Here is a 55,615-nt window from a genome sequence, read left to right on the forward strand (position 1 = left end):
GGCGCAGGGCGGGCACATCCAGCAGGTCGAGTAAATCGCTCACCGACAGGCGCAGCTCTGGAAGCCGTAGCAGCTTTTCCAGCGCAATCATCAGCGGCAGGCGGTGGCGGCTGGCTTGGTCGGAGAGCGTGTAGGGAATGTGCCGCGGGTCGTCGGTGGGCAGCTGACCAAACACCGCTTCAATGTGCGGCGCGTAGCGGTCGATATCCGGCACCATGACGATGATGTCTCGCGGGCGCAGGTGTGGGGCGGCGCTGAAGGCGGCCAGCAGCTGGTCGTGGAGAATCTCCACTTCCCGCTGGGGGCCGTGGGCGATATGGAACACGATGGAGTCATCGGAAGCGGGCAATGCGGGCCAGTGGCCTTGCGTTTCCGCCACGGGGCGCAGCTCGCGGATGTCGTCTTGCAACTGGCTGAGCAGGCAGTGGCGATCCTCGCCGCTGAACGGCTCGAACATATCGATGCGCAGTGCTTGCTGCTCGAATAGAGTTTGGTAGTTGCCTGCGTCGTCGTGCTCATCGAGCAGGCGCAGGTAGTCGCGGCCCTGCTTGCCCCAGGCGGCTAGCAGCGGCTGGGCGTGCAGGTGCAGGGCGTCATCGGCATCGCCAGTGCCCAGTACATCCAGCGCTTCGGGCATGCCGGTTTTGCGCCGCTGGCGGTAGCGCTGGGCGCGCAGCAGGTCTTTGTGCTCGATGATATCCGCCCAGTAGAACTGGCAGGGGTTGTGAACGCACAGCACGATTTGGCAGCAGCGAGAGAGCGCCGCCAGCGCTTCCAGGGTTTGCTGGGGCAGTGATGAAATGCCGAAGATGATCAGCCGCCGAGGCAGCCCCGGCGGGCAGTCTTGGCCTTCCAGGTGCTCGGTGGCCTTCAAGAAACGCTGGTGAACCTGGGCGCGGCTGCTGTTCAATCCGGCCTCGCCTTGGGTGGCGGCCACATCGTCACGAAGGATGCGCCAGAGTGCGGGCTGCCAGCGCTGGTGCTCTTCCAAAGGGCGGTGCTCGCCTCTGGCGGTAATTAGCACATCGTGGCCGTTTGCCCAGGCGTCCAGCCAGTCGGCGCGGTAGACCTGGTACTGGTCAAACAGATCCGCCAGCCGCTCGGCCAGTTGGTAGTGCTTGCGCTGGTCGCGGTCGATTTCTAGAAACTGCGCCAGCGGCTCAAACACCGGCTGCCCGGCCAGGGTAGGCAGCAGGCGCAGCAGCCGCCATACCAAGCGCGATTTATCGAACGGCGAGGTTTCCGGCACGGCATCGGCGTTTTGCGACACGTGAGTGAGCACCGTGCGGTAGGCCTGCCATAGAAACCGCGCGGGCAGCATCACCTCTAGCGCCGCCGCAATGCCCGCGCCGCCATTCTTAGGGTCTTCCGCCAACGCCAGTTTTAGCCACTGCCCAATACCGTTGCTCTGCACCAGAATGGTTTCGTTCTCCAACGGCCCCAACGGCTGGCGGCGCATCCACTCCACCGCTAAACCGCGTAAATCTTCCAAGCGGTTAGCATGTACCACCATAAAACCGGGGGGGAGCGAAGTGGGGGAGAACAAAGCATTGGCAGGCATACGGCGGCGTTCCTTCACGGCAATCAGCGTCACGGGTGGTGGTGACGCTATGGTGCCATAAATTGGGGGTACTCGCGTGTATCTGGAGTAGGAACTTTTATGCACGCTGGGTTATCATAAAAGATAACTTGAGCGGGGTTATGCTATGGAGTGGCAGGTTGAGTTTTATCCAGGTGTCGAGCAAGAAATTTTAAGTATGCCGCCCAAAATACAGGCCAGAATGCTCCGGTTACTGGAGATGGTAGAGACTCATGGCGCTAACCTTGGGCCACCACACACGGAATCTATGGGCGACGGTTTGTTTGAAATTAGGGCAAAGGCAAAAGAGGGAATTGGCCGTTCTCTGTTTTGTTATGTGCATGGGAAACATATTGTTGTTCTCCATGCGTTCGTCAAAAAAAGCCAAAAAACGCCGCGTCAGGCGTTAACGTTAGCGCGGACAAGACAGCGCGAGGTGCAGTCATGATGAACTTAAAGGCACTAAAAGAGCAGGCGCTTCAAAACCCTGAAGTAGAGGCGGAGTATGAGCGTTTGGCACCGGAGTTTGCGTTGGCTTCCACACTGATTTCTATGCGCCAGCGTGCCGGGTTGACCCAAGAAGAGCTTGCCAAACGCTTGGATACACAAAAAAGTAACATTAGCCGCTTGGAGCGGGGAAGCAGTAACCCCGGCTGGAAAACATTACAGCGCTATGCACACGCCTGCGGCTTTGAGCTGACGGTACATGTTGAACAACAAAAACAGCCAGCCCACTAAGCAGTCAGAGCACTGCAATATGGAACTCTTCTTGCGTCATCGGCTTACCGCCGCCAAGCTGTGCCCTTTGCCATGCCATTGAGAGGAGTCCGTGATGACCGAGCCGACCAACAATAATACCCGCCGCCACTCTGCCCAGGTGGTGGATGGCCCCGGTAAAGCGGCTAGCCGCGCCATGCTGCGCGCCGTGGGCTTCAACGATGACGATTTTCAAAAGCCCCAGGTAGGTATTGCGTCTACCTGGAGCATGGTGACGCCGTGTAATAGCCATATTGGTGAGCTGGCGGAGCTTGCCCGGGATGGGGCCGATGCCGCAGGCGGCAAAGGCGTGGTGTTCAATACCATCACCATTTCTGATGGCATTGCCAACGGCACCGAAGGCATGAAGTACTCGCTGGTCTCGCGGGAAGTGATTGCCGACTCCATCGAAACCGTGGCGGGCTGCGAAGGCTTTGATGGCTTGGTGGCGATTGGCGGTTGCGATAAGAACATGCCGGGCTGCGTGATGGGGCTGGCACGGCTCGATCGCCCCAGCGTGTTCGTTTATGGCGGTACCATCATGCCCGGCAAGGGCCACACTGATATTGTCTCGGTGTTCGAGGCGATGGGCGCCCACTCCCGTGGCGACATCGACCTGATCGAGCTGAAAAACATCGAAGAGACCGCCATTCCTGGCCCTGGTTCCTGTGGGGGCATGTACACCGCCAACACCATGGCTTCGGCCATCGAGGCGCTGGGCATGAGCTTGCCGGGAAGCTCGGCGCAGAATGCCATCTCCCAAGAGAAACGCGACGACTGCAAAGCCGCTGGCGAAGCCGTGCTGGCGCTGCTGGCGCAAGACATCAAGCCCTCCGATATCATGACCCGCGAGGCGTTCGAGAACGCCGTGACTGTGGTGATTGCTCTGGGTGGCTCCACCAATGCGGTGCTGCACCTGATTGGCATGGCGCGCACCATCGGTGTCGAGCTGACCCTGGCGGACTTCACCGAGATTGGTAAGCGCGTGCCGGTGCTGGCCGACCTGCGCCCCAGCGGCCACTACATGATGAGCGAGCTGGTGGCGATTGGCGGCATTCAGCCGCTGATGAGAATCCTGCTGGATGCTGGGCTGCTTAACGGCAACTGTTTAACGGTGACCGGTAAAACGCTGGCCGAGAACCTCACTAACGTCGAGCCGTACCCGATGGATCAGCAAATCATCGCGCCGCTGGGTAACCCGATCAAAGCCGAAAGCCACCTGCGTATTCTGTTTGGTAACTTAGCGCCGGAAGGGGCGGTGGCGAAAATTACCGGCAAAGAGGGCACGCGCTTTAGCGGCTCGGCGCGGGTGTTTGGCTCGGAAGAGGAAGCTCAGGCACGCATCAATGACGGCACCGTGGTGGCGGGCGATGTGGTGGTGATTCGCTACGAAGGCCCGAAAGGCGGCCCCGGCATGCGCGAAATGCTCACGCCTACCTCGGCCATCATGGGCCGTGGCTTGGGCAACGACGTGGCGCTGATTACCGATGGCCGATTCTCAGGCGGTAGCCACGGCTTCGTGGTGGGGCATGTGTCTCCGGAAGCTTTCGACGGTGGCCCGCTGGCGCTGGTGGAAGATGGCGACCCGATCACCATTGATGCCGAAGCCGATACCATTGATGTGCATATCAGCGATGAAGAGATGATGCGCCGCCGTGCGGCCTGGCAACAGCCTGAGCCGCGCTATCGTAAAGGCGTGTTGGCGAAGTATGCCAAATTGGTCAGCTCGGCCAGTACCGGTGCGGTGACCGACCAAGAATAATCTGTGAAGAGTCACCGGCACGATTAGGCTGTCACTAAGTCGTCAAGCGCAAGGCGTACCCTGAACGCTTTGCGCTTTTTAATGGGTAAACGGTGGGCACGATGTCAGAAAAGAATCCGGTTCGAGGGCGGGCCAACGAGGTGTTCTGGGCATTTTTGGCGCTGGGGCTGACCTCGTTCGGTGGCCCCGTGGCGCACCTGGGCTACTTTCGCACGGCGTTTGTCGAACGTCGCCAGTGGCTCAGCGAGCAGGCCTACGCGGATTTGGTCGCGCTGTGCCAGTTCTTGCCGGGTCCCGCCAGTAGCCAGGTAGGCTTTGCCTTAGGGTTGATGCGCGCAGGCCCCTGGGGGGCGGCAATGGCGTGGCTGGCGTTTACGCTGCCCTCTGCCATCGTGCTGGTGCTGTTTGCATTGGGTACGGCAGTGCTGGATGGCCCGGTGGCCAGCGGCATCATTCACGGCTTGAAAGTGGTGGCGGTGGCTATTGTGGCCCACGCGGTGTGGGGCATGGCGCGTAACCTCTGCCCGGATAAAACCCGCACGGGCATTGCCCTGGCAGCGGTGTTCGCGGTGGTGCTGGTCAGCGGGCCGTTGGGGCAGGTGGCGGCGATTGTGCTGGGTGGCGTGGCGGGTCTGCTGCTGTGTCGCCAAAGCGCTGCAGCATCGTCTAGCGAATCGCTGCACTTCCCGGTAACGCGTAGAGCGGGCACGCTAGCATTAGGTTTATTCGCCGCTTTGTTGGTGCTCTTACCGCTGTTAGCGGCGAGCACCGGTTGGTTGAACGTCGTCGATGCGTTCTACCGTTCAGGCGCGCTGGTATTTGGCGGTGGCCATGTGGTGCTGCCGCTGCTGGAAGCGGAAGTGGTGCAATCGGGTTGGGTCACGGCAGATGAGTTCTTGGCGGGGTACGGCGCAGCTCAGGCGGTGCCGGGGCCGCTGTTTACGTTTGCTGCTTACTTGGGGGCGCTGCTGCCAGGGATACCCAGCGTGATTGGCGCGTTACTGGCGCTGCTGGCGATTTTTGTGCCGGGATTTTTGCTGCTGGTCGGCGTGCTGCCGTTTTGGAATCAGTTTCGCCAGTGGAGCAGTGCTCAAGCGCTGATGCGTGGTGCCAATGCGGCGGTGGTGGGTATTTTAGGCGCGGCGCTCTATCAGCCGGTGTGGACCAGCGCCATTCTTGGGCCTTACGAGTTCGTGCTGGCGTTGACGGGCTTTTTGCTGCTCACCGTGTGGAAACTGCCGGCTTGGCTGGTGGTCATCGTAGTGGCGTTGGGCGGCGTCATGATTCCGCCCCAGTAACCGGGGCGGGAAGATGCTCAAGCGGTGATAGTTAGCGTGGCGGTGGCGTGGCTGCTATGGCGCCTCCAGCTCTAACGTGCGACGCAGGACATTCAGTTCATCGATGTCCAGATGCTCCAGCCTTCCGGCGAGCAGGTCGCTGATCTTTTGCACTGGTAGGCCAGCCCGGCGGGCGATTTCACGGCTTCCCAGGTCTGATACGGCGATCAGGCGGGTAATGATGCGCATGAGGCGCGTACGTTTTTCAAGTTCCCTGACATCGAGGTCAGGGCTGCTTCGCGGAGGATCCAGCGCTTCTGCGTGAGCAGTTGAGTATGCCGTACTCATGTGACTCCATCAGTCGGAAATGACAAGCACACAATGCCGCCAACTCACGCGGTTTTCAATGCTTAATTTGAGGAAAATTTCACGCCTCTCGTCACCCCCGCAAACGCCCGTAGCTCTGGTAAACTATGCGCCTTCCTATTTCTGAGTGAGCGGCGCGTTGCGCGGCTTATGGACTGCTTTCTAGCTTGAAGAGGCCGTTGGCCGAGGAGTTTTGCATGTCGAACAGCGCACCCAAGGTGGGCGTGATCATGGGGTCGAAATCTGATTGGCCGGTCATGGAGCACGCGGTGGCGATGTTAGAGCGGTTGGGCGTTGCCTATGAAACCCGTGTGGTATCGGCGCATCGCACACCCGACCTGCTGTTCGAATATGCGAAAAGTGCCTCTGAGCGTGGCCTGCAGGTGATTGTGGCAGGCGCCGGCGGTGCCGCTCATTTGCCGGGTATGGTCGCGTCACAAACGGCGCTGCCGGTGCTGGGTGTGCCGGTGGAGTCTAAGGCGTTGAAGGGCTTGGATTCACTGCTTTCCATCGCCCAAATGCCGGGTGGTATTGCGGTAGGCACCCTTGCTATTGGCAAGGCCGGTGCCACCAACGCAGGCCTGCTGGCCGCACAAATTGTGGGCCTTCAGGACAGCGCCGTGCGCGAAGCTGTTGAGGCGTTCCGTACTGAACAGACCCAACTGGTGTTGGATAACCCTGATCCGCGCCCTGATGCACCTGCATCTAACCAGCCAGCACAATAGGTTGCCCAATATGAGCACTCAGATGGCAGAACGTATGATTGCAAAAAATATTGGTGTACTAGGCGCGGGCCAACTAGGCCGCATGCTGGCCCTAGCGGGCTATCCTCTGGGTAACACCTTCACCTTTTTAGATACCACTGGTAACCCCAGCGCGGGTATCGGCGAGGTGATTGTCGACCCGGAGAACCAGCACTTAGCGGCGTTTCTCGATAAGGTCGATGTAGTGACCTACGAATTCGAGCACCTCCCCGTTGAGCTGGTAAAGCAGATTGAGCAGCACAAGCCGGTTTATCCCGGCAGTCGCGCCATTGCGGTGTGTCAAAACCGTGTAGAAGAGAAAACGCTGTTTGATCGCTTGGGTATTCCCACACCGGCCTATCGCGTGGTGGAAAGCGCTGAGCAGCTCGCTGCCGCCGCCGCCGAACTAGGCTGCCCAGTGGTAGCAAAATCGGTTACCGAAGGCTATGACGGCAAGGGCCAAGCGGTACTGAAAGCGCCGGAGCAGGCGCAAGAGGCGTGGGAATCGATTGGCCATACGCAGCTGATCGTCGAGGCGTTCGTTGATTTTGTGCGCGAAGTCTCGATGATTGCCGTGCGCGGCCGCGATGGGGAGGTGGTGTTCTACCCCATGGCCGAAAACCAGCACGTGGGCGGCATTCTGCGCTACTCCGTGGCGCCGCTACCGGATTTGGACGCCAGCGTTCAGCAGACGGCCGACAGCTACATCCGAGCGCTGCTGGATGAGCTTGATTACGTAGGCGTACTGGCGCTGGAGCTGTTCCAAACCCGCGACGGCAGCCTGTTGGCCAATGAGATGGCCCCCCGGGTGCATAACTCCGGCCACTGGACGATGGATGGCGCGGCTACCAGCCAGTTCGAGAACCATTTGCGGGCGGTACAGGGCTTGCCGTTAGGCGCCACGAATGCCATTGCGCCCACCTGCATGGTGAACGTGATTGGCCTAGAAGGCGATAACGCCGCACTGCTAGCCATTGCCGACACTCACTTGCACCGCTACGACAAAGCCGAGCGTCCAGGGCGTAAACTAGCCCACGTTAACGTCGTGGCCGCCACCCACGCCGAGCTGTTGGAGAAAGTCCGCGCTTGCCAAGCGTTGATCCCCGATGCGCCTCCCGTGGAGTGGAGTTTCGAATCGACGCTATAAACGCCTAAGCCGCCTGAAAAGGCGGTTTTTTAATTGCCGACCGCTGCGACTTTTGTGCTTCAAACGTGCTAAAACAAGTGTATTAAAAACAGCCTAACCAATAAGATTGGCGCTAAGCCGACTGAAGAAAAGGGAGTTTGTATGTCGCCCCCCACCCCCCTTACTGCCACGGCCTCCGGGCTACGCAGTGGTTATCAACGTGACCACCACATCACCATGCAGCGTTTGCGCGGTGAAAAAGTGCGCTTGCTCTACGACAACCTATGGCAACCGGTACTGAGCAGCGTGCTGGCGGGTGGATTGCTGGTGGCGGCCATGTGGCCGGTGGTGGAGGCTTGGCTGCTGCTGGGGTGGTTTGCGGCGCTGACCGTGATCTCCGTGCTCAGGCTACTGCTGGCGCAGCGGTTCAAGCGACTGCCCGCGCTCCAGCAGCAGCGTCAACGCTGGTTGCGCTGGTTTGCCATTGGAGCCATTGCGTCAGGCTGCGTCTGGGGGGCATCCGGCGTGCTGCTGTTCAGTCATGATCACCCCGGCCAAATTGCGGCGCTCTCGATCGTGCTGGCTGGCATTGCGGCAGGGGGCGTGACCACGCTTTCCTCGGTGGGCTGGATTGCGGTTGGCTTCGTACTACCTATTTTATTGCCGCTGAAGATACAGTTCTGGCTCCAGGGCTCGCCACTCTCCATTCTGATTGGCCTCATGCTTGTGCTTTTTTTGGGGTTGATCATTGCCACTAGCCGCCGCTTTAGCCGCACCATCCATGACAACATTGCCCTGCGGGTAAGTATGGCGGCGCGGGAAGCGCAGCTTCGCGAAAGCGAAAATCGCTATCGTTCCATTTTTCAGCACTCGCCGCTGGGGGTGCTGCACTTCGATGAGCAAGGGCAGATTACCGACTGCAACGGCAAGCTGCTGGATATTCTGGGCGTGGAGCGCCCAAAGCTGCTCGGCTACCGCATGCTGGACCGCTCTGCTGACCCTGACGTGGCGCAAGCCGTGAGAGACGCGCTGGAAAAAGGCACCGGCTATTACGAAGGCACCTACCGGCTGCCCAACGCCAGTGTGGGGATCCCCTTGCGGGCGTTTTTCAACGGTGTCCATAGCGCCAGCAATCAAAGGGTGGGCGGCGTGGCGATTATCGAGGACTTCACCGAACGAAAGCGCAGCGAGGCGATCATTTACCGCCAAGCCTACTACGATGCGCTGACCGATTTACCCAATCGACGGCTGTTCATCGAGCGTTTAGAAGCGCTGTGCGGCGAGCAGGCCAGCGACCGGCGCGGTGGTTTGGTGATGTTCATGGACATGGACCGCTTCAAGCTAATCAACGATACCTTGGGCCACGCGGCGGGGGATGACCTACTGGTACAGGTGGCACGCCGCTTGGAGTCCTGTTTACAGAACGATGATATGGCCGCCCGTCTGAGTGGCGACGAGTTCGTGCTGCTCGCACTTTTTGAAGTGACGGAGGGGGCGGCGCTCATCGCCGCCGCTGCCCGCTATATGGAGACAGTGCAGCAGGCGCTGGCGGGCAAGTACCGCCTGGAGAGCCGCTGGGTCGAGGTCACCCCCAGCATGGGCTATACCTGCTTCAATGCGGCCGACTGCGACCATGCGGATGTGCTCAAACAAGCCGATACGGCGATGTATCAAGCGAAAACCGAGGGCCGGGCGCGGCTACGCCGCTACCAGCCCTGGATGAGTGACGAAATCAATAAGCGCGTGGCCGAACAGGCTCCTAACCTGCCAGTTGACCGCTAAGCAGCAACCACACGGCAATCAACGCAAAGTGCCCAGGGTACCACGCCAGCCATAAACGGCGGGGCATGGCTAAAGCTACGGGCGGCACTCGCTGAGCCGCGCCTGCGGCAAGCATCAAGACCAGTACGCAGGTGGCGACGGTGAACGATTTGGCCATGTCGGAGGCGTTCATCTGCCCGGCAATCCATAGTACGGGAAACGCCGCTAGCCCCGCCCAGAGGCGAGATTTCAGCACGTTACGAGTTTCGCTGAGCGTCTGCATGGCAAACATAAACAGCGGAATCAGCAGTAGGCCGTTGTGACCATACTCCACCCAGAACCCGAGCAGGTACCACGCGGTCACGCCGACGGCGGCTCCCAGCATCAGCCAGCCCAAACCTAAGGTTTGTTGCTGGTAGTGCTGCCACCCCTGGCGCACCAAAGCACCCAGTGCCAAGCCGCTGGCCAGGGTAAAGCAGACGTTCAAGATGAACGCATCGGAGGCGCGGGGCATCAGCATATAGGGGAGCTGCGCGGCGATCCCGATAATCAATATTCGCCGTGAATAGCGCAGCGGGTTGCGGGTGTTGAACAAGCCGTGCCACGCCACCATGGCGGCAAACAGCGGAAACGCTATGCGCCCAATCGAAGAGCCCGCCCAGCTTAAATCCCAATCCCCCGGCAGTACGTAGCGGGTGAGGTGATCCACGGTCATGGTGAAGAGCGCCAACCACTGCCCCCAGGCCGTCCAGTGGGATGAGGGCCGTAGCGCGGCCGCCGCATCTGTGGCTGGGGCCGAGTGAGCCGCCGTTGTTTCAGCCATGCTACCTCCTTGTATGTGGTTCAGTGATAGTAAAGACCCGGTTTGGCTGAGCAAGTTCGCTGAGGGGATGGGGGATTAGCTGGCGCTGAAAATCGGTTTACCCAGCGCCCAAACATGATCAATGGCCCAGCCTTGTTCGCTTAGCACGATGAAATCCGCATCTGCGCCGGGCTGAAGGCGGCCTTTTTGGTGTAGCTTCAGGGCATCGGCCGCAGTGGTGGACGCACAGCGCAGCGCGTGCTCCATGCTGATCTGGTGGTTGTTGACGCACTCGCCCAGCACCTCGAATAGGCTGCTGAGTTTACCGGGTTTCAAGCCAATAAACCGGTGTTGATCATCAAATTCCGGCAGCGAGGCGTTGGCATCGGAGGAGAGGCTGAGTTGGCTCGGTTCGATCCGTGCTTTTAGCGCCCGCGCCACGGCTTCAGAAGCGGGTACTTCGCCACCGGCCAGCAGCTCCGGCGTGGTGCTGGTGGTGAAGTCGATGCGCCCGCCTTCACGGGCAAAGCGCAGGCCATCTTCGAACAGCGCGGCAGTGCGGTTGATGTGAGTGGGGTAGAACTGCGCCAGCGGAATGGCGCTGTTTTTGGCGACCTGGCGCAGCGGCTCCAAGTGGGAATCGGCGTCGCCAGTGTGAATGAATACGATGCCCGATTTGCCCGCGAGCAGCCCGGCGGTGCGTGCGTCGGAGGCCAGCCGAGTGAGCTCTTGGGTGGTGGGCTGGGAGCCGCGATGGTCGCTGATTGCCACTTCGCCCACGCCGATGAATTCAGGAATATACAGAATGTCGCTGGCCACCGAGCCGGTCAGCGTGACGGGCGGCAGCTGATAAGAGCCGGTGTAGGCGTAAGTGCTCAGACCGCCTGCCGCCAGCTCCCGCGCTTTGCCAATCAGGTTGGCGGGGGTGCGGGTGAGGGCATCGGTGCCCAGCGCGCCAATCAGCGTGGTAACGCCCGAGGCGCAGGCGTCTTCCAGGCTGAGTTCGGCGGTGCGGTTGCCAAAGCCGCCTTCACCGCCGCCACCGATGTAGTGCACCAGTGGGTCGACCAGGCCGGGAATCACGCGTCGGCCCTCCAGGTCGATGGTCTGAATGAGCGTACCAAGCTGGTACGCCTCGCTGGCATCCAGTACCGCCGCAATGCGCTGGTCGGCGATCAGCAGGTGGCACAACCCGCGAGGTTCAGGGGCAAAGAGCTGGGCGTTTTTTACAAGTGTCAGCATGGGTTTCCCAGGAGAGTAATGGGCAAACGATAAGCGCCGACCTGGGGGCGGCGCTGGTGTTAGCGTCGTGACGCTGAGGCGACGGACGAGCGATCGCCGTTCTTACAAGCGTACATCGTAGTTGAAGTAACGGTTCATGATCTCATCATAAGTGCCGTTCTCTTTGAGCGCACGCAGAGCCTCGTTAAAGCGTTCAGCGAGCGCTTCATCGCGGGGACGAAATGCCATGCCCACGCCTTGACCAAGGATATCTTCGGGCTGTTTGATGAAGTCGCTGATGCGCTGGAAATCGCTTTCCGGGGTGTCGATGTCGATGGTGGCTTCGGCGATGGGGTAGTCCATGAAGGTGAGGTCCAGGCGGCCCCCCATCAGGTCAGTGACCACATCGTCCGCGCCGGTATAGCGACGGATCTCCAAGACATCGCCATAAAGCTGAGTGACGTAGTTGTCCTGCAACGTCGCCCGCTGCACGCCAACGGTCAAGCCTTCCAGGCTGGCACGGTCTTCGATATTGATCTCTTTATCGCGGGTGGTGATCCAGGCGCTGGGCGTGGTGTAGTACGCCTCGGAGAACAGCACCCGCTGGGCGCGCTCGTCGGTGATTGCCATGGAGGACATGATGGCGTCGTAGTTGCGTGCCAGCAGGCCGGGAATGATGCCGTCCCAGTCCTGCTCTACCCAGGTGCAGCTGACCTCCAGGTAGGCGCAGGCGGCGTTGCCTAGCTCGATTTCAAAACCGGTGAGCGTGCCGTCAGCCTGGCGGTACATAAACGGCTCGTAGGGAACATCGACCCCCAGACGGATCTCGTCGTAGTCCCGCGCCAGTGCGGCAGTGGATACCAATGAAAGTGAAACACCTGCCGCAAGAATAGCGGCCACGGACAGCGTTGCATAACGCATAGTCAGTCTCCTGAAGCGATTGTTAGTAGCGATGATGGTGTTACTGAATGCCAAGTGCCGCGTACGTAAGGCAGCTATGGCAAGGGGTGCGCTAAGCGCGGGAGTGCCGTGCGTCGTTTACGCATGGCAACGTACACGCAGGGCGCGCGTTGGCACGGGCGTGCCAAAGGGGAAGGCTATTCGTCGAACCACTCGCTCAGGTAGAAACGGGCAATAGTGCCCTGGGTACCAGGGCGAAGCGCATGCAGCGCGGTGGATATGAGGCGGCGTGAGGGCATGATGGCGTCTCGCTTGCATGCCTCCCCTGGCGGGGAGGCACACCTAAGCAGCTAGCGCTTACTCTTCGCCGAAATAACGGGCGTAGATTTCATCGTAAGTGCCGTCTTCCTGAAGCTCAGCCAGGGCGTCATTGAACTGTTCGGCCAGCGCTTCATCACGCTGACGGAAGGCGATACCGAAACCGTCGCCGAAGTACTCTTTCGGTTCGCTGATGCGCTCACCTACAACCACGTACTCAGCTTCTTCGCTCTCTAGCAGCGTGGACTGGCCGATCGGGAAGTCGAGAAAGACGATATCCAGACGCTGTGCTTCCATGTCCAGCACCATGTCGTCGGCGGTGGAGTAGCGGCTGATGTCAGCGACGCTGCTGAAGTTATCGGTGACGTAGTTATCCTGCAGGGTGCCACGCTGAACGCCGATGGTTTTGCCCGCCAGGGTCTCTTCGTTGGCTTCGCTGATGTCGAGGCTGCTGGGTGCAAACCAGGCAGACGGCATAGTGATGTAGGGGTCGGAGAACAGCACCTGCTGGCGGCGTTCGTCGTTGATGGTCATGGAGGACATGATGGCATCGTAGTTACGCGACATCAGGCCCGGAATGATGCCGTCCCACTCTTGCTCGACCCACTCGCAGGTAATGCCGATGCGCTCGCAAAGAGCGTTGCCCAGGTCGATATCGAAACCGGTCAGCTCGCCTTCAGCGGTGCGGTACTCCATGGGCTCGTAGGGAACGTCAACGCCAATACGCACGTTGTCGTAATCACGTGCTTGCGCAGAAGATGCCGCCGCAACGGCCAAGCCCAGCAGAGAAACAGTCAGTAGTTTTTTCATTTTTAAACTCCAAAAGAAGCAGGTTCACCTAAGGTGATCCCCTTTAACGTACCCCAGGTTGAGGTTGGCGAAAAGGGGGAGCCTGCATATAAACCAACGTTTGTTTTACGCTGGCGCGTGTTGGATTTGTTAGGGCTAGCCATTTAGCGGCCGCAGGTGGGCCAGCAGTCTTTTCTCCAAGAACCGGAAGAAGTACAAAATTGCGAAGGTCAAGCAGAGGTAGATCGCCGCGACGAACAGGAAGGCATCGAAGGGCGCATAAAAACGGGCGTACACAAAGCGTGCCGCGCCGGTTAGGTCCATCAGCGTCACCACGCTGGCAATGGCGCTGGCGTGTAGCATGAAGATCACTTCGTTGCCGTATGCGGGTAGTGCACGGCGGAACGCGCTGGGCAGAATGATCCGCCGCATCATTAGGCGTTGCGACATGCCGTAGGCGCGTGCAGCCTCGATTTCACCTTGCGAGGTGGCTTTGATTGCCCCGCGGAAGATCTCGGTGGTGTAGGCCGCCGTATTCAGCGTAAAGGCGATCAGGGCGGGGTAGAACGCCTCTTTCAACACGGGCCACAGGAAAGTTTCCTGAATGCCGTCGATGAACACCACGCCGTAGTAGATGATATAGAGCTGGATCAGCAGCGGCGTGCCGCGGAACACGTAGGTATAGAGATAGACCGGCAGGCTGATCCACTTGCGCTTGGAGCTGCGCATGATGGCCAGGGGCACCGCCAGAATCAAACCTGCCACCAGCGAGAGAAACACTAGCTGCGTGGTGGTCACCAAACCTTCCCAATAGTAGCCCAGGGTGGTGGGCGTAAAAATCAGGTTGTCTGCCAGCAGGTCATTGAACCATGCAGAGATATCTAGCATGTCACTGCCCCCCAAAGCCGATGTCGTAACGTTTTTGTAGCCGTGCAAAGATCCACTCGGACACGCTGGCGATCAGGAGATAAGCCAGCGCGACGGGAATCAGGAACACGAAAGGCTCGTGGGTCGCGCGGGAGGCTTCGGCGGCGACGCGGACCATATCGGTCAGGCCGATCACCGAGACCAGCGCGGTGGTTTTGAGCAGCACCATCCAGTTGTTGGAGAGGCCGGGTAGGGCGTGGCGCATCATTTGTGGAAAGCGAATGCGCCGAAAGACCAAGCCACTGCTCATGCCGTAGGCTTTACCGGCTTCGATTTGGCCGTTGTCCACCGCCATGAACGCTCCCCGAAAGGTTTCGCCCATGTAGGCACCGAAAATGAAGCCAATGGTGAGCACGCCAGCGGCAAAGGCGTTGAAATTGATATAAATATCGATCTCATAGTTATAGTACAGCAGGTCGCTGATGGCGTTGACACCGATCTGGCCGCCGAAGAACAGCAGCATCATCAGGACCAAATCCGGTACGCCACGGATGACCGTGGTGTAGACGGTCGCCGTGCGGCGTAATAGCCAGTTACGCGACATCTTGGCGCTAGCGGTGAGAAGGCCCAGGACGATCGCCAGGATCAGCGATAGAACGGCCAATTGAACAGTGACGCCCGCCCCTTCGATCAGGCGGGGGCCGTAACCTTGCAAATCGAGCATGGTGTGCGTGCCTCGCGGATCAGTATTTGGGAGCCAGGAACTGCTTCAGGCGCGGTGACTGCGGGTTACCGAGCACATCGTCGGGTGCCCCTTGCTCTTCTACCAAGCCTTGGTGCAAGTAAATCACTTTACTGGAAACGTCACGGGCAAAGCTCATCTCGTGAGTGACCACGACCATGGTGCGTCCCTCATCGGCTAGGTCACGCATGACCTTGAGGACATCGCCCACCAGTTCGGGGTCCAGCGCCGAGGTCGGCTCGTCGAACAGCATCACCTCTGGGTCCATGGCGAGCGCTCGAGCAATGGCACCGCGCTGCTGCTGGCCACCGGACATTTGTGCCGGGTAGGCGTTGGCGCGAGCGCTCAGTCCTACGCGGTCTAGCAGCGCATGGGCGTGCTCGATGGCCTCTTTTTTCGGCTTGCCGAGCACGTGAATCGGCGCTTCGATGATGTTCTCCAGCAGCGTCATGTGCGCCCATAGATTGAAACTCTGGAACACCATCGAGAGCTTGGCGCGCATCTGTACCACCTGTTTCCAGTCGGCGGGTTCGCGGCCATGCTTGGTGGTCTTGAAGCGGATTTGCTCGCCGTGAACGTACAGCTCGCCATCGTCGGGCTGTTCCAGCAGGTTCATGCAGCGCAAGAAGGTGCTTTTGCCTGACCCTGAGGCACCAATGAGGGTGATGACGTCACCTTTTTGGGCTTCCAGAGAGAGGCCTTTGAGGACTTCTGTATCGCCAAAGCGCTTTTTGATATTGCGCACTTCAAGGGGAGTAGGCGTAGCGGCCATAACTTAGGCTCCAGTACAGGGTTGCCGCAGCAGCAACGGATGAATCAATGTGCTTTCGGTGCGGCTGGCGCGAAAAAAGGGGCGATTCTATCAGGACTGTGCCAAATGCGCGTACTTTATCAGGGCGACATTGGTCTTGGTACGTTGCCGTGCGTCCTGACGGCCCCTTTACGTTGTTGTTATGAAAGCGACTTTGTGACGCTAATCGGTTGTACGGGTGGTATGACGGTCACGTGATGGCATGACTTGGCACCACCAGCAGGGCAGCGCGTGCGCCGATGTCGACCTGGGCATTGGGAAACACGACGTGCAGCGGCGTCTCTTCTACCACGAAGTCGCCTGCCGTCGCATCTTTGGCTAAGCAGGTACCGGGTTCGAAGCGGCTGAAATTGGGCACGTCGTCGTCGAAGCAGAAGGTAAAGTCCTCCGCTTGGCGCATCAGCTCGTGCTGCACTTTGAAGAAGGCCATGCTGTCGGCGGGCTGTTTCGGCGGTTCGTAACCCGCGCTGAGCGCGCTCAGCAGACGCAACATCGGCGCCAGCGCCGCCATGTCGTTGGCACCGAACGGGGCGACGCGGCCAAGCTCGAAGGTAAACGCTTGAGCGTGGTGGTAATGCTTGCTGTAGTGGGAAAAGGTCCAACTGTGCTGATGCTGGTGAAGCACCGCCTGCATGTCAGCAGCGGCCAGCCACTGCCACTGCTCTGCATCGGTGGTCGAGAGCGCATAAGGCTCTACCACGAAACGGGTGTACAAGCTGCCACGAATGGCCGTGTGCAGGTCGTAGTGCAGCTTCGGCAGCGCATGATGGCGGGCAAAGAACGCATCCACGGCTTCCATCAACGCCCGCGCTCGATCGGGTTCGCTGCCCTTGTCGTCGAGGTCGCGTTTGAACAGCCGGTTGAGATTGGTGGTGATGAAGCGTTTTTGTGCTTTTAGCGCCGGAATATTGCCCAAGATCACCAGCACCGGCGCGCCTAGCTGCAGCGTGCTGGCTTCCAAGGCACTCAGCCAGTCGCCGATCAGTTCTACCGGGGCGGTTTCATTGCCATGAATGGCTGCAGAGAAAACGCAGGCACGGGCGCCGGGGCGAAGAATGTTAGGGGTGAGCTCCAGAATCCCTGGCCCGTGAAGATGATACGTGCCGCTTGGGAAGCGGCCGATGCGCGGGGTGGGGCGTTCCTCGTCGAGGGTCCAGTCGAGCCATTGGCCTAGCATGAAAGTGTCCTTGAGCATGGGCATTCGCTTTTTTATTGCTCCTACCTTTAACCACGCTCGCGGCTGTTCACAAGGGGAGGCGTCGTTCGCGTGAAAATGGCCGGTGGGATGATGAAAGTGGCCGGTACAAAAAAGCGCTCATGGCCCATGGCCACAAGCGCTTTGTTCACCGGTGCGTATGAGTGTGTCACGCACGAGAGACGTTTAGCCTGCTCGCTGTCGCTGCATTTCCTCTTGGTACTCTTTGGCCAGCGAGGACTTTTGGTTCTCTTGCAGGCCACGACCTGCCAACTGAAAGACTTCTTGCTCCTCTTCATCGAGATGGTGCGTGACCAGATGCTGAAGCTGTTTGGCATGGGTGAGCCAGTGGCTAGCGCTGTAGTCGGTGTCGTCCAACAGTTCGATCAGTTCGTCGATCTCGTGGTGCTCGGCCACGCTGTGGCGCGCTTTCTCTTGGGTGAGGTCGATGTCCATCATAGGGATGTACAGCGCGCGCTCTTCGGCGTTAGCGTGATATTTCAGCTCGGCACGCACCTGTTGGTAGAGCGTGTCGCGCTCTTCGCTATCGCCATGGGTCTCTACCAGGCGGGCCAGCAGGTCTCGCTGAATGTCGTGGTCTTTGCGCAGGGCTTCGAAAATCGTCATGCCGGACTCCTTGGCGTTATACGTGAATGAAACATACCGTAAAAACGATACAAGAAAAATTAGTGCCGAAGTGGCAAAAGCGCAAGGTCGGCGCATCGATGAAATCGAAGCGGGGCATCGAAAACATTCGCTTTTCTCTACGCTTGATTAGGCTATGTTTGAATGAGTTTTCGCCGCCCGCTACGGGCAACCTGTCTGATGCTTGAATGCAGATGCAAAGGAGTGAGTAATGACGAAGGTACTGGTGCTGTACTATTCCATGTATGGTCACATCGACACGCTGGCCGCCGCTGTCGCTGAAGGCGCGAAAGGGGTTGAAGGTGTCGACGTCACGGTTAAACGCGTGCCTGAGACCATGCCGGAAGACGCGTTCAAAAACGCGGGCGGCAAGCAGGATTTCACGACGCCGGAAGCCACGCCCCAAGAGCTGGCGGACTACGATGCCATCATCTTCGGCACGCCGACTCGCTTTGGCAACATGGCCGGTCAGATGCGTACCTTCCTCGACCAAACCGGCGGCCTGTGGGCCAACGGCGCGCTGCGTGGCAAGGTGGCGAGCGTGTTCACCTCGACCGGTACCGGCGGTGGCGATGAGATGACCATTACGTCCACCTGGACCACGCTGGCCCACCACGGCATGGTTATCGTGCCGATTGGCTACGGCATCGAAGAGCAGTTCGATATTTCGAAAGTCAGCGGCGGTACGCCCTACGGTGCCGCGACGCTGGCCGGTGGCGATGGCTCCCGCCAGCCGGATGATCGCGAGCTGAAAATCGCCCGCTTCCAGGGTAAACACGTGGCTGAGATTGCCGCTAAGCTGGCGAGTTAATCGTTAGCTAAAAATGCTAACCGAAAACGAGCAACGCCTCGCTGTTAATGCAGCGAGGCGTTGCTCGTTGTGAGGCGTTGTTTTTGTAGGGGAGATTAGCCACCAATCCGCTCGGCAATGGCTTTGCCCAAGCTTTCCGTGGTGCCCTTGCCGCCTACATCGCGGGTGAGCACTTGGCTATCGCCTTCGCTCAGCACCGCTTCAATGGCATCGACCATGGCATCGCCCGCTTCTTTATAGCCCAGGTGTTCCAGCATCATCGCCCCAGACCAGATTTGGCCGATGGGGTTGGCGATGCCTTTCCCGGCGATATCCGGCGCGCTGCCGTGTACCGGCTCGAACAGGCTGGGGAACTTGCCTTCCGGGTTGATGTTGGCGGAGGGTGCAATACCGATGGTACCAGTGCAGGCCGGGCCTAAGTCGGAAAGAATATCGCCAAACAGGTTGCTGCCCACCACCACGTCGAACCAGTCCGGGTGCAGCACAAAGTTGGCGGTCAAAATATCAATGTGGAACTTATCCACGGCGATCTCTGGGTACTGCTTGGCCATCTCGGCCACGCGTTCATCCCAGTAGGGCATGGTGATGGAGATACCGTTGGACTTCGTGGCCGAGGTAAGCTTTTTACGCGGGCGGGTTTGTGCTAAATCGAAGGCGTATTTCAGCACGCGGTCTACGCCGGTACGGCTCATCACCGTTTCCTGAATGACGATTTCACGCTCGGTGCCTTCATACATCTTGCCGCCGATACTGGAGTACTCACCCTCGGTGTTTTCGCGCACTACGTAAAAGTCGATGTCGCCGGGCTTGCGGCCCGCCAGCGGACTTTTAATACCGGGCATCAATCGGCAGGGGCGCAGATTGATGTACTGGTCGAATTGACGACGGAACTGCAGCAGCGAACCCCACAGTGAAATATGGTCCGGCACTTTTTCTGGCCAGCCCACGGCTCCGTAAAACAGTGCATCAAAGTCTTTGAGCTGCTCGAACCAGTCGTCGGGCAACATTTGGCCGTGTTCCAGGTAGTAGTCGCAGCTACCGAACTCGAACGTGGTGAATGCCAGGTCAATGTCGAAGCGTTTGGCGGCGGCTTCCAGCGCGCGGATGCCTTCGGGCATCACTTCGGTACCGATACCGTCGCCAGCGATGACTGCAATACGATGGGCCATGGGGAGCTCCTTGTGTTGTTAGATGTCGCGAAAAAGGCAGGGTGTATTTGCTTGGTAGAAGTGTAGCGCCTGTTGGCGACGAGATAATCAGGCTACTATGCAAGCTATTGTTGCCTTAAAGTGAAGAATCCCATGATGCTGGATGACCTCGCCTTTTTTCAGCAGCTTGCTCGGGCAGGGAGCCTGACCGCCACGGCCCGTGAGTTGGGGCTGTCACTCTCGGCCGTCAGCAAGCGTTTGAAGCAGCTAGAAGCCCGGCTGGGCGTGACACTGGCGGCGCGCACTACCCGTCGTTTGACGCTGACTGCGGAAGGGGAGCGCTACCTTTCCCAAGGCGGTCTCATTTTGGAAGAGCTGCAGGCGTTGGAGAGTGCGCTGGGTGAGACGGCCAACCAAGCGCTGGCCGGTCGACTGCGGATCAACGCGACCTTTGGCTTTGGCAGGCGGCATATCGCGCCGCTGCTGTCGCGGTTTTGCATCGAGCACCCCGCCGTGGAGAGCTGGCTGGAGCTGACCAACTTTCCGCTCAACTTGAGCGATCACGGTTTTGACGTGGGCATTCGCATTGGTGAACCGCCGGATTCGCGTCTGGTCGCCAAGCGCATTCTGCCCAACCGACGCGTGCTGTGCGCCTCGCCGGAATACATGGCCAGGATGCCGCCTTTGAACGCGCCGAGCGATCTTGCTCAGCACAGTTGTTTGGTGGTGCGCGAGAACGATAGCGACTTTCCGCTGTGGCGCTTCGAGCACCGGAATTCGTCGCAGCGTCAGGCGGTAAAGGTCAGCGGGCCGTTGGCCAGTAACGACGGCGAAGTCATGACCCGCCTAGCGCTGGATGGCCACGGAGTGATGCTGCGCTCCTGGTGGGATGTGAACGAGCATCTCGCCAGCGGCGCGCTGCACACGCTGCTGCCCGAATGGCAGGGCGTGCGCGCTGACTTTTACGCCGTCTTCGAGCACCGCCGTCACGTACCGGCGCGCATCAGCGCGTTCATCGACTTCTTACAGCGTGAAATGGCGGGCCGGGTGCCCGCCTTGCCGAAGGGCTAACCGATCAGCGGCCAGGGCAGGTTTGATCCTGCACCACGTCGATCAGCTCGTCGGTGGGAAAGTCCAACTCGGCGGCGCGCTGGCGTAGTCGCTGCGCCACGTCGGGCTCTAAGGTTGGCGTACGGGCCAGAATCCATAGGTAGTCGCGGTTAGGGCCTGCCACCAGCGCCCACTGGTAGTCGTCATCCAGTTCGAGGACGTTGTAGCCACCGTAAAACGGGCCAAAGAAGCTGACCTTCAGCCGCCCCACGCTCTCGTCATCGATGAAGTAGGCGCGCCCCTCGGCTTCGTCCCAGGCTTGCTCCTCCAAGTTGTAGCCCCGGTTGATCACCTTCACTCCGCCATCGTCGCGCAGGCTGTAGGTGGCGGTGACGCAGTCCAGCCCCTCTTCAAAGGAGTGGTCCAGGCGGGCGATTTCATACCACTCGCCCAGATAGCGCTCTAGCTCGAATCCGGTCACCGGTTCGGTGCCCTCGGGAATGCCAGTGCAGCCCATCAAGAGAGTGCCGGTAGCGGCGATGGCTGCCAGCGTGGCCAGGTTCCTTGGCCGCGATGCGGGTGTCATCATCTTGCTCCTTACGGTGAACAATAAACGTTAAACCTATCAGGGTGGGCCACTGGACGCTATTTCTCTCACGGTGGCCCGATGCGGCAGGTAAATGAAATAGGCTATGGTATGTCTGTTACCGTATCCTCTGACAATGCATATAACAAAGGAGTGATTATGTGGCATCAACAGGAGATCCACTTACCGGAAATGCCCCGCGGCTTTCATCTGATAACCGACGAGATCGCCAGAGCGCTGCCCTGTTTGGCAGAGTGCCATCAGGGGCTGCTGCATTTGCAGCTCATGCACACCTCCGCCTCGCTGACCCTCAATGAGAACACCGACCCAGACGTTCGCCATGATCTAGATGCCTTCATTCGCCGGTTGGTACCAGAAGAGCTGAGCTATTTTCGCCACACCTTGGAAGGTCCCGATGACATGCCCGCCCACGTGGCTTCTAGCCTGCTGGGCATTCAGCTTAGCCTCGCGGTCCGCGATGGCCGTTTAGCGCTTGGCACGTGGCAAGGGGTGTGGTTAGGTGAGCACCGTGAACAGGGTGGTTCGCGCCGCTTACTGGCCACATTGAACGGCTGTACTGCGCCCTAGCGGCAGTCCATTGAATGACTTTTTTGAGATAAGCGCCCCGACATGCCTCGACGTCTTTTTCGCCTCTCCCGCCAGCGGTGGTTGAGGCTGTTTTTCGTATTGAACCTTGCGCTAGTGGCGGGGTTGATCATTCATCAGGTGTGGCTCTACGTCGCCGAACCCGAATTCGAGTCGCTGCACACGCGCGAAGTCGCCGAAATACGCGACCAGTTGGCGGGGCGGGATGCCTACCGCTTTGCGGTGGTGGGCAACATCAATAACTCGGTGAACGTCTTTCAAGACGAAATCATCCCGCTGCTGAACCAGGGAGACATCGACTTCATGGTGTCGGCGGGCAATGCGGTGAGCGGGGGACAGCAGGAGAGCTATCAGGCGATCACCCACAGCCTAGAGCTGCTGGATATGCCTTACCTGCTGACCTATGGCGATAACGAAGACAGCGACTTCGGCAGCTATCTGTTTTACGACTACTTCGGCCCGCACTTCTACGCGTTCGTGGCGGGCAATAGCCACTTCATCTTTCTAGACGGCACCGGCAAATCGTCGACCTCCTGGCAGCTAGATTGGTTGGAGCGCGAGCTGGCCGCTTCTGACGCGGCCCATCGGTTCGTGTTCGTCGGCTTGCCGCTGCATAACGTCATCCAGGATGCCCCGCTGTTTGAAGAGGACAACTACCTCAACGACCCTCGGCTTGCCGAAGGCATCATGCGATTGGCCGAGCGCCATGGGGTCGATACGGTGTTCTCCGCCAATCTTTCGCTCTATGCCCAGCAAACCGTCAACGGGGTAAACTACGTCACCACGGGGGGCGCAGGTGGCCTGCTGCTGGATGCCGATGAGAGCTTCCATCACTACGTGGTGGTGGAAGTCGCGGGCGGCAGCGTGGGCATCTCGCCCGTTCGTTTGAACGTCGACCGCCCCGGCTGGTGGCGTATGCTGAGCAGCGTGGGCTCGACGATTTATGCCTTCTTCTACGTCAGCTATCCACGGTTCTTGCTGATCGTTGGGCTGCTGACACTGCTGGCCATGCGCCTGTATCGGCTGATTTTCGAAGAGCGCGACTACTACCCCGATTTCGACATCGACCCCACGCCCTACCTGGAAAAAAGTCTGCGGGTGGCGATGGTCTCGAACAACTACTTTCCGTTTGTTTCTGGGGTGTCGGTTTCTGTGGAGCGGCTACGTCAGGGGCTGGGCGACCTTAACCACCGCGTTCAACTCCTGGTGCCGCGCTACCGGGAGTCGTGGCAGGATGATGACACCATTCTGCGAGTGCCAACGCTCATGGCGTTTGGTGAGAAGCGTGAGTTTCGCTTGACCAATCCGTTCAGCGCCCGTTTTCGCCGCTGCCTGCGTGCGTTCAAGCCCGATGTGATTCACGTGCATCATCCGTTCTGGCTGGGGTCGATGGGCCTGTGGATGGGGCGCAGGCTGAAAGTGCCGGTCATCTATACCTACCACACCCGCTTGGAGCACTACGCCCACTTCGTACCGCTGCCGGGGGCGCTATTTCGCAACCTGATCTCTCACTACCTGATCAAGCGCTTCTCCAACCGCTGCCAGGGCGTCATCGTGCCGACCTATTCGGCGGAGGAGTATCTGCGCATGATCGGGGTCAAGACGCCGACGCTGGTGCAGCCCACAGGTATCGATGCGGCGCGCTTTGCCGATGCCGATGAGGATGACGTGGCGTCGCTTCGTCAGCAGTTGGATATCGCGGCCAACGATACGGTGCTGGTGAGTGTCTCCCGCATCAGCAAAGAGAAGAACATCGGCTTTATGCTGGAAGCGCTGGCAGAGCTAAAGCGCCAGAGGAACACAGCGCTGCGCCTGCTGTTGGTCGGTGACGGGCCGGATCGTCAGGCGATTCAAACACAGATCGAAACGCTGGGTTTAGACGCGCAGGTGACCTTGGTCGGTGCCGTGCCGCCGGAAGAGATGGCGCTTTACTATCACGTGGGGGATGTGTTCGTGTTTGCCTCGACCTCGGAAACACAAGGTATGGTGATTCTAGAGGCCATGGCCGCTGGGCTTCCGGTGGTCGCCGTACGCTCAAGCGGTATTGATGACGTGGTGCGCGATGGCTACAACGGTTTTAAAACGCCGCAAAATCGCCAAAAGTGGGGGCAGCGTGTGGTGGAACTGGCCGAGGATGAGGCACTACGCGATACCCTAGGCAGCCAAGCAAAAACCTTCTCCGCTGACTACGATATTGCCAAGTTTGCCGGTGCCGTCGCGCATTTTTATGCCGAGGTGCTAGCGAAGCACGACTCTTCAGAGCATCCTTCACAAGAGGGCGAGGCCAAGCAACGTGGCTGACTGAGACGTTAGGCGTCGTGTCGTTTGTTGGCCGTACGGGCAGTCGCCACGCGTTTGAGTAGCCACAACAAGCCGATGCCCGCGACCAAACCGGCCACGGCCAGTGCCAACTCCTGCTTGGAGGCGGCGGTGAACAGCGCGCCTAACTGGCTGCCGAGCAGAATGACCGCCGCCAGCCCCGGCACGATGCCAAGCGTCGAGCCGATCATGTAGTCGCGGAAATTGAGATGAAACGCCCCGGCCAGCATGTTGGTGAGCGTGAAGGGAGCCAGCGGCAGCAGGTTAATGACCGTCATGGTGCGGATGCCGCGCTTGGAGAGGTAGCCGGAAAGCCCGCGCAAGTGGCGGCCGCCGTAGCGCATTAGGGCATCTCGCCCCAGCCAGTGTCCCACCCAGTAAGAGACCACCGAGGAACTCAGCGTACCCAAAGTGGCGTAGGCCAAGCCCCACACTGGGCCAAACAACAAGCCGGTCAACACGACCAGCAAGCTCAGCGGAAACATCACTAACAGCGAGCTGGTGTACACGGCCATAACGGCGGCAAACATCCAAGGGGCTCGTTGCCACTGGCTAATGGTGTTGGTGAGTTCTTCGAGATGCGTCTGAGTCAGCAGCCCTTGCTGCTGCAGGTAGCGCCACATCACGCCTAGTATCACCAGCGTGATCAGTAAGCCTAGCCCTTTTAGCAACGTCCGTGACATTCCATCCCCACCGCCTGTTTGGCAAAAGAGCGATAGCATACGCCACTGCGGCGGCGGGGTGAACGAACGCGTTACGGTAGGCGCGCTTCAATGACCGGCCAAGCAGCGTCACCCTCGGTGGTCGTCACATCGGCCAGCATGGCTTCCACGCGCTCGGGGTGGTCGTGGATCCACTGCTGGGCCACCTCGGCAAGGTCACGCTCCTCTTGGCCAAAGGCTTGGATCATCCAGCTCTGCTCGTCGGCGGTAAAGCTAAACTGCTCGAAGAACGTGACCAGCGCCGGGTGAGCATTGGCGTAGTCGCTGCGCAGTAGGGTGCGTACGTCGCTTTCGCCGTTGTTCTCACCGAACAGGTTTTCCGGGTCTTCCAGGTAGCGCATGGGCAGCTCGAGGTTCATCCAGTGGGGCGTCCAACCGACCCACACAATGGCCTCTTCTCTGGAAATCGCGTCTTGAGCGGCGGAGAGCATGCCCACTTCGCTGGTATCTACTAAGCTCCAGTCGCCCAGTCCCCAAGTGTCGTTATCCATCGCGTTATGGAGAATCTCGCTCGCCGCTGAGCCTGCGCCAAAGCCATGAATTTGGCCGTTGAACTCATCACGGTGTTCATCTAAATCCGCGAAGCTTTGAATGCCGCGCTCATGCAGGTACGCCGGTACGGCCAGCGTCATCTGAGCGCCATCGACGTTGTTGGCGACATCGGTGAGCACGCCAGAGGCTTTACGCGGTTCGAACATCTCTTTTTGTGCAGGTAGCCAAGCGCCTAAAAAGGCGTCGACGTCGCCACTCTCCATGCCTTGGTAGATCACCTGCAGGCCTATTTCGTGGGTTTGAGTGTCGTAGCCCAACGGGTTAAGGAGCTGCTCGGCAATTTCGGTTTTTACCGTAATACCGGGCCAAGCGGGTACGCCGAAATCGAGCGTGGCGTCATCGGCAAGGGCGGCTTGGGTGGTAACGCCTGCGAGGCTTAGGGCGATGGTAGAGACGATGGGACGGATCGAGCGCGTCATGGAAGGGGATCTCCTTGCTTGGGTTATTGTGATTACGCAGTGGTACGGGCGAGAACACGCAGGCGCGAAGCCAGCATGTCTCGGTCGAGATAGGTGCCCTGAAGGTGGCGAGCACCGCTATTGGGATCGAACTCCCGGCGGCCGTGAAGCACGCGACGATTATCGAACGCCACCATCTGGCCCGGTTTTAAAGTGAACTCCAACTGATGGGCGTCGCTATGGAAGAGTTGCCACAGCACTTTATAAGCGCGATACCAGGCCGCCATTTTTTCAGCGGGCAGGTGGAGGGTGTCGCGTATCCAGTTATTAAGGCGTATCTCCACTAGCTCGCCTTGGCTACCTAGGGTGATCACTGGGGCTTTGATGGCGATATCGTGGGTGTCGTCCTGAAAGCGAAAATCGATGGGCGTTTCGCTGAGAATAACGAGCGCTTCCGGGTCCTGTTCGCGCAGGGCATTGATCACTCGGGCACCATCAGCAAACAGCGACTCGCCACCGCTGGCGTCGTTTTGCAGGCAGTAGAGCAGTTGAATATCCGGCGGCTGCTGCCAGTTGGGCAAGTCGATATGCAGCGGTAGCCCGACGGCGGTATAGGCCGCGTTGTTGGGGTTAGGCTTGGAGCGAACATTAAAGCGCCCGCCAAAGTTGGTAGCGCGCTGCGGGCCAATGCGCTCGGCAAGGCGGCTGACTTCCTCTTCCACCAGCGGTGCGTCGGTGACTAGCGCCAAGCCGTCGCGTAGCATGGCGGTCAGCCAAGTTTTCTCGCCTTCTGGGGTCAGAAAGTCGGCGTGGCGAACGCGCTCTGGGAAGAAGTCGTCGCGCCACGGCTGCGGGGCGGGCAGTGCAGAAAAGCGTGTTGCCTCAGGGCGGCGCTGGTACAGCCAGCCGCTATGAAAGGCACTCACATGACCATCCTGCCACTGCAAGTAGAGGTGACCATCGGCCAAGGTAACGCTGGGTGCTTGTTCGATATCGTCTAGCGGTAGGTAGAGGCGTTCGCGGGTTTGCGGGTGGCGACACTCGGCGCAGGCGCAGTGGTCGCGAAACCATAGCAGAGGCAGCGTCGTTCGCGTACCGTCTTCCCAGGTCAGCGCAAGCCTGCTGTCGGTAAGCGTGGCATCGTTGAGTGCCGGGCCATGGTCATAAGGCGCGAGTTCGCTCATTAGAGGAGCTGAACGCTTTTCCGGGGCGGCTAGTACGCTGGTCATAGGGGCCTCGCTGTAGGTAGGTGACGTATTGCTCGATTTGCTTGTTAGGATGCGGAGTCCTTTGCGCAGTGACAAACGATGAATCTGGCCCCAAAGACCCTGTTTAACTTATAGGTTGCTTTTTCATGAGTTCACTCCCCCCGCTGTTATGGCTACAAGCGTTTGAGTCGGCCGCCCGCACCCTGAGTTTTACGGCGGCGGGTAACGAGCTGGGCGTGACCCAGGCCGCCATCAGCCAGCGCATTCGGCTGCTGGAGGATCGCCTGGGGCAAAAGCTGTTCGTTCGCCACGCGCGCAGCCTTTCGTTGACCCCGGCAGGTCAAGCGTGGCTGCCCAGCATTCACGATGCGTTTTCACGCATCAGTGAAGGGACCTCGGAGGTGTTCGGTGTGACCAGCGAACGGCCGGTGACGCTACGGGCCACGCCGGTGATCCAACAATCTTGGCTCGCGCCAAGGCTCGTGGCCCTGCATCGAGAGAAACCAACGATTTTGCTGCGCTTGGTCAGCGCGATTTGGCCCGACGACTTTGGGCCCGAAGGGGCCGACATCGAGATCCGCTACGGTCGGGGAGAGTGGAGCGGGCTGGAGATGCTGCCCTTGGGCGACGAGCATTTGTTGCCCGTGTGCTCCCCCGCGCTGGCCCGCTCGCTGAACGAACCCGCCGATTTAGCAGGACACACGCTATTGCATGCGGTGGGCTTTGGCGTTGGGTGGCCGGGTTGGCTGCAGGCGGCGGGAATGACCCACCTGGAGTCTGAGTGTCTATCGCTAACGTGCGATAATCAGGTGATGACGCTAGCGCTCGCCAGCCAGGGCGGCGGGGTGGCGCTCACGCACCGTCGACTGTTGGAGCAGCGTGATGATTTGGTGGCCCCCTTCGATATGGGCGTACCCAGCGATGAGCGTTTTTGGCTGGTGCGGCCCAGCAAGCGCCACGTCAGCGATGAGGCGGCAGACGTGTGGGAGTGGCTGGCAGCGTCTCGTTAAGTCTTCTTCGTGAGCTTGAGGCATCCAGCAGAGGTTACGACTGCTGGGCAGGAAATTTGCCAATTTTCTTGCCATTTTGGTGCAACCGTGAAGAATGATGCGCCTTCATTGTTTCAAAAAGGCGTGTTTCCTATGGACTTTACTCTTCCTCCCCTGTTGACCGCGATGGTGGATCGCGGCAACGGGCTGTTGTGGGGCAGCGTGCTGATTTATCTGCTTATTGGCGCTGGCCTCTATTTCACGGTCATGACCCGCGCCATCCAGATTCGCTACTTCGGCCATATGTTCAAGTTGCTGCGCAGCTCTCGGGAATCCAACGGCGGTATCTCGTCGTTTCAGGCGCTTTCGACCAGCCTTGCCGCCCGCGTCGGCACGGGCAACTTGGCCGGGGTGGCCGTCGCCATCTACTTCGGTGGCCCGGGCGCGATTTTCTGGATGTGGATGACCGCCATGGTGGGTATGGCCACCAGCTTTGTAGAATCCACGCTGGCCCAGGCGTACAAAACTGACCATGGCGATAACACCTTCCGCGGTGGCCCGGCGCGCTACATCGAACGCGGCTTGGGGCTGCGCTGGCTAGCGGTGCTGTTTTCGATCTGCCTGATTATTGCGTTTGGGCTGGCGTTTAACAGCGTACAGGCCAACTCCATCGCTCAGGCCATGGAGCAGGCATTTGCCATTCCCACCTGGGCCATGGGGTTAGTCTTGATGGCCATCGTCGCGCCGATTATTTTCGGCGGCTTGAAGTCGATTGCTAAAGTGGCTGAGCTGGTAGTGCCGTTGATGGCGCTGCTGTACCTGATCTTGGCGCTGGTCGTTGTGGCGCTCAATATCAGCGACCTGCCTGCTGCCATTATGACGATCGTGCAGAGCGCTTTTGGTATCGAGCAGGCGGCCGGCGGTGCGATGGGCTATGCCATTTCCCAAGCGATCATGAACGGTATTCAGCGCGGCTTGTTCTCCAACGAAGCGGGCATGGGCTCTGCGCCTAACGCCGCCGCAACTGCCAGCACCCGCCCGGATCACCCGGCGGCCCAGGGCTTCATTCAAATGCTGGGCGTTTTTCTGGATACCCTAGTGATCTGTACCGCGACGGCGGCTATCATCATCATGGCGGGCCCTGAGCTGCTAGCGGGTGAAGAGAATAACGGCATTCAGCTAACGCAGATGGCGCTGTCCAGCCACGTGGGCGATTGGGGCGGCATGTTTATCGCCATTGCCATCCTGCTGTTTGCCTTCACCTCGGTGATTGCTAACTACTCCTACGGCGAATCCAACATCGAGTACCTGGCGGGCCGCCGTGCGCCGCTGGCGGTGATGATTTACCGCTTTGCCGTGCTGGGTATGATCATGGTGGGGTCCGTGGCCAGCCTGGGGGCGATCTGGAATTTTGCGGATCTCTCCATGGGGATGATGGCAATCATCAACCTGGTGGCGATTCTGCTGCTATCGCCCATCGCCTTCGCGCTGTTCAAAGATTACGACACTCAGCTCAAGGCGGGTAAAGAGCCGGTCTTCGACCCCAGCCAGTTCCCGAAGCTGGCCAAAAAGGTCGATCCCAACGCGTGGCCTAAGCAGAAGTAGCAGGCGCGAGTTAAGTGCTTAACGCCCCGCTTCACGTTGCCAAAGTGCAGCGTGGGGCGGGGCGTTTTCATGAGGTCAGAAGATTCGATTTTGTCGAATGAAACTCGGAAAACGTTGCGCTGTTGCTTCGTCAAAAGCGCCGTAGAATAGCGTCTAACCTTACCACTGATTTTCAAGGAATTTTCATGACCACCCGTGCACTATTAGTGACCTCTTCTATCCTTGGTGACAACGGCCAGTCCAACGCACTGGCGACTCATTTTCAACAGCAGGCCGCTGCACGCGATGGCGTCGCCGTTACCCACCGCGATGTGGTCGCCAACGCGCTTCCGCACCTCGCCATCGAAGAGCTGGGCGCGTGGCAGACCCCGGCTGACGAGCGCACCGTTGAACAGCAGGCGCTTGCCGCTCACTCTGATGAGCTGCTGGCGGAGCTGCGTGCTAACGACGTGCTGGTACTTGCGGTACCGATGTACAACCTGGGCATTCCGTCACAGCTGAAAGCGTGGTTTGACCGCGTGCTGCGCGCCGGTGAAACCTTCCGCTACACTGAAAACGGCCCGCAGGGGCTGATCGAAGGCAAACGGGCCATCATTCTGGCTGCTCGTGGCGGTCAATACGCGGGCACTGAGTTCGATAGCCAAACGCCACACCTGAAAACCATGCTGGGCCTGATGGGCATCAGTGATGTGGAAGTGGTGTTTGCTGAAGGTTTGAACATGGGCGACGCTCACCGCGATGCCGCGATGAAAGAAGCCTTCCAAGCCATCGATCAGCTCGTCGAAGCGCTCTAAACCAACGCCATAAGCCAAACGAGGTTGTCATGCCACGCCCGGAACTGCTCGAACAGATTTACACCATTGTCGATCAAATTCCGGCGGGGCGGGTGACGACCTATGGGCGCATTGCCAACATGACCGAAGGCGCCACGGCGCGCATGGTGGGGTCTGCCATGCGCCACTTGCCCGAGGGGCACCAGTTGCCCTGGCATCGTGTGATTGCGGCGTCTCTCAAACTGGCTGACCACGGCGGCGCGGCGCGCCAGCACGAAAAGCTGCGTGCCGAAGGCGTCGCGTTCGATGCCAAAGGCCGCGTACCGCGCCACCTCGTTTGGCCGGATGAGTAGCTTTGTGGTGAGTGGTGATTTGTAAGTGGTGAATGGAGAGGTGTGAATAGGAAGTTGTGAATAGCGAGTTGTGAATGGCAAAACGCCGCCCGGTGGGCGGCGTTTTTTATGCGCAGTGATGTCGGTCGACTGTCTTTAATCTTCCTGCTTACTGCCAGATTTCCACGACCAATCGCGCCAGCGCAGATCGAAGAGATCCTTCCGGCGGTCTTTCAGGTTGGTGACCGAGCCTTCGGCACGTACAACGGTGAGGCGGGTGAGGTCCAAGTCGGAGAAGAAAATCATCTCCGTGTTGGGCGTGGTTTCAGCCAGTACCGCGTCGTGGGGGAACGCGAAGTCGGACGGCGTGAACACCGCCGATTGGGCGTACTGAATGTCCAGGTTCTCGATGGAAGGCAGATTGCCGACGCTGCCACAAATGACCACGTAGCACTCGTTTTCGATGGCGCGGGCCTGTGCACAGTGGCGCACGCGCAGGTAGCCGTTTTTGGTGTCGACCCAGAACGGTACGAAGAGAATATCCATATCCTGGTCGGCCAGCAGGCGGCCCAGCTCCGGGAATTCCACGTCGTAACAGATCAAAATGCCCACGCGACCTGCGTCGGTGTCGAAGACCTGCAGATTGTCGCCCCCTTCGATCACCCAGTCGCGGCGCTCTTGCGGGGTGATATGAAGCTTGAGCTGCTTCTCGACCTCGCCATCCCGGTGGAACAGGTAGGCCACGTTGTAAAGACGGTCATCGTCACCCACCTCAATCATCGAACCGCCGATGATGTTGATGTTATAAGAAACCGCCATGCGTGACAGTTCGCTCTTGAAACGATCGGTAAAGCCCGCCAAAAAGCGAATCGCCGCCATTTGGTCTTTCTGGGCAGCACGATCTTGGAGGCCCATCAGCGGCGTGGTGAACAGCTCCGGGAAGACGGCGAAGTCACTCTGGTAATCCGACAGCGCATCGACGAAGTACTCGATCTGCTGCAGTGCCGCTTCCACGGAAGCGAATTCACGCATTTGCCACTGCACCGCCCCCACGCGCACCTGCGTTGGGCGAGTGTCCAGCACGTTTTCAGCGGGCTCGAACAGGATGTTGTTCCATTCCAGCAGCGTGGCGTAGCCACGGGACTGCTCATCTTCCGGCAGGTACTTGCGCAGCAGGCGCTTGACCTGGAAATCGTTGGCGAGCTGGAACGACAGAATCGGGTCATAGATCTCTTTGCGAGAGACTTTGTCGATGTACTGTGCAGGCGTCAGCTCGGCGGCGTGCTGGTGATACTCGGGAATACGCCCGCCTGCCAAAATGGCGCGCAGATTGAGCGAGCGGCACAGCTCTTTACGCGCTTCGTACAGGCGGCGGCCCAGGCGGTAGCCGCGGTAGTCCGGGTGAATCAGAACATCCAGCCCGTACATGGCATCGCCGTCCTGATCGTTCAGGATGATTTCACGATGGCCGATCAGATCGTCGTACTTATGCGGGTTGGAGAACTCGTCGTAATCCACCTGCACGGTGAGGGCCACACCGACCAGCACGCCGTCATCCTCGATGGCAATCTGACCTTCAGGAAACTCCTGGATCAGCTTGTCGATGGTGTGCTTCGGCCAAGCGCCACCAATGTCGTGATACACCGCGTCCATGAGCGATTTCAACTGGCCGTAGTCGTCGCTGGCAAGGTTACGCAGGTTAAGGTGCAGTTCTTCTAGGGACATAGTTCAGGGGTTCCCAGTCGTCGAATGAAGTTGGCCTATTGTATCACTGCTGAGCGCTGCGCGTTTTATGAGGGGCGGCGGCACGTACCAACGGGCGTGTCAGCGTTTGTGCCATGATCACCCCGGCAAGAATTAACAGCCCACCCATGAAGTGGAATCCCGATACCTGTTCACCCAGTAGCGCCATGGCAATCAGCGCACTAAACAGTGGCATGAGGTTGATGAAGATACTCGATTGGTTGGCGCCGATTTGACGTACCGCACGCATCCATAAAAACGTCGTGATGACCGAGGCGGGAATGCCTGCGTAAAGGATCAACCACACGTTTTGCCCATCCACCGGCGTCATGGGGCCCATCACGTAGGGCGGTAATAAAAACAGGACGGCAAAGCAGACCTGCGCATAGAGCATGACCCAAGGAGGCAGGTTCATCGCCCAGCGCTTGAGCATGACACCGTATAGCGCGTAGCAGGTGGCGGCGACCACCATCAGCGCGTCGCCTTGAGCCACCTCCAACTGCAGCAGTGAGAGCGGGTTGCCGCGGCCAAGCAGCACGGTGACGCCGATAAAGGCGAGCACGCCGCCTACGACACCGCCCAGCGTGGGGGGTTCCTTGAGAATCAAAGCGCTGAGCAGCACCGTTAGCAGTGGCACCATGGCGGCCAAAATGCCCATGTTGGTGGCGGTGGTGGTCTCTGCCGCCACGTAGGCGAGGCCTTGCCACAATCCCATGCCCAGCAAGCCCAGTAGTGCCAGCTTCGGCCAGTTACGCTGTATCTCCTGGCGATGGCGCAGAGCGGCGGGTAGCACGAAGGGGGTCATGACCAGCAGCGCCAGCAGCCAGCGCAAAAAGGCGATGCTGCTAGGGGCAATCGCACCCACGGTCAGTTGGTTGATGGTCATGTTACCCGACCAGATCAGCACCGTGGCCAGCGGCGGTAAAAAGTAAATCAATGGCATAGCACGTTCCCTTAAAACAGTCCCTTATCGTTAGCCGGTTAATGTGACGCGCTTTGCCGCGATGAGCAAGGGGAAGGCGTTGGGCAAACCGCTGAGCTATACCAAAGAGCAGCCCCGCGGGGCGGCTAAAAGGCTGTACGTCGAACTCGCTATGTCATACGCTTGTTTGAATACGAATGGCTAGCCGTTTCAATAACATTAAAGGAGCGCCGTGATGCACCCAGCGCCAGCTTATCCGCATCTGTTTCGTCCGCTGACCGTCGGCCACTTGACGCTGCCCAACCGCGTCTTGATGGGGTCCATGCACACCAATCTGGAAGAAGCGCCGAACGGCTTCGAGCGCTTGGCGGCGTTCTATGCAGAGCGGGCGCGTGCAGGGGTAAGCTTGATCGTCACGGGCGGCATTGCGCCGAACCCCGAAGGGGCGGTCTTTCAGGGCGCCAACGCGCTGACGGATGTGTCGCAGGTCGCGGCGCATCGCCAAGTGGTCGAAGCGGTTCACGCCGAAGGTGGCCATTTGTGCATGCAGATTTTACATGCTGGGCGCTACGCCTACTCCCCTGAGCTGGTGGCCCCCTCGGCGCTGCAAGCCCCCATCAACCCGTTCACCCCCCGAGCGCTCTCCAGTGAAGAGGTAGAGCAGCAGATTGCCGACTATGTTCGCTGCGCTACGCTCGCCCAGCAGGCGGGCTACGACGGCGTTGAGGTGATGGGCTCGGAAGGCTATTTGATCAACCAGTTTATTTGCCGCCGCACCAACCAGCGTGACGACGACTGGGGTGGCGATTTCGAGCGGCGTATGCGCTTCCCGGTTGAGATCGTCAAGCGTATTCGTCAGGCCGTTGGCGAACGTTTCCTACTGATCTTCCGCCTGTCGATGATCGATTTGGTGGAAGAGGGCAGCTCCTGGGACGAGGTCGTACAGCTGGGCCAGGCCATTGAAGCCGCTGGCGCGAACGTCATCAATACCGGCATTGGCTGGCACGAGGCGCGGGTGCCCACCATTGTCACCAGCGTGCCACGGGCGGCGTTTACCGAGGTCAGCCGACGCATGCGCACGGCGCTGTCGATTCCGCTGATCACCACCAACCGCATCAATATGCCGGAGGTGGCCGAGCGGGTACTGGCAGACGGCCATGCGGATATGGTGTCGATGGCGCGTCCGTTTTTGGCGGACCCGGAGTGGGTGCGTAAAGCCGAGGCCGGCTTGTCGGAGGAAATTAATACCTGCATCGCCTGCAACCAAGCCTGCCTAGATCACACCTTCATGGGCAAGCTGACCTCGTGCTTGGTCAACCCTCGTGCCTGCCACGAAACCGAGATTTCCCTGGCACCGGCGCAAACGCCCAAGCGGGTGGCGGTCGTTGGCGGCGGCCCGGCGGGGTTGGCCACGGCGGTGGCAGCGGCCAGCCGTGGGCACGCCGTGGTGCTTTTCGAGCGTCGCGCCGAGCTGGGTGGGCAGTTCAATTATGCCCGTAAAATTCCGGGCAAAGAGGAGTTCAATGAAACCCTGCGCTACTTCCGAGTGATGCTGAAGAAACATGCCGTCGATGTGCGGCTGAATACCGACGCCACCGCAGAGGCGTTGGCCGATTTCGATGAGATCGTGATGGCCACGGGGGTCGTGCCCCGTGAGTTGACGCTACCCGGCGCTAACCACCCCAGCGTGCTGAGCTACGCCGATGCCATCGAGCAGCCTGAGCGGGTGGGCAAGCGCGTGGCGGTGATCGGCGCGGGAGGCATTGGTTTCGATGTCTCTGAGTTGCTTTCCCATGAGGGGCACTCCGCCATGGAGGTGGCCGCATGGTGCGATGAGTGGGGCGTGGATTTGGCAGTGGGCGAGCGGGGCGGTTTGAAAGCACCGCAGCCGCCGCGTTCACCGCGCAGTATCGTGATGCTGCAGCGGAAAAGCTCTAAGCCGGGCAAACACCTGGGCAAGACCACGGGCTGGGTACACCGCGCCTCGCTCAAGCAGCGCGGCGTAGAAACACTGACTGGCTGCGAGTACGTACGTATCGATGATGCCGGTTTGCACATTCGCCGCGACGGACAAGAGCAGGTGATCGAGGTGGACACCATCGTGGTATGCGCGGGACAAGAGTCCGTGCGTGACCTGATGACCCCGCTGCAACAGGTGGGCGGGCGCGTGCATGTGATTGGTGGCGCTGCGGAAGCGGCCGAACTGGATGCCAAGCGCGCCATCGATCAAGGCACACGGTTGGCGGCGTCGCTGTAACGCTCATTGGGGGCGTGACGTTGACGGCAAAATGGCGATAGACTGATGAATCACCCTAACCACTAAGCCACGTTAGGGATTTAAGGCGCGGGTGGCACCCAGCCTGCGCCGCACGACCGCCAGACAAAAGGATTATCGTCATGCCCTCGGAGTGTACCCCACGATTTTTAGCCAGTGATAACACCTCCGGTATCTGCCCGGAGGCAATGCAGTACTTACTCGAAGCCAATCAGGCGGACGATCTCGCCTATGGTAACGATCGCTGGACCGCCCGCGCCGCCGACCGTTTTCGGGAAATGTTCGACTACGACTGCGACGTGTTTTTCGTGTTCAACGGCACTGCAGCCAATTCACTGGCGCTCTCGGCGATGGGGCGCAGCTACCACAGCGTGATTTGTCATGAGCTGGCGCATATCGAAACCGACGAGTGCGGCGGCCCTGAGTTCTTCTCGAACGGCGCGAAGCTGCTGACCTCCCCGGGGGCGAATGGCAAGCTGACCCCCAAAGGGATCGAAGCGCTGGTCACCAAGCGCAGCGACATTCACTATCCGAAACCGAAAGTCGTCTCGCTCACCCAGGCCACCGAAGTCGGCACCGTTTACTCCCGTGAGGAGCTGTTGGCCATTCGCGCCATGGCGGACAAGCATGATTTGCGTCTGCACATGGACGGAGCGCGGTTTGCCAACGCCTGCGCCAGTTTGAACGCTTCGCCTGCCGAGTTGACTTGGCAGGTAGGGGTCGATGCCCTGTGCTTCTCGGGCACCAAAAACGGCTTGGCGTTTGGCGAGGCGATCCTATTCTTCAATCGCGAGCTGGCGGAAGACTTCTCCTACCGCTGCAAGCAGGCGGGGCAGTTGGCGTCGAAAATGCGCTATGTCTCTGCGCCGTGGCTGGGGTTGTTGGAGAGCGGTGCGTGGCTGACCAACGCCGAACATGCCAACGCCATGGCACGCTATCTATCAGAGGGGCTGCAGGCGCTGCCGGGTGTCTCGCTGATGTTCCCCACCCAGGCGAACAGCGTGTTCGTTGAATTGCCGCCTCACGCCATCGAAGCGTTGAAAGCCAAAGGGTGGACGTTTTACACCTTCATCGGCGCTGGCGGAGCGCGTTTTGTGTGCGCGTGGAACACCACCGTTGAATTACTCGACCAGCTATTGGCCGACGTCAAAGAGGTGCTGGAGCAGTCCCCCGCTGCCTAGCTCGATGCGGCTCTTGGACCGCCTGCACGCCACCGCTGCGGTGGCGTGTTGCGTTGTAGTGCTCTGTAGAATTCAACGCAACTAAAGCTCTCCTCCGATGCTCATAGGTTTATCTCAGCGGTCAGATGCGCTGCGTTGAAGGTGATGTCATCACTTTTTGCTAATGCTGACTACGCTGATAGAGCGACACCTCAAATAGCACGCCGCCTGGGGTATTGGCTTGGCGGTCGCGCTGGGGGATGGGCCACAGGAGAGTTCCATGAGCATCTTTGATCACGTTCAAGACCGATTTGCCCGCGTTCAGCAAGAGGACATGAGCCTTGAGGAGTACTTGGCGCTTTGTCGCCGCGACCCTAAGGTGTATGCCAGCGCCGCCGAGCGCATGCTGGAAGCGATAGGCGAGCCTGAAGTGATCGACACGGCGAAAGACCCGCGTCTATCACGCATTTTTTCGAACAAGGTGATTCGCCGCTATCCTGCCTTCGCCGAGTTTCATGGCATGGAAGAGGCCATCGAACAGATCGTGGCTTATTTCCGCCACGCGGCCCAGGGGCTCGAAGAGCGCAAGCAGATTCTTTACTTGCTGGGTCCGGTCGGCGGCGGTAAGTCGTCGTTGGCCGAACGCCTGAAGCTATTGATGGAGCGCATTCCTTTCTATGCCATCAAAGGCTCGCCGGTCTATGAATCGCCCCTTGGGCTCTTCTCACCGGAAGAGGATGGCGAGCTGCTGGAACAAGAGTACGGCATTCCTGCACGCTATCTGCGCAGCGTCATGTCGCCTTGGGCCGCCAAACGCCTAAAAGAGTACGGCGGCGATATTTCCCAGTTCCGCGTGGTGCGGCTCTATCCGTCACGGCTGAATCAAATTGCCATCTCCAAAACCGAGCCGGGGGACGAGAACAATCAGGATATCTCGTCGCTGGTCGGTAAGGTGGATATTCGTCAGTTGGAGCTTTACTCCCAAGACGACCCGGATGCCTACAGTTTCTCAGGCGGGCTTTGTCGCGCCAACCAGGGGCTGATGGAGTTTGTGGAGATGTTCAAGGCACCCATCAAGGTACTCCACCCGCTGCTGACCGCCACCCAAGAGGGCAACTACAACCCCACGGAAGGCATGGGCGCGATTCCTTTCGATGGCGTGATTCTGGCCCACTCCAACGAATCGGAATGGCAGGCGTTTCGTAATAACCGCAACAACGAGGCTTTCCTGGACCGCGTCTACATCGTCAAGGTGCCTTACTGCCTGCGGGTGTCGGAAGAGATCAAGATCTATCAAAAGCTGCTGGAAGACTCCTCCCTCAACGCAGCGCCCTGCGCGCCGGATACGCTGCGTATGCTGGCGCAGTTCTCGGTGCTGTCGCGGCTCAAGGTGCCGGAGAACTCCAGCATCTATTCCAAGATGCGGGTATATGACGGGGAGAATTTGAAAGACACCGACCCGCGCGCCAAATCGATCCAGGAGTACCGCGATGCGGCAGGCGTAGACGAGGGCATGCAGGGCCTCTCGACCCGCTTTGCCTTCAAAATTCTCTCCAAGGTGTTCAACTTCGATAGTACCGAAGTCGCGGCCAACCCGGTGCATCTGCTGTACGTGTTGGAACAGGCGTTGGAGCGCGAGCAGCTGCCGTCCGAAGTATTCGAGCGCTACCTGGGCTTCATCAAGGAGTTTTTGGCCCCGCGTTACGTGGACTTCATCGGCAAAGAGATTCAGACCGCGTATCTCGAGTCTTACAGCGAGTACGGTCAGAACATCTTCGACCGTTATGTGACCTATGCCGACTTCTGGATTCAAGACCAGGAGTACCGTGACCCTGAAACCGGCGAGCTGCTCAACCGCCAATCGCTGAACGAGGAACTCGAGAAGATCGAGAAACCGGCGGGTATCTCCAACCCGAAAGATTTCCGCCATGAGGTCGTGAACTTCGTGTTGCGGGCGCGGGCGCAAAACAACGGTATGAACCCTAGCTGGCAGTCGTATGAGAAGCTGAAAGGCGTCATCGAACACAAAATGTTTGCCAACACCGAAGAGCTGTTGCCGGTGATCTCGTTCAACGCCAAAGCGTCGAAGTCGGATCAAAAAAAGCACGAGGATTTCGTGGCGCGCATGGTGGACCGTGGCTATACCGAAAAACAGGTGCGGCTGCTCTCCGAATGGTACCTGCGCGTGCGTAAGTCTCAGTAGCGGGCCGCTGTCGGCCCGCACACAAGAGCGCCAAGAGTCGGCGCTCAAGATCGAGGTGTTGAGGAGGTCGAATGACCTACTTTATTGATCGCAGACCTAACGCTAAGCACAAGAGCGCGGTCAATCGGCAGCGCTTCTTGGAGCGTTATCGCAAGCACATCAAGCGCTCGGTGGAGGAGGCGGTCAACCGCCGCTCCATCACCGACATGGAGCGTGGCGAGAAAATTTCGATTCCTGCCAAGGACATTTCAGAGCCCGTGTTTCAGCACGGGCCGGGCGGGGCGCGTAATATCGTCTCGCCGGGTAATAAGGAGTTTCTGGAGGGGGATAAGATTCGTCGCCCGGCGGGCCAGGGGGGCGGCAATGGAGCGGGCGAGGGCGGCGCCTCCAACCAGGGGGAAGGAAACGACGAGTTTGCCTTCACCCTCAGCCGTGAAGAGTTCTTGGAGTTTGTGTTCGACGGCTTGGAGCTGCCCCATTTGCAGCGCAAGCCGCTAAAGTCGCTGGAAGAGGTCAAAATGGTGCGGGCAGGCCTTGCGCGAGATGGCGTGCCCTCGCGCATTAGCATTACCCGCTCGATGCGCGAAGCCTATGCACGGCGTATCGCCATGCGCGCGCCCATCAAACGTGCTTTGAAAGAGGCGCAAGAGGCGCTAGCGGCCGAGGAGCGCAAAGACCCGGTGCTGCGTAACCCGGCGCGTATCGTGGAGCTCAAAGCCGAGATCGAGCGGCTGGAGAAGCGCATCGACGCCATTCCCTTCATCGATACCTACGACCTGCGCTACCACCAGTTGGCTGCTCAGCCACAGCCGTCGAGCCAGGCAGTGATGTTCTGCGTGATGGACGTGTCGGGCTCCATGACACAGAACCATAAAGACATCGCCAAGCGTTTCTTTTTACTGCTCTATCTTTTTTTGGAGAAGCACTACGAGAAGGTGGAGTTGGTGTTCGTGCGCCACCATACCGCCGCCAGGGAGGTGAACGAGGAGGAGTTCTTCTACTCTCGCGAAACCGGCGGCACCATCGTGTCCAGCGCACTGAATCTGGTCAATAAAATCATCGAAAAACGCTACCCCGCTGGGCAGTGGAATTTGTATGTGGCGCAGGCATCCGATGGCGACAACTGGGACGACGACTCCAACATCTGCCGTGATCTGCTGGTAAAGCAGTTGATGCCCCAGCTGCAGTATTACGCCTACGTGGAGATTACCCCGCACGATCATCAGTCGTTGTGGCACGAGTACGAAACCGTGGCAGCACAGTTTCCCGAGCGGTTTGCGATGCGCCAGATCGTCGATGCGGGAGATATCTACCCCGTTTTTCGTGAGCTATTCAAGCGCCGCTTGAGTCAAGAGCGCTAGTGCGAGTCGAGGAGGGCGCCATGAGTGTAACCCGCAAGCCCATCGCCACTGGGTCGGACTGGAATTTCAGCGTGCTGGAGCGCTTCGACGAGGAACTCGCCAGGCTCGCCGATGAGTACCGGCTGGATACCTATCCCAATCAGATCGAAGTCATCACTACCGAGCAGATGATGGATGCTTACGCCAGCGTCGGCATGCCGGTGGGATATCACCACTGGTCGTTCGGGAAGCAGTTTCTTGCCGTGGAGCAGGCCTATAAACGGGGACAAATGGGGCTGGCCTATGAGCTGGTAATCAACTCCAACCCCTGCATTGCCTACTTGATGGAGGAGAATACTTTGATGATGCAGGTGCTGGTCATTGCCCACGCCTGCTACGGTCATAACTCCTTCTTCAAGGGCAACTACTTATTCCGCACTTGGACCGATGCGGAGTCCATCGTCGATTACCTGGTATTCGCCCGCAAATATATCGCGCAGTGTGAAGAGCGCCACGGCGTGCACGCCGTCGAGCAACTGCTGGATGCCTGTCATGCGCTACAAAACTACGGGGTAGACCGCTACAAGCGGCCATCACCCATCTCGGCGGAGGAGGAGGCCAAACGCCAAGACGAGCGCGAGGCGTACCTGCAAACCCAGGTCAACATGCTGTGGCGAACGATCCCTGAGCCGCCGGCTGGCATGGCACCGTTGCCGGGTAGCTTGCACAGCGACGACGACCCGTTGGGACTGCATACGGGCGGTCGCTACCCCTCAGAGCCCCAGGAGAACCTGCTCTACTTCATCGAAAAGAATGCTCCACTGTTGGCCCCTTGGCAGCGCGAGATCGTACGTATCGTACGTAAGCTGGCGCAGTACTTCTACCCGCAGCGGCAAACCCAGGTCATGAACGAGGGGTGGGCATGTTTTTGGCATTACACGTTGATGAACCGGCTATACGATGAAGGCAAGGTGGATGAAGGGTTGATGCTGGAGTTCTTGCAGTCCCACGCGGCGGTCATCAACCAGCCGGGTTTCGATAGCCCCTATTACAGCGGGCTGAACCCTTACGCTTTGGGTTTTGCCATCTTCATGGACATTAAGCGGATATGTGACGCGCCGACGGCGGAAGATCGTGAGTGGTTCCCCGACATAGCGGGCAGCCCCTGGCGAGACACCCTGGAGTTCGCGATGCGCAACTTCAAGGATGAGTCTTTCATTCAGCAGTTTCTCTCCCCCAAAGTCATTCGCGACCTAAAGCTCTTTTTGATCGTCGATGATGATCAGTCCGAGACGCTGGAAGTCGCCGCGATACATGACGATCGGGGCTACAAGCGTGTTCGGGAGGCGCTCTCCAGCCAATACGCGCTCTCCGTTCGCGAGCCCAATATTCAGGTGGTGGAAGCCGCCATCCGAGGAGATCGCTCGCTGACGCTGCACCATATTCAAGACAATCGCCGCCCTTTGGGCCGAAGCGTATACCCGGTGATTCGCCATTTACAGCAGCTGTGGGGGTTCCCCGTACACTTGGTGTCCATGGAGGAGGGAAAAGTGACACGACGCTACCACTGGCCGGTAGAAGAGGAGAGCAAAGAGGCGAGTTGATGGCGAACGTGTTTTATATGTCTTCAAACGTCATCACCCCGCGCAAGGCGCGGGGTGAGTCGTTCTAATCGCTGGCACAGCGTATTACGCTTTGGCGGTCCAGGATTGGCACCAACCTTCCGGGGCGACACTGTTTTCGGGGAACAGCTGGCAGCCTTGCGTATCGGTATTGAAGAACATGCAGTTAGAGCAGAGTTCGCCCTCTTCGTAAGCAGGGTGATCGCTGGCTTCGCTGGCCACTTCAACGTAGTTGAGCGCCTGGGCGGTAGGTGAGGAGGGATCCAAACGCGGGAGTTCCTGGGCAAAAGCAGTCTTCGACAGGATTCCAGCACCAAACGGCAGGGCGGCGAGGCCTAGCACGCTGTTACGCATGAACTTACGACGGCTCTGATTAGCCATGGTGTCTCCTTATCGTCACGGTCTGACGTTTTGCTACGGTGATCGGGTGGTGGTCCACCTCTTAATACTCCGACAAGTCTTATAAATCGGAGGTCTAAGGTACATGCTAGCGCATGCTCAAAATTAGTGCGAATAACCTTATAAATAGCGCGACAATTAGCCACGCAGGTGAGCAGCGCTTGGCCCTACCCCGCAGGCTGCTATACTCGCCCCGTAGCCTGATATCCACCTTTCATGAGCAACGAGGGCGCCATGCAGAACGCAGTGATCTTGATCAATACCGAAAAAGGCCAGGTAAAAGCAGTGGCCGAGCGTCTAGCCGATGTAGAGGGGATCAGTGAGGTCTACTCTACCTGTGGTCGTTACGACTTAGTCGCCATTGCCCGCACCCGTGACTTCGAGAGCTTGGCAGAACTGGTCACCGAGCGTCTCAATGCGGTAGAGGGGATCAGCGATACTGAAACGTTGAACGCCATGCAGGTGCACTCTCGTCACGATCTGGAAACCATGTTTTCACTCGGCTGGTAACCCTCGCTATCGCGGCAACGGATAGACGAGTGGATGAAAAGAATATCGTAGGGGAGTGACTTCGTTGGGGAATTCGTTCGTGCGCTGGCGTCGCCAAGGGCGACGTCTGGGCATTGCTGTGCTGTTTGTAATCGTAGGTACTGGTCTGTGGGAGTTTCAGGGCCGTCAACATCAAGATGCGTACACGTGGAAAGGCGTGCCCACGTGGGAGTCGTTTCAACCGACGACGTTTCATCGCGTATTGCGCAACGATGGGTTTTTAGCGGGATGGTCGGATGTGCGCGTCGGGGCGCTGTGGGTCAGCTACCAAGTCACCGCCGTGCCAGACGATACGCGCATCGGCAGTCGGCCCAATTTCCAAGCAGACTGGCGCACGCTATGGCCCGTAGATACGGACAGCTATTCCGGCAGTGGCTACGACCGAGGGCATCTAGCCCCCAACTATGCCATTGCCGCCGTGCATGGCCGCCGTGCGCAAATCGATACCTTCTTGATGAGCAACATGGCGCCTCAACGGCCTAATTTGAATCGTCAGCTTTGGCAGCGTTTGGAAGAGTCGGTCATGGACCACTTTGCCCCTCGCTTCGAGCGCTTGCAGGTAATCACTGGGCCCATCTACCCGGAGCACTTTATGGATAACGTGTTCAATCGCGTGGGTTTCGTGGAAGTGCCGTCGGCGTTTTATAAAATCATCGTCGCCCCTCACGAAGAGGCGCCATTAGCGCTAGCGTTCATCATGCCTCAAGACGTAAGAGGCAACGAGCCGCTGGATGACTATCTCGTCACTATCGATGAGGTGGAAGCGCGAACGGGACTGGATTTCTTTCCTGATTTGACACCCGCAATGGAATCCGTACTCGAAGGTGAGTTGCGCACCCAAGGCTGGGCGTTGGAAGAGGTGGCGCGTCGTCCCGGGCGCTATCAGTAAATCGTCGGGCGAGGGCTTGACCCTCGCTTGTCGCAATGCGCCACCGTGTTAACGTGCAGGCGCGACAACACACCACGCTAGGGCGGTGATATCGGAAAAGCGCATAGGGCACGTGGCTTATACTAGAAAAAATACACAGAGAAGAAGAAAAACAAGAGGGGATAGCATGAATGAAAGAGTGATGCGGAAGGGACCATGTCATGGTGCCCAGGAGAGGACTTGAACCTCCACGTCCGTACGGACACTAGCACCTGAAGCTAGCGCGTCTACCAATTCCGCCACCTGGGCGCATCATCTTTTCGTTTGCAGTTACAGCGCGGCGTTTATATTCGCATGGTGCCCAGGAGAGGACTTGAACCTCCACGACCATACGGTCACTAGCACCTGAAGCTAGCGCGTCTACCAATTCCGCCACCTGGGCGAATACAAACTAACCTTCTACTGCTGTCACCGCTAACTTGCCGCTGCACCTTATAACGTCATGAAAAGGGGATAACATGATGTTATTTGGTGCCCAGAAGAGGACTTGAACCTCCACGACCATACGGTCACTAGCACCTGAAGCTAGCGCGTCTACCAATTCCGCCATCTGGGCAAGTGGCGCGTATGATACCGGGGCCGTGGTTAAATGCAAGCCCTGAGGCGAATTTTTTAACACTGAAATCATGTTAATGCAGCGCTAGGTGGTTGGGTGATTGAACCGGCAGCGCTATACTGCGCCCATGACCAAACAAAACATGACACGCGCTAGCTCATTAACCGCTTGCGCCGACGCCAATAGCGTCGATACCGAATCCCGCCCGCAGTGCCAAGCCGCTGCGCTAACTGTCCGCCTCCCGCAAACGCCATCAAGGATGTTGATCGCATGAAGTACTGGACGTTGAGTGATGATCCGCACGCCGAGCGCGAGGCGCAAAAGTACGATAACCCTGCGCCCAGCCGCGAATACTTATTGGCTGCCTTAGAAAGTTATGGCAAGCCCATTACCCATGAAAACATGAGCCGCATGCTGGGCATCGAGGATGAAGACCATCTCGAAGCCGTGCGTCGGCGCATGGCGGCCATGGAGCGCGACGGGCAGGTGCTACGGGACCGTCGTGGCGCCTACGCGCTCATCGACAAGCTCGACCTAATCAAAGGTAAGGTCTTGGGGCATCGCGATGGTTTTGGTTTCGTGCTGCGGGATGACGGTAAGAAGCCAGATCTCGTGTTGCCGCCACGCCAAATGCGCCGTGTCTTTCACGGTGATCACGTGCTGGTGCGCATCAGTGGCCGTGACCGTCGCGGCCGTGACGAAGCCACCATTGCCGATGTCATCGCGCGCAATACCCAAACCATCGTGGGTGTCTACCGCAGCAATACCCCGGAGTTTGGGGTGCTGATTCCCGAAAACCCGCGCATTACGCAAGAAGTCATCATTCCGCACACCTCCTGTGGGGGGGCAAAGGATGGTCAGGTCATTTCGGCCAGGATCGTGCAGCAGCCCGCTACTCGGGTGCAGCCGGTGGGTGAGGTGATCGAAGTGCTGGGCGAGCGTATGGATCCCGGCATGGAGATCGATATTGCCATCCGCAGCTACGACATCCCTGCCGAGTTTCCGCCAGAGGTGCTGGATCAAACCAGCGACATCTCTGCAGAGGTCTTGGAGGAGGATAAACAGCATCGCGTCGATTTGCGTGATATTCCGCTCGTCACCATCGACGATGAGTCCGCCAAAGATTTCGACGACGCAGTATGTGCCTGGAAGACCAAGTCCGGTAGCTGGAAGCTGTTGGTGGCGATTGCCGACGTTTCCCACTATGTACGCCCCGGCACTGCGCTGGATGATGAGGCGCGCACGCGAGGGAACTCGGTCTACTTCCCGGGCCAGGTCGTGCCGATGCTGCCAGAGCTGCTCTCCAACGGCCTCTGTTCACTGAACCCTCACGTCGATCGTTTGGTGATGGTGTGCGAGATGAACATCTCCAAAACCGGCGCCATCAGTCGCTACTCGTTCTACGAAGCCGTAATGAACTCCCATGCACGCCTGACCTATAACAAGGTGGCGGCGATGTTGGACGGCGAGAGCGAGGAGGGCGAGGCGCTGCGTCGTGAGCATGCGGAACTGGTCAAGCCGCTCAAAAATCTGCACGAGTTGTATGGCCTACTGCGCTCTGCTCGGGAAGAGCGTGGCGCGATCGATTTCGATACCACGGAAACGGCGATCATCTTCAATGACGAGCGCAAGATCGAAAAAATCGTGCCGCGTACCCGTAACGACGCTCACAAGCTCATCGAGGAGTGCATGCTGGCCGCCAACGTGGCCACGGCGCGCTTCCTGGACAAGCACGACCTTCCAGCGCTCTACCGTATTCACGAGCGTCCCACGCCCGAGCGTTTGGACAAGCTGCGCCTGTTCTTGAGTGAGCTGGGACTTTCCGTCGGAGGGGGCGACGAGCCCACGCCGCAAGATTACCAAGCGCTTCGCGAAGCCATTGCCGACCGACCGGACGCCGATATCATTCAAACGGTCATGCTGCGCTCGATGAATCAGGCCGTCTATTCGCCTCAGAACGAAGGCCACTTTGGTTTGGCGTACCAGGCGTACGCCCACTTTACCTCGCCGATCCGCCGTTATCCGGATCTGCTGGTTCACCGCGCCATTCGCTCGGTGATTCGTGGCCCGCGTCAAACCAATACGGTCGTGCGGGTAGAGGGTGCGCCGGTAGAGCCACCGAGCAAATGGTGTCCCTATACCTTCGAACAAATGCTGGAGCTGGGCGAGCACTGCTCGATGACCGAGCGGCGTGCGGATGAAGCGACCCGCGATGTCGAGAGCTGGCTCAAGTGTGAGTTCATGTCCGATAAGCTCGGAGAGACTTTCGAAGGTACGATTGCCTCGGTGACCCAATTTGGCCTGTTCGTGCGTCTCGATGACTTCTATGTCGAGGGCTTGGTACACGTGACCTCGCTACCGTCGGACTACTATCACTACGAAGCCGAAAAGCATCGCCTGAAAGGGGAGCGTACCGGCACTACCTACCGCCTGGGGGATGGCTTGACCGTTCAGGTGGCGCGCGTGGACATGGATGACCGGAAAATCGACTTTGGCTTGGCCGATGACAAGCCGCGCCCGCGTCGCCAGCCGCGTAAGCGTCGTGGTGAAAGTGGTGGCCCCAAGGCAGCCGCTGCCCAGGATAAGCCGTCAACGCGTCGTGGCCCGCGCCGTACGCGCAACGGCTCGCGCAAACCATCAGCGAAAAAGGGGTGAGCATGAAGTCGTCGTCTCGACGCCCCCCGCGTACGGCCATTCGCACGCCGGATGGCTTGGATCACGTGTATGGCGTTCACGCGCTGGAGAGCTTGTTAGGGCGTGGCGAGTCCCCTCAGGAGCTGTGGGTCCAGCAGGGGGTGGGTAACCGTTTGAAAGAGTTGGTCGCCACGGCCCAGTCCGGCGGTGCGCGTATCAGAGAGCAGCCCCGTGACGTGCTCGACCAGCTCACCCAGGGCGCAGCGCACCAAGGCGTGGTGGCATTTTGTGCCCCTTTGATGCCCGAAGGTGAAGAGTCGCTGTGGTTGAAACTGCGTGCCTGGCAGGCATCCGCACCGCCGCTGTTGCTGGTGCTGGATGGCGTCACCGATGTGCATAACTTCGGTGCCTGCCTGCGTAGCGCCGATGCCGCCGGCGCCCACGGCGTGATCGTGGCGAAAGACAAAGCCGCGCCGCTCAATGCCACGGTCAGGAAAGTGGCCTGCGGTGCTGCAGAAGTCGTGCCGGTCTATCAGGTCACGAATCTTTCGCGCACGTTGGCCAAGCTCAAAGATGCGGGTGTTTGGATTACCGGTACCGCCGGTGAGGCGGAGGCCAGCGTGTTCGAGATCGACATGACCGGTCCTACCGCGCTGGTGATGGGCGCCGAAGGGAAGGGCATGCGCCGTTTGACCCGCGAAGCCTGCGATAATCTCGCCAAATTGCCCATGGCCGGGCAGGTGTCGAGCTTGAATGTCTCTGTGGCCACCGGTATCTGCCTGTTTGAAGCCGTTCGCCAGCGGCAGCTTGCAAGTTAGCGGCCAGCCCACTAGAATGCTTGCGCCCGTTTATTCATAAGCGGGCGTTCGTATGGATAACTCATCTGTACGATCAACAGTTCTGCTTGATGCGCTATCTCGGCTGTTCGCGGCCTAGAAAGGGCATTTCAGTTAACTCCTTGCTTCCCTGTCGCCGTTGAGGTATCTGCCCCAGCGCACATCGGAAGCTGCCAAACCGCAAGGAGATTCCATGCGTCATTACGAAATCGTGTTTATGGTCCACCCGGATCAGAGCGAGCAAGTGCCGGCTATGGTCGAGCGCTACACCAGCATCGTTACCGAAAACGCTGGTACTGTGCATCGCCTGGAAGATTGGGGCCGTCGTCACCTGGCTTACCCGATCAACAAGATCCACAAAGCCCACTACGTGCTGATGAACGTTGAGTGCACCGGCGAGACTCTCGAAGAAATCGAGAACATCTTCCGTTTCAACGACGCCATCATCCGCAGCTTGGTCGTTCGTTGCAAAGAAGCGATCACCGAAGCGTCTCCGATGATGAAGCCGGCAGAAGAAAAGCGTCCGCGTCGCGAAGAAAAACCGCGCGCTGAAGCTGAAGAAACTGCCTGATTTTATCCACCGCACGTTTTAAGGAGCTAGTCCATGGCACGTTTTTTCCGTCGCCGTAAGTTTTGCCGCTTCACCGCTGAAGGCGTCAAGCAGATCGACTACAAAGATCTCGACACGCTGAAGGCTTACATCACCGAAACCGGCAAGATCGTTCCGAGCCGCATCACCGGCACCAAAGCACGCTATCAGCGTCAGCTGGCGACCGCTATCAAGCGTTCACGCTACCTGGCACTGCTGCCCTACTCCGATAGCCACCAGTAAGCGTTTAACGTGATGCTGGCACTAGCAAGATGGCTGATGCGTGGTACGCCCTATGCCGCAGGCGGGGCAGCGCTAGCAGCGTTAGTGCCCTGGCTGTTTTGGTTAGGTGCGGCCATTGCGGCGTTAGTGACGCTGCGCAAGGGCTTTGCTCCCGCGCTTCCCGTCATTATCGCTGCGGCATTACCAGCCGGTTTCTGGTGGGCGCAGGGTGATGTGATTCCGCTGGCGAGCGTACTACTCGTTTCGCTCATGGCGGTCATATTGCGCGAGAGGATGCGCTGGAGTGAAGCCTTGATCGTTGGCACCTTAGCGGCCGCGGTCATGGTGCAGCTTGGCATCTTCAGCCCACCGGGCGGCACAGAGCTCATGCTGGAGCAGTTGCGCGAGAGCTCGGAAGAGATCGACCGCATGCTCACAGAGTTTGCCAACCAAGGCGTCGACACGACGACTCTGGCCTCCATGGTGATCGGGGGCGTAACGGGGTTGGTTGTGCTGTTAGCGGCCATCGCATGTTTGGCGCTAGCACGCAGCTGGCAGGCTGGGCTTTATAACCCAGGCGGCTTTCGTGAAGAGTTCCATGCGCTGCGCCTGGCTCCCAAAGAACTCGCTATTTTAGTAGTGCTTGGGGTGGCAGGTATGGTGCTAGGTGCGCAGGCGCTGGCCATGCTTAGCTGGATTCCGCTGTTGATAGCCGGTATTGCGTTAGTGCACGGGTTTATTGGAATAAAGGGGATGAACGGGCTGTGGCTGGTAGCATTTTATGTGCTGCTGATCACGACCTGGCCCATGATTCTCATTGTGCTGCTGTTGGGGCTGATCGATACATTCGCGAACGTTCGCGCACGCCTTGCCCGCAGCAATTGACAAGAGGTTTACGAGATGGAAGTCATTCTGCTCGACAACATTGGTAAGCTGGGCGGCCTGGGTGACAAGGTCACTGTTAAGCCCGGTTATGGTCGTAACTACTTGGTGCCTTACGGCTTAGCCGTACCGGCCACCAAAGAAAACGTAGAAGCGTTTGAAGCACAGCGTGCCGAGCTCGAAGCTCAAGCCGCTGAGCGTAAAGCAGAAGCCCAAGCACGCGCTGAGCAACTGAACGACATCGAACTGTCGTTGGTTTCTAAAGCGGGCGACGAAGGCAAGCTGTTCGGCTCTATCGGTCCGCGTGATCTGGCCGACGCCATCTCCTCTGCTGGCATCGAAGTTGCCAAGAGCGAAGTGCGTATGCCGCAGGGCCCGATTCGTCAAACTGGCGAATACGACATCGACCTCCACCTGCATGCAGAAGTGGACGCCGTTGTACGCGTAGTGGTTGTCGCCGAGTAATCTCGCTCGTCAACGCTAACGCCTCAAAGGGCGCGGGACCTCCCGCGCCCTTTGTCTTTTCTGAGCCGCTGACGAGTGTGATTCGGCCAGTGGTGTGAAGGAAGCAGCCCGGCTAAGATAAGCGCCGTTGGCAATGCGTTACTTTTAAGGAGCTCGCTATGCAGGACCAGCCCTCTGCTGATCAGGAAACGGCGGCGTTAAAGCTGCCGCCGCACTCGCTAGAGGCGGAGCAGTCGGTGTTAGGCGGGCTCATGCTAGATAACCAAGCCTGGGATAACGTATCCGAGCGTTTGGTAGCAGACGATTTTTATCGCTATGAGCACCGTTTGGTGTTCAACGTCATGATTCACTTGGCGGAATCGGGACAGCCGCTCGATGTCGTTACGCTTTCTGAAGCGCTGGAAGCGCGGGACCAGTTGGATACTGTCGGCGGGCTTGGGTTTCTGGCGGAGCTTGCCCGCAATACGCCCTCGGCCAGCAACATACGCGCCTACGCGGATATCGTTCGCGAACGTGCCACGCTGCGTAAGCTGATTCGGGCAGCCAACCAAATTGCCGAAGGGGCGTTCTCGCCGCAGGGGCGACCTGCCGATGAGCTGTTGAACGAAGCCGAGCGGCTGGTGTTTCAAATTGCCGAAGAGCGCCCCAAAACCGGTGGCCCGATCGGTATGAGCGACCTGCTCACCAAAGCGGTCGACCGCATCGATGAGCTCTTCAACCTCAAAGGGGAGATGACCGGCCTCTCCACCGGTTTCCGCGATCTGGACGAGATGACCTCTGGCCTGCAGCCCTCCGACTTGGTGATCATCGCCGGGCGTCCGTCGATGGGTAAGACGACTTTCGCCATGAACTTGGTCGAGCACGCGGTCATCTCCAGCGACAAGCCGGTCATGGTGTTTTCCATGGAGATGCCCGCAGAATCGCTGATGCTGCGTATGCTCTCTTCACTGGGGCGCATCGACCAAACGCGAGTTCGCTCGGGCCAGCTGGAAGATGAGGATTGGCCGCGACTTACGTCGGCCGTCAATCTTCTAAAAGACAAGCAGCTGTTCATCGATGATACCGCCGCGCTCTCACCCAACGAGATGCGTTCGCGGCTGCGTCGTATCGTACGTGAGCACGGCAACATGGCGCTGATCATGATCGACTATCTGCAGCTGATGCAGATCCCCGGCTTTTCCGAAAACCGTACGGGGGAGATCTCCGAGATTTCGCGCTCCTTGAAAGGCTTGGCAAAAGAGTTCAACTGCCCGGTCGTGGCGCTTTCGCAGCTGAACCGCTCGCTAGAGCAGCGCCCCAACAAGCGACCCGTGATGTCGGATTTGAGGGAGTCGGGCGCGATCGAGCAGGATGCGGACGTCATCGCCTTCGTGTACCGAGATGAGGTGTATAACCCGGACAACCCGGATAACCAGGGTATTGCGGAGCTCATCATTGGTAAGCAGCGTAACGGGCCGATTGGTACCGTCCACATGGCCTTCATAGGCAAGTACACGCGCTTCGAGGACTTGGCACCCGACAGCTATGGCGAAGCGTTTGGCGATTAACTTGAGCGTCATGGGGGAGAACGTATAATGTGCACCCTCATGAGCAGTTCGCCTCGAGCAGATAGAGAGACAGGAGTTACAAATGGCAGGTGGTTTTAGGCGCGGTAACCGCAAACGTCTTCCGAAACTGGAAGGCCGTGGTGAGCTCCAGTCGCTAGAGCGCGAAGGCCCTTTCAAAGAGTGGCTGGGCATGCCCGACCTTTATCGCTACTTTTTGGTGGTAGAAGGGGAGAAGTACAGCTACCAAACCGAAGATGCTGAACTTCCCGTCGCGGTGGGCGATAAAGTGGTCTTTCGTTACAAAGAGACCAAAGGCGGTAACTGGATCGATCGTAACTCGCTGGGCAAGGCGATCGACCCGTCCGAGTATCAATAAGTCGACCATAAGTTGACGATAAAGGCAGGAACTCTTTTCTGTTATTGCCGTCTTAGGCGGTTAGTGCCAAGGTAATATAATTGTCATGGAGCCACGTCATGCTGTGCTCCATGACGATGACCAATAACAGGAGGGAACCATGGAACTGAAAGCGTTAAAACAGTTCGTCGCGAATCACGACAATTTCGAAATTCGTGTCATTACCCATTCGGGTAGCCGTTTTTATCAAGTCGAGCTGGAAGATGTCGAAGGCGAGCGTCACATGCTGATGCAGCGCGGCAAGCCGATGCTGTTTCGCTCACTGGACGACGTTTATTTAGAGCTAAAACGCGCAGGCATTCATCGCGCTTACCTGGTGCAGCACGTGCCCCAAGACGAAGTGATCGGTCGCGACGCTCATTACAGCGCGCCGCTCACCTCGCGTATGCCTCTGGTGTTTTAATTCCTCTGCTGAATCATTGAGCGGCGTTACCCTGACGTTTTTCCCACCACCGCCCCAGCCGAATACGGCGACGGGCAAAGAAACGGTAGCCTGCATCCATCATGCTGCGCAGGCCCGGTAAGCAAGATAGCCTTACCAGCCGCCGGTAGCCCAACACCGCATAGAGGGCCCGGCTGGCGTCCATACCGATGAACCATCTCCCCTCGCGATCTTGCAAATGCAGTTGGCCCATCATGGTGTCGAAACTGCGGCCTACCTCCTCTGGTTTGAACTCGCTGCTCTGAATATCGACGAGCCGAACGCGTGACCGATGGCGATGTTTGGCAAGCCAAGCGACTTCCACTCGGCAAAAGGGGCAGTGCCCGTCATGGTAGAGCGTGACCGGGGCCTGGGCATCTAGCGTGGCGAAGCGGCTCATGAGCGTTTCTCCGAGTCAGACGTAGAGGAGGAGTGTTGGGCTGTAGAGGCATAGCCCTTCGTGTGCGCCGGTTGGCCGTAACCGGCGCTGGTGGGTAGTTTGGCAAGGAATTGCTCGGCCTGCTGGCGAATGGCCTCGCGCTTCTCCTCTTTCATGCGTCCTAGCGATCCATAGATGAGCTTCATTCGTGGGTTACGGTTGAGCTGTTCCGCATTGGTTTCCAAAAAATGCCAGTAAAGGCTGTTGAAGGGGCAGGCTTTGGGGCCGGTCATCTGTTTGGGGGAGTAGCGACAGTGTTGGCAGTGATCAGACATTTTGTCGATGTATTTACCCGAGGCGCAGTAAGGCTTGGAGCCCATCAAGCCACCATCGGCGTGCAGCACCATGCCCAGCGTGTTGGGCAGTTCGACCCATTCGCAAGCATCGGCATATACGGCGAGGTACCAATCGCACAGCGCTTCAGGCTTGACGCCGCACAGCAGAGCAAAGTTGCCGGTGACCATGAGGCGCTGAATATGATGCGCGTAGCTATTGTCGATGGTCATTTGAATGGCGCGCTGGAGGCAGCGCATGTCGGTGTTGGCGTCCCAGTAAAACCCGGGCAGCTCGCGGGTGAAGCCTAGCTGGTTTGCCTGCTTGTACCCGGGCATTTGCGTCCAGTAGAGCCCGCGAACGTATTCGCGCCAGCCGAGTATTTGGCGGATGAAACCCTCTACCGCATTGATAGGCGCTTTGCCAGCATGGTAGTGCGTCTCGGCGGCGTCACACACTTCCATCGGTGAGAGCAGACCGATATTCATCGCTGCGGAGAGGCGTGAGTGATACAAAAAGGGTTCTCGGTCGCTGATGGCATCTTGATAGCGGCCAAAGTCTGCCAGCCCGTGTTCGATGAAGTGATTCAGGTCGACCAGTGCCTGCCGCCGGGTGACCGGCAAGTTGAAGGTCTCCATCGTTCCCATGTGATCAGGGAAGTGGTCAGCGGCATCCTGGAGCGCTGCTTGAGTCACGTCATCCTTGCCGTGGTTAGGCAGCGCAGGAAAGCTCAGCGATGCGTCGATGGGCTCGCGGTTGTCATGGTCGTAGTTCCACTGCCCGCCAAGCGGCGTGTCGCCTTCCATGAGCAGGCCGGTGCGCTTGCGTTGCTCGCGGTAGAAGTACTCTAGGCGCAGCTGTTTGCGGCCCTCCGCCCAGCGTGAAAAGTCGTCCGGTGTGGTGAAGAAACGGTCATCTTCCCATAGCTGCCAGGGGAGGGCGTTGTGTTGGCGCTGCTGCATATCGTTCCACAGCCGCCACTCGCCGGGGCGGGTAACGCGAATTTCATCACAGCCGTACTGGTTGGCGAGCCGCTCGGCTTCTTCTATCAGCGACTGGGTGTTATCGCCATCATTGATGCGGCTGTAGTGCACCGTATAGCCTTTGTCTCTCAAGGCGTCGGCAAAGTGGCGCATGGCGGCCATGAAAAGACCGATCTTATGCAGATGGTGCGGCACGTAGCGTGCCTCTTCGGCCACTTCGCACATCGCCACCACCGCATTGGAAGGCGCTTCGCGAAGGGTTGGCAGCGTCAGCGTGAGCTGATCACCCAGTACCAGGAGTAACGGCTTGGACATGAGTTGGCCTGCAGTTATACAAATAATGCTGATAGTATAACTTTATGCCGCGACTTTGCCGAAAAGTGTTAAGATTTTGCCCATTACGTACACCCGAGGAGTTAGCGAGATGGCCGATAGCATCGTGAAGGATCAACCTGGTGAGGGGCGCTTGGCCCACGCGCCCAGCAGCCACCCTGCCGTTCCCCGCGCCAAGGTGGGCGTCGTTCTAGCGAACCTGGGAACGCCCGATGCCACCGACTACTGGTCCATGCGTCGCTATCTCAGCGAGTTCTTGTCCGATAAACGAGTCGTAGATTATGCCGGATGGAAATGGCAGCCTCTTTTGCAGCTCATCATCCTGACCAAGCGTCCGTTCTCCTCGGGCAACGCGTACAAAAGCATCTGGAATAACGAGAAGAACGAAAGCCCGTTGCTGACCATCACTCGGGCGCAAACGGAAAAAATGACCGAGCGCCTGAAAGCGCTTTACGGCGACGATGTCGAGGTCGATTTCTGTATGCGCTACGGCAATCCTTCCACGGACAGCGTGCTCAAACGCATGAAAGAGAAGGGTTGTGAGCGCATCGTCTTCTTCCCGCTCTATCCGCAGTACGGCTCGCCCACTACCGCTACTGCCAATGACCAAGCGTTTCGCACGCTGATGAAAATGAAGTGGCAGCCCTATATCCGTACCGTACCGGCCTATTTCGAGCATCCGGCGTATATTCAGGCGTTGGCTAACTCGGTACAAGAGGCGTACGACGGCTTCGAGAGCCGTCCTACCAAGCTCGTGGCGAGCTATCACGGCGTGCCGGAGCGCTATTTGATGGAAGGGGACCCTTACCACTGCCAGTGTCAGAAAACCACGCGTCTACTGCGTGAAACGCTGGGACTGAGCAAAGAGGAGGTCGATACCGCTTTCCAGTCCCAGTTTGGCCCTGAGAAGTGGGTGGGTCCGCAAACGGTGGATCACGTTGCCGAGCTGGCGAAACAGGGGCACAAGCATATTGCCATCCTCTCTCCAGCGTTCTCTTCCGACTGTGTGGAAACCCTGGAAGAGATCAAAGAGGAGATCCACGACAGCTTCATGGAGGCTGGCGGTGAAACCTTCAGCTACATTCCCTGCTTGAATGATCGTGATGATCATATCGACGCC

At 58.8% G+C, this 55,615-nt stretch carries 53 protein-coding genes and 3 tRNA genes (2 of these 56 running past the window's edge); 32 read left to right on the plus strand and 24 right to left on the minus strand.

All coding sequences use genetic code 11. From position 1 onward, the window contains the following. Positions 1 to 1,561, minus strand: the beginning of a protein-coding gene (recC, locus tag QIT27_RS05250; RefSeq protein WP_285263114.1) for an exodeoxyribonuclease V subunit gamma. It extends 1,994 nt beyond the left edge of the window; only the first 1,561 of its 3,555 coding nucleotides appear in the window; its start codon is at positions 1,559 to 1,561; its stop codon lies off the left edge, out of view. 145 nt (positions 1,562 to 1,706) lie between these two features. Here recC and QIT27_RS05255 point away from each other — a divergent pair, with 145 nt between their 5' ends. The 4 genes from QIT27_RS05255 (at position 1,707) to chrA (ending at position 5,395) form a co-directional block, all read left to right on the plus strand. Then, complete coding sequence (locus QIT27_RS05255; protein WP_159342797.1) at positions 1,707 to 2,027, plus strand: type II toxin-antitoxin system RelE/ParE family toxin; 321 nt, start codon at positions 1,707 to 1,709, stop codon at positions 2,025 to 2,027. Then, positions 2,024 to 2,317 (plus strand): helix-turn-helix domain-containing protein, encoded by a 294-nt coding sequence (locus tag QIT27_RS05260; RefSeq protein ID WP_062372690.1) that lies wholly within the window; start codon positions 2,024 to 2,026, stop codon positions 2,315 to 2,317. The genes QIT27_RS05255 and QIT27_RS05260 overlap by 4 nt, the downstream gene beginning before the upstream one ends. Positions 2,318 to 2,411: 94 nt before the next feature. Beyond that, positions 2,412 to 4,097, plus strand: coding sequence for a dihydroxy-acid dehydratase (gene ilvD / locus QIT27_RS05265; RefSeq protein WP_285263115.1), 1,686 nt, complete (start codon positions 2,412 to 2,414; stop codon positions 4,095 to 4,097). Positions 4,098 to 4,198: 101 nt separating this feature from the next. Beyond that, positions 4,199 to 5,395, plus strand: coding sequence for a chromate efflux transporter (chrA, locus tag QIT27_RS05270; RefSeq protein ID WP_159342795.1), 1,197 nt, complete (start codon positions 4,199 to 4,201; stop codon positions 5,393 to 5,395). A gap of 54 nt (positions 5,396 to 5,449) precedes the next feature. On the opposite strand, the gene QIT27_RS05275 is transcribed toward chrA, so the two are convergent. After that, complete coding sequence (locus QIT27_RS05275) at positions 5,450 to 5,722, minus strand: XRE family transcriptional regulator (protein ID WP_159342794.1); 273 nt, start codon at positions 5,720 to 5,722, stop codon at positions 5,450 to 5,452. Between the two features lie 215 nt (positions 5,723 to 5,937). Between QIT27_RS05275 and purE the strand changes: the two genes are divergently transcribed. The 3 genes from purE (at position 5,938) to QIT27_RS05290 (ending at position 9,391) form a co-directional block, all read left to right on the plus strand. After that, on the plus strand, positions 5,938 to 6,465 hold the full coding sequence (gene purE / locus QIT27_RS05280) for a 5-(carboxyamino)imidazole ribonucleotide mutase (RefSeq protein WP_285263116.1): 528 nt from the start codon (positions 5,938 to 5,940) through the stop codon (positions 6,463 to 6,465). A 34-nt stretch (positions 6,466 to 6,499) separates the two neighbouring features. Further along, positions 6,500 to 7,630 carry a 5-(carboxyamino)imidazole ribonucleotide synthase gene (locus tag QIT27_RS05285; RefSeq protein ID WP_285263117.1) on the plus strand — a complete coding sequence of 377 codons (1,131 nt, stop codon included), beginning with the start codon at positions 6,500 to 6,502 and terminating at the stop codon, positions 7,628 to 7,630. A gap of 141 nt (positions 7,631 to 7,771) precedes the next feature. Continuing rightward, positions 7,772 to 9,391, plus strand: a complete 1,620-nt coding sequence (locus QIT27_RS05290; protein ID WP_285263118.1) for a diguanylate cyclase domain-containing protein — start codon at positions 7,772 to 7,774, stop codon at positions 9,389 to 9,391. Here QIT27_RS05290 and QIT27_RS05295 read toward each other — a convergent pair. The 9 genes from QIT27_RS05295 to QIT27_RS05335 all read right to left on the minus strand — a co-directional run bounded on the left by QIT27_RS05295 (position 9,369) and on the right by QIT27_RS05335 (position 17,642). After that, the gene (locus tag QIT27_RS05295) at positions 9,369 to 10,193 is read right to left on the minus strand and encodes a TraX family protein (RefSeq protein WP_285263119.1); all 825 of its coding nucleotides are present in this window, start codon (positions 10,191 to 10,193) and stop codon (positions 9,369 to 9,371) included. The genes QIT27_RS05290 and QIT27_RS05295 overlap by 23 nt on opposite strands. 75 nt (positions 10,194 to 10,268) lie before the next feature. Next, positions 10,269 to 11,414: a beta-aspartyl-peptidase gene (iadA, locus tag QIT27_RS05300; protein ID WP_285263120.1), complete on the minus strand. Its 1,146-nt coding sequence runs from the start codon at positions 11,412 to 11,414 to the stop codon at positions 10,269 to 10,271. 102 nt (positions 11,415 to 11,516) lie between these two features. Next, positions 11,517 to 12,314, minus strand: a complete 798-nt coding sequence (locus tag QIT27_RS05305) for a transporter substrate-binding domain-containing protein (RefSeq protein ID WP_285263121.1) — start codon at positions 12,312 to 12,314, stop codon at positions 11,517 to 11,519. Positions 12,315 to 12,650: 336 nt separating this feature from the next. Continuing rightward, a complete protein-coding gene (locus QIT27_RS05310; protein ID WP_285263122.1) occupies positions 12,651 to 13,421 on the minus strand; it encodes a transporter substrate-binding domain-containing protein in 771 nt (256 codons plus the stop codon). Positions 13,422 to 13,556: 135 nt separating this feature from the next. Further along, positions 13,557 to 14,288, minus strand: coding sequence for an ABC transporter permease (locus tag QIT27_RS05315; RefSeq protein ID WP_285263123.1), 732 nt, complete (start codon positions 14,286 to 14,288; stop codon positions 13,557 to 13,559). Position 14,289: 1 nt separating this feature from the next. Next, positions 14,290 to 14,991, minus strand: coding sequence for an ABC transporter permease (locus tag QIT27_RS05320; protein WP_253018065.1), 702 nt, complete (start codon positions 14,989 to 14,991; stop codon positions 14,290 to 14,292). Positions 14,992 to 15,010: 19 nt separating this feature from the next. Next, on the minus strand, positions 15,011 to 15,781 hold the full coding sequence (locus tag QIT27_RS05325) for an ABC transporter ATP-binding protein (RefSeq protein ID WP_089676064.1): 771 nt from the start codon (positions 15,779 to 15,781) through the stop codon (positions 15,011 to 15,013). A 229-nt stretch (positions 15,782 to 16,010) separates the two neighbouring features. Continuing rightward, on the minus strand, positions 16,011 to 16,997 hold the full coding sequence (locus tag QIT27_RS05330; RefSeq protein ID WP_285263124.1) for a succinylglutamate desuccinylase: 987 nt from the start codon (positions 16,995 to 16,997) through the stop codon (positions 16,011 to 16,013). Positions 16,998 to 17,201: 204 nt separating this feature from the next. Beyond that, on the minus strand, positions 17,202 to 17,642 hold the full coding sequence (locus tag QIT27_RS05335; RefSeq protein ID WP_159342784.1) for a hemerythrin domain-containing protein: 441 nt from the start codon (positions 17,640 to 17,642) through the stop codon (positions 17,202 to 17,204). Between the two features lie 229 nt (positions 17,643 to 17,871). Here QIT27_RS05335 and wrbA point away from each other — a divergent pair, with 229 nt between their 5' ends. After that, entirely contained in the window at positions 17,872 to 18,471 is a 600-nt protein-coding gene (wrbA, locus tag QIT27_RS05340) for an NAD(P)H:quinone oxidoreductase (protein ID WP_253018077.1), read from the plus strand. Between the two features lie 95 nt (positions 18,472 to 18,566). Here the strand turns inward: wrbA and QIT27_RS05345 are convergent, their stop codons facing one another. Further along, positions 18,567 to 19,640: a tartrate dehydrogenase gene (locus tag QIT27_RS05345; RefSeq protein ID WP_285263125.1), complete on the minus strand. Its 1,074-nt coding sequence runs from the start codon at positions 19,638 to 19,640 to the stop codon at positions 18,567 to 18,569. Positions 19,641 to 19,772: 132 nt separating this feature from the next. On the opposite strand from QIT27_RS05345, the gene QIT27_RS05350 reads away from it, so the two are divergent. Beyond that, positions 19,773 to 20,690: a LysR family transcriptional regulator gene (locus QIT27_RS05350; protein ID WP_285263126.1), complete on the plus strand. Its 918-nt coding sequence runs from the start codon at positions 19,773 to 19,775 to the stop codon at positions 20,688 to 20,690. A gap of 4 nt (positions 20,691 to 20,694) precedes the next feature. On the opposite strand, the gene QIT27_RS05355 is transcribed toward QIT27_RS05350, so the two are convergent. Continuing rightward, positions 20,695 to 21,255, minus strand: coding sequence for a lipocalin family protein (locus QIT27_RS05355; protein WP_502875190.1), 561 nt, complete (start codon positions 21,253 to 21,255; stop codon positions 20,695 to 20,697). Positions 21,256 to 21,414: 159 nt separating this feature from the next. Between QIT27_RS05355 and QIT27_RS05360 the strand changes: the two genes are divergently transcribed. Both QIT27_RS05360 and QIT27_RS05365 read left to right on the plus strand, forming a co-directional pair. Continuing rightward, positions 21,415 to 21,843: a secondary thiamine-phosphate synthase enzyme YjbQ gene (locus tag QIT27_RS05360; protein WP_285263127.1), complete on the plus strand. Its 429-nt coding sequence runs from the start codon at positions 21,415 to 21,417 to the stop codon at positions 21,841 to 21,843. 42 nt (positions 21,844 to 21,885) lie between these two features. After that, a complete protein-coding gene (locus tag QIT27_RS05365; protein WP_285263128.1) occupies positions 21,886 to 24,162 on the plus strand; it encodes a glycosyltransferase in 2,277 nt (758 codons plus the stop codon). An 8-nt stretch (positions 24,163 to 24,170) separates the two neighbouring features. Here the strand turns inward: QIT27_RS05365 and QIT27_RS05370 are convergent, their stop codons facing one another. The 3 genes from QIT27_RS05370 to QIT27_RS05380 form a co-directional block, all read right to left on the minus strand. Continuing rightward, positions 24,171 to 24,863: a TVP38/TMEM64 family protein gene (locus QIT27_RS05370; RefSeq protein WP_159342778.1), complete on the minus strand. Its 693-nt coding sequence runs from the start codon at positions 24,861 to 24,863 to the stop codon at positions 24,171 to 24,173. A 71-nt stretch (positions 24,864 to 24,934) separates the two neighbouring features. After that, positions 24,935 to 25,873 carry an ABC transporter substrate-binding protein gene (locus QIT27_RS05375; RefSeq protein ID WP_159342777.1) on the minus strand — a complete coding sequence of 313 codons (939 nt, stop codon included), beginning with the start codon at positions 25,871 to 25,873 and terminating at the stop codon, positions 24,935 to 24,937. A 32-nt stretch (positions 25,874 to 25,905) separates the two neighbouring features. After that, entirely contained in the window at positions 25,906 to 27,081 is a 1,176-nt protein-coding gene (locus tag QIT27_RS05380; protein WP_285263129.1) for a clavaminate synthase family protein, read from the minus strand. Between the two features lie 125 nt (positions 27,082 to 27,206). Between QIT27_RS05380 and QIT27_RS05385 the strand changes: the two genes are divergently transcribed. The 4 genes from QIT27_RS05385 to QIT27_RS05400 all read left to right on the plus strand — a co-directional run bounded on the left by QIT27_RS05385 (position 27,207) and on the right by QIT27_RS05400 (position 30,780). Further along, complete coding sequence (locus tag QIT27_RS05385; RefSeq protein ID WP_253018087.1) at positions 27,207 to 28,070, plus strand: LysR substrate-binding domain-containing protein; 864 nt, start codon at positions 27,207 to 27,209, stop codon at positions 28,068 to 28,070. Positions 28,071 to 28,202: 132 nt separating this feature from the next. Beyond that, complete coding sequence (locus QIT27_RS05390) at positions 28,203 to 29,654, plus strand: alanine/glycine:cation symporter family protein (protein WP_253018089.1); 1,452 nt, start codon at positions 28,203 to 28,205, stop codon at positions 29,652 to 29,654. Between the two features lie 185 nt (positions 29,655 to 29,839). Further along, the gene (locus QIT27_RS05395; RefSeq protein WP_285263130.1) at positions 29,840 to 30,448 is read left to right on the plus strand and encodes an FMN-dependent NADH-azoreductase; all 609 of its coding nucleotides are present in this window, start codon (positions 29,840 to 29,842) and stop codon (positions 30,446 to 30,448) included. Positions 30,449 to 30,477: 29 nt separating this feature from the next. Further along, positions 30,478 to 30,780, plus strand: a complete 303-nt coding sequence (locus QIT27_RS05400) for an MGMT family protein (RefSeq protein ID WP_285263131.1) — start codon at positions 30,478 to 30,480, stop codon at positions 30,778 to 30,780. A gap of 135 nt (positions 30,781 to 30,915) precedes the next feature. On the opposite strand, the gene QIT27_RS05405 is transcribed toward QIT27_RS05400, so the two are convergent. Both QIT27_RS05405 and QIT27_RS05410 read right to left on the minus strand, forming a co-directional pair. Then, a complete protein-coding gene (locus QIT27_RS05405; RefSeq protein WP_159342772.1) occupies positions 30,916 to 32,484 on the minus strand; it encodes a carbon-nitrogen hydrolase family protein in 1,569 nt (522 codons plus the stop codon). A gap of 43 nt (positions 32,485 to 32,527) precedes the next feature. Continuing rightward, positions 32,528 to 33,445 (minus strand): DMT family transporter, encoded by a 918-nt coding sequence (locus QIT27_RS05410; RefSeq protein WP_159342771.1) that lies wholly within the window; start codon positions 33,443 to 33,445, stop codon positions 32,528 to 32,530. Between the two features lie 214 nt (positions 33,446 to 33,659). On the opposite strand from QIT27_RS05410, the gene QIT27_RS05415 reads away from it, so the two are divergent. From QIT27_RS05415 to QIT27_RS05435, 5 genes are all read left to right on the plus strand, one after another. After that, positions 33,660 to 35,681, plus strand: a complete 2,022-nt coding sequence (locus QIT27_RS05415) for an NADPH-dependent 2,4-dienoyl-CoA reductase (protein WP_285263132.1) — start codon at positions 33,660 to 33,662, stop codon at positions 35,679 to 35,681. Between the two features lie 140 nt (positions 35,682 to 35,821). Further along, a complete protein-coding gene (locus QIT27_RS05420; RefSeq protein WP_285263133.1) occupies positions 35,822 to 36,880 on the plus strand; it encodes a threonine aldolase family protein in 1,059 nt (352 codons plus the stop codon). 259 nt (positions 36,881 to 37,139) lie between these two features. Next, positions 37,140 to 39,062 carry a PrkA family serine protein kinase gene (locus tag QIT27_RS05425; protein WP_159342768.1) on the plus strand — a complete coding sequence of 641 codons (1,923 nt, stop codon included), beginning with the start codon at positions 37,140 to 37,142 and terminating at the stop codon, positions 39,060 to 39,062. Between the two features lie 71 nt (positions 39,063 to 39,133). Continuing rightward, entirely contained in the window at positions 39,134 to 40,423 is a 1,290-nt protein-coding gene (locus tag QIT27_RS05430; RefSeq protein ID WP_285263134.1) for a YeaH/YhbH family protein, read from the plus strand. A 20-nt stretch (positions 40,424 to 40,443) separates the two neighbouring features. Continuing rightward, the gene (locus QIT27_RS05435; RefSeq protein WP_159342766.1) at positions 40,444 to 42,006 is read left to right on the plus strand and encodes a SpoVR family protein; all 1,563 of its coding nucleotides are present in this window, start codon (positions 40,444 to 40,446) and stop codon (positions 42,004 to 42,006) included. Positions 42,007 to 42,090: 84 nt separating this feature from the next. Here the strand turns inward: QIT27_RS05435 and QIT27_RS05440 are convergent, their stop codons facing one another. Next, positions 42,091 to 42,405 carry a high-potential iron-sulfur protein gene (locus tag QIT27_RS05440; protein WP_159342765.1) on the minus strand — a complete coding sequence of 105 codons (315 nt, stop codon included), beginning with the start codon at positions 42,403 to 42,405 and terminating at the stop codon, positions 42,091 to 42,093. 252 nt (positions 42,406 to 42,657) lie between these two features. Here QIT27_RS05440 and QIT27_RS05445 point away from each other — a divergent pair, with 252 nt between their 5' ends. Together QIT27_RS05445 and QIT27_RS05450 are read left to right on the plus strand one after the other, a co-directional pair. After that, positions 42,658 to 42,933, plus strand: coding sequence for an Lrp/AsnC family transcriptional regulator (locus tag QIT27_RS05445; RefSeq protein ID WP_044628486.1), 276 nt, complete (start codon positions 42,658 to 42,660; stop codon positions 42,931 to 42,933). Between the two features lie 79 nt (positions 42,934 to 43,012). Then, positions 43,013 to 43,861 (plus strand): DNA/RNA non-specific endonuclease, encoded by an 849-nt coding sequence (locus tag QIT27_RS05450; protein ID WP_371825103.1) that lies wholly within the window; start codon positions 43,013 to 43,015, stop codon positions 43,859 to 43,861. A 201-nt stretch (positions 43,862 to 44,062) separates the two neighbouring features. Here QIT27_RS05450 and QIT27_RS05455 read toward each other — a convergent pair. From QIT27_RS05455 to QIT27_RS05465, 3 genes are all read right to left on the minus strand, one after another. Beyond that, positions 44,063 to 44,149: transfer RNA gene (locus QIT27_RS05455), tRNA-Leu, on the minus strand. Positions 44,150 to 44,195: 46 nt separating this feature from the next. Beyond that, positions 44,196 to 44,282 (minus strand) — tRNA-Leu (locus QIT27_RS05460). Between the two features lie 87 nt (positions 44,283 to 44,369). Further along, positions 44,370 to 44,456: transfer RNA gene (locus tag QIT27_RS05465), tRNA-Leu, on the minus strand. A gap of 270 nt (positions 44,457 to 44,726) precedes the next feature. Here QIT27_RS05465 and rnr point away from each other — a divergent pair. The 9 genes from rnr (at position 44,727) to QIT27_RS05510 (ending at position 52,449) form a co-directional block, all read left to right on the plus strand. Beyond that, positions 44,727 to 47,111 (plus strand): ribonuclease R, encoded by a 2,385-nt coding sequence (gene rnr, locus QIT27_RS05470; RefSeq protein ID WP_253018097.1) that lies wholly within the window; start codon positions 44,727 to 44,729, stop codon positions 47,109 to 47,111. 2 nt (positions 47,112 to 47,113) lie between these two features. Beyond that, positions 47,114 to 47,908 carry a 23S rRNA (guanosine(2251)-2'-O)-methyltransferase RlmB gene (rlmB, locus tag QIT27_RS05475; RefSeq protein ID WP_285263136.1) on the plus strand — a complete coding sequence of 265 codons (795 nt, stop codon included), beginning with the start codon at positions 47,114 to 47,116 and terminating at the stop codon, positions 47,906 to 47,908. 211 nt (positions 47,909 to 48,119) lie between these two features. After that, a complete protein-coding gene (gene rpsF / locus QIT27_RS05480; protein ID WP_044628490.1) occupies positions 48,120 to 48,497 on the plus strand; it encodes a 30S ribosomal protein S6 in 378 nt (125 codons plus the stop codon). A 33-nt stretch (positions 48,498 to 48,530) separates the two neighbouring features. Continuing rightward, entirely contained in the window at positions 48,531 to 48,758 is a 228-nt protein-coding gene (rpsR, locus tag QIT27_RS05485) for a 30S ribosomal protein S18 (protein ID WP_009097135.1), read from the plus strand. 12 nt (positions 48,759 to 48,770) lie between these two features. After that, entirely contained in the window at positions 48,771 to 49,622 is an 852-nt protein-coding gene (locus tag QIT27_RS05490) for a hypothetical protein (RefSeq protein ID WP_285263161.1), read from the plus strand. 15 nt (positions 49,623 to 49,637) lie between these two features. Then, complete coding sequence (gene rplI / locus QIT27_RS05495) at positions 49,638 to 50,084, plus strand: 50S ribosomal protein L9 (RefSeq protein WP_044628492.1); 447 nt, start codon at positions 49,638 to 49,640, stop codon at positions 50,082 to 50,084. A gap of 158 nt (positions 50,085 to 50,242) precedes the next feature. Continuing rightward, on the plus strand, positions 50,243 to 51,631 hold the full coding sequence (dnaB, locus tag QIT27_RS05500) for a replicative DNA helicase (RefSeq protein ID WP_139526810.1): 1,389 nt from the start codon (positions 50,243 to 50,245) through the stop codon (positions 51,629 to 51,631). Between the two features lie 82 nt (positions 51,632 to 51,713). After that, positions 51,714 to 52,007, plus strand: coding sequence for a hypothetical protein (locus QIT27_RS05505; protein WP_044628494.1), 294 nt, complete (start codon positions 51,714 to 51,716; stop codon positions 52,005 to 52,007). A gap of 139 nt (positions 52,008 to 52,146) precedes the next feature. Further along, positions 52,147 to 52,449 (plus strand): DUF6482 family protein, encoded by a 303-nt coding sequence (locus QIT27_RS05510; protein ID WP_159342762.1) that lies wholly within the window; start codon positions 52,147 to 52,149, stop codon positions 52,447 to 52,449. 13 nt (positions 52,450 to 52,462) lie between these two features. Here the strand turns inward: QIT27_RS05510 and QIT27_RS05515 are convergent, their stop codons facing one another. Next, the gene (locus QIT27_RS05515; protein ID WP_159342761.1) at positions 52,463 to 52,867 is read right to left on the minus strand and encodes a thiol-disulfide oxidoreductase DCC family protein; all 405 of its coding nucleotides are present in this window, start codon (positions 52,865 to 52,867) and stop codon (positions 52,463 to 52,465) included. After that, positions 52,864 to 54,477 (minus strand): cryptochrome/photolyase family protein, encoded by a 1,614-nt coding sequence (locus tag QIT27_RS05520; RefSeq protein ID WP_285263137.1) that lies wholly within the window; start codon positions 54,475 to 54,477, stop codon positions 52,864 to 52,866. The genes QIT27_RS05515 and QIT27_RS05520 overlap by 4 nt, the downstream gene beginning before the upstream one ends. Before the next feature lie 109 nt (positions 54,478 to 54,586). Between QIT27_RS05520 and hemH the strand changes: the two genes are divergently transcribed. Next, on the plus strand, positions 54,587 to 55,615 hold the 5' portion of the coding sequence (gene hemH, locus QIT27_RS05525; RefSeq protein WP_159342759.1) for a ferrochelatase. 51 nt of this gene lie beyond the right edge of the window; only the first 1,029 of its 1,080 coding nucleotides appear in the window; its start codon is at positions 54,587 to 54,589; its stop codon lies off the right edge, out of view.

This window comes from Halomonas sp. LC1 (assembly GCF_030247125.1).
In the GTDB taxonomy this organism is placed as follows: Bacteria; Pseudomonadota; Gammaproteobacteria; order Pseudomonadales; family Halomonadaceae; genus Vreelandella.

Excerpts from the sequence above, each read along its gene's own strand:
- ilvD (WP_285263115.1), top strand. The coding sequence starts at position 2,412 with ATGACCGAGCCGACCAACAATAATACCCGCCGCCACTCTGCCCAGGTG.
- QIT27_RS05400 (WP_285263131.1), top strand. The coding sequence starts at position 30,478 with ATGCCACGCCCGGAACTGCTCGAACAGATTTACACCATTGTCGATCAA.
- QIT27_RS05445 (WP_044628486.1), top strand. The coding sequence starts at position 42,658 with ATGCAGAACGCAGTGATCTTGATCAATACCGAAAAAGGCCAGGTAAAA.
- QIT27_RS05305 (WP_285263121.1), bottom strand. The coding sequence starts at position 12,314 with ATGCGTTATGCAACGCTGTCCGTGGCCGCTATTCTTGCGGCAGGTGTT.
- QIT27_RS05430 (WP_285263134.1), top strand. The coding sequence starts at position 39,134 with ATGACCTACTTTATTGATCGCAGACCTAACGCTAAGCACAAGAGCGCG.
- QIT27_RS05255 (WP_159342797.1), top strand. The coding sequence starts at position 1,707 with ATGGAGTGGCAGGTTGAGTTTTATCCAGGTGTCGAGCAAGAAATTTTA.
- QIT27_RS05395 (WP_285263130.1), top strand. The coding sequence starts at position 29,840 with ATGACCACCCGTGCACTATTAGTGACCTCTTCTATCCTTGGTGACAAC.
- dnaB (WP_139526810.1), top strand. The coding sequence starts at position 50,243 with ATGCAGGACCAGCCCTCTGCTGATCAGGAAACGGCGGCGTTAAAGCTG.
- rplI (WP_044628492.1), top strand. The coding sequence starts at position 49,638 with ATGGAAGTCATTCTGCTCGACAACATTGGTAAGCTGGGCGGCCTGGGT.
- QIT27_RS05290 (WP_285263118.1), top strand. The coding sequence starts at position 7,772 with ATGTCGCCCCCCACCCCCCTTACTGCCACGGCCTCCGGGCTACGCAGT.
- rnr (WP_253018097.1), top strand. The coding sequence starts at position 44,727 with ATGAAGTACTGGACGTTGAGTGATGATCCGCACGCCGAGCGCGAGGCG.
- QIT27_RS05490 (WP_285263161.1), top strand. The coding sequence starts at position 48,771 with ATGCTGGCACTAGCAAGATGGCTGATGCGTGGTACGCCCTATGCCGCA.
- QIT27_RS05505 (WP_044628494.1), top strand. The coding sequence starts at position 51,714 with ATGGCAGGTGGTTTTAGGCGCGGTAACCGCAAACGTCTTCCGAAACTG.
- QIT27_RS05380 (WP_285263129.1), bottom strand. The coding sequence starts at position 27,081 with ATGACCAGCGTACTAGCCGCCCCGGAAAAGCGTTCAGCTCCTCTAATG.
- QIT27_RS05310 (WP_285263122.1), bottom strand. The coding sequence starts at position 13,421 with ATGAAAAAACTACTGACTGTTTCTCTGCTGGGCTTGGCCGTTGCGGCG.
- QIT27_RS05370 (WP_159342778.1), bottom strand. The coding sequence starts at position 24,863 with ATGTCACGGACGTTGCTAAAAGGGCTAGGCTTACTGATCACGCTGGTG.
- QIT27_RS05360 (WP_285263127.1), top strand. The coding sequence starts at position 21,415 with ATGTGGCATCAACAGGAGATCCACTTACCGGAAATGCCCCGCGGCTTT.
- QIT27_RS05325 (WP_089676064.1), bottom strand. The coding sequence starts at position 15,781 with ATGGCCGCTACGCCTACTCCCCTTGAAGTGCGCAATATCAAAAAGCGC.
- QIT27_RS05405 (WP_159342772.1), bottom strand. The coding sequence starts at position 32,484 with ATGTCCCTAGAAGAACTGCACCTTAACCTGCGTAACCTTGCCAGCGAC.
- QIT27_RS05260 (WP_062372690.1), top strand. The coding sequence starts at position 2,024 with ATGATGAACTTAAAGGCACTAAAAGAGCAGGCGCTTCAAAACCCTGAA.
- rpsR (WP_009097135.1), top strand. The coding sequence starts at position 48,531 with ATGGCACGTTTTTTCCGTCGCCGTAAGTTTTGCCGCTTCACCGCTGAA.
- rpsF (WP_044628490.1), top strand. The coding sequence starts at position 48,120 with ATGCGTCATTACGAAATCGTGTTTATGGTCCACCCGGATCAGAGCGAG.
- QIT27_RS05350 (WP_285263126.1), top strand. The coding sequence starts at position 19,773 with ATGATGCTGGATGACCTCGCCTTTTTTCAGCAGCTTGCTCGGGCAGGG.
- wrbA (WP_253018077.1), top strand. The coding sequence starts at position 17,872 with ATGACGAAGGTACTGGTGCTGTACTATTCCATGTATGGTCACATCGAC.
- QIT27_RS05425 (WP_159342768.1), top strand. The coding sequence starts at position 37,140 with ATGAGCATCTTTGATCACGTTCAAGACCGATTTGCCCGCGTTCAGCAA.
- QIT27_RS05295 (WP_285263119.1), bottom strand. The coding sequence starts at position 10,193 with ATGGCTGAAACAACGGCGGCTCACTCGGCCCCAGCCACAGATGCGGCG.
- QIT27_RS05520 (WP_285263137.1), bottom strand. The coding sequence starts at position 54,477 with ATGTCCAAGCCGTTACTCCTGGTACTGGGTGATCAGCTCACGCTGACG.
- QIT27_RS05365 (WP_285263128.1), top strand. The coding sequence starts at position 21,886 with ATGCCTCGACGTCTTTTTCGCCTCTCCCGCCAGCGGTGGTTGAGGCTG.
- QIT27_RS05385 (WP_253018087.1), top strand. The coding sequence starts at position 27,207 with ATGAGTTCACTCCCCCCGCTGTTATGGCTACAAGCGTTTGAGTCGGCC.
- QIT27_RS05285 (WP_285263117.1), top strand. The coding sequence starts at position 6,500 with ATGATTGCAAAAAATATTGGTGTACTAGGCGCGGGCCAACTAGGCCGC.
- QIT27_RS05515 (WP_159342761.1), bottom strand. The coding sequence starts at position 52,867 with ATGAGCCGCTTCGCCACGCTAGATGCCCAGGCCCCGGTCACGCTCTAC.
- QIT27_RS05315 (WP_285263123.1), bottom strand. The coding sequence starts at position 14,288 with ATGCTAGATATCTCTGCATGGTTCAATGACCTGCTGGCAGACAACCTG.
- QIT27_RS05375 (WP_159342777.1), bottom strand. The coding sequence starts at position 25,873 with ATGACGCGCTCGATCCGTCCCATCGTCTCTACCATCGCCCTAAGCCTC.
- QIT27_RS05440 (WP_159342765.1), bottom strand. The coding sequence starts at position 42,405 with ATGGCTAATCAGAGCCGTCGTAAGTTCATGCGTAACAGCGTGCTAGGC.
- iadA (WP_285263120.1), bottom strand. The coding sequence starts at position 11,414 with ATGCTGACACTTGTAAAAAACGCCCAGCTCTTTGCCCCTGAACCTCGC.
- purE (WP_285263116.1), top strand. The coding sequence starts at position 5,938 with ATGTCGAACAGCGCACCCAAGGTGGGCGTGATCATGGGGTCGAAATCT.
- QIT27_RS05355 (WP_502875190.1), bottom strand. The coding sequence starts at position 21,255 with ATGACACCCGCATCGCGGCCAAGGAACCTGGCCACGCTGGCAGCCATC.
- QIT27_RS05510 (WP_159342762.1), top strand. The coding sequence starts at position 52,147 with ATGGAACTGAAAGCGTTAAAACAGTTCGTCGCGAATCACGACAATTTC.
- QIT27_RS05345 (WP_285263125.1), bottom strand. The coding sequence starts at position 19,640 with ATGGCCCATCGTATTGCAGTCATCGCTGGCGACGGTATCGGTACCGAA.
- QIT27_RS05415 (WP_285263132.1), top strand. The coding sequence starts at position 33,660 with ATGCACCCAGCGCCAGCTTATCCGCATCTGTTTCGTCCGCTGACCGTC.
- QIT27_RS05435 (WP_159342766.1), top strand. The coding sequence starts at position 40,444 with ATGAGTGTAACCCGCAAGCCCATCGCCACTGGGTCGGACTGGAATTTC.
- QIT27_RS05320 (WP_253018065.1), bottom strand. The coding sequence starts at position 14,991 with ATGCTCGATTTGCAAGGTTACGGCCCCCGCCTGATCGAAGGGGCGGGC.
- QIT27_RS05410 (WP_159342771.1), bottom strand. The coding sequence starts at position 33,445 with ATGCCATTGATTTACTTTTTACCGCCGCTGGCCACGGTGCTGATCTGG.
- QIT27_RS05420 (WP_285263133.1), top strand. The coding sequence starts at position 35,822 with ATGCCCTCGGAGTGTACCCCACGATTTTTAGCCAGTGATAACACCTCC.
- chrA (WP_159342795.1), top strand. The coding sequence starts at position 4,199 with ATGTCAGAAAAGAATCCGGTTCGAGGGCGGGCCAACGAGGTGTTCTGG.
- QIT27_RS05275 (WP_159342794.1), bottom strand. The coding sequence starts at position 5,722 with ATGAGTACGGCATACTCAACTGCTCACGCAGAAGCGCTGGATCCTCCG.
- QIT27_RS05330 (WP_285263124.1), bottom strand. The coding sequence starts at position 16,997 with ATGCTAGGCCAATGGCTCGACTGGACCCTCGACGAGGAACGCCCCACC.
- rlmB (WP_285263136.1), top strand. The coding sequence starts at position 47,114 with ATGAAGTCGTCGTCTCGACGCCCCCCGCGTACGGCCATTCGCACGCCG.
- QIT27_RS05335 (WP_159342784.1), bottom strand. The coding sequence starts at position 17,642 with ATGACGATTTTCGAAGCCCTGCGCAAAGACCACGACATTCAGCGAGAC.
- QIT27_RS05390 (WP_253018089.1), top strand. The coding sequence starts at position 28,203 with ATGGACTTTACTCTTCCTCCCCTGTTGACCGCGATGGTGGATCGCGGC.